At 45.3% G+C, this 44,218-nt stretch carries 42 protein-coding genes, 1 riboswitch and 1 other annotated feature (1 of these 44 running past the window's edge); of the genes, 33 read left to right on the forward strand and 9 right to left on the reverse strand.

The annotated features are described in order from the left end of the window. Window positions 1-569, forward strand: partial view of a cell division protein FtsQ/DivIB gene (locus G5B06_RS08990; protein ID WP_173771793.1) — the final stretch only. 727 nt of this gene lie to the left of the window's left edge; 569 of the gene's 1,296 nt are visible here — the last part of the coding sequence; its start codon lies off the left edge, out of view; the stop codon is at window positions 567-569. 250 nt (window positions 570-819) lie between these two features. Then, window positions 820-1,971, forward strand: a complete 1,152-nt coding sequence (ftsZ, locus tag G5B06_RS08995; protein WP_148448585.1) for a cell division protein FtsZ — start codon at window positions 820-822, stop codon at window positions 1,969-1,971. 76 nt (window positions 1,972-2,047) lie between these two features. Here the strand turns inward: ftsZ and G5B06_RS09000 are convergent, their stop codons facing one another. Beyond that, on the reverse strand, window positions 2,048-2,371 hold the full coding sequence (locus G5B06_RS09000) for a DUF1540 domain-containing protein (protein ID WP_148448548.1): 324 nt from the start codon (window positions 2,369-2,371) through the stop codon (window positions 2,048-2,050). A gap of 440 nt (window positions 2,372-2,811) precedes the next feature. On the opposite strand from G5B06_RS09000, the gene infC reads away from it, so the two are divergent. The 11 genes from infC (at window position 2,812) to G5B06_RS09055 (ending at window position 11,882) form a co-directional block, all read left to right on the forward strand. Next, window positions 2,812-3,306: a translation initiation factor IF-3 gene (infC, locus tag G5B06_RS09005; RefSeq protein ID WP_015526092.1), complete on the forward strand. Its 495-nt coding sequence runs from the start codon at window positions 2,812-2,814 to the stop codon at window positions 3,304-3,306. A gap of 83 nt (window positions 3,307-3,389) precedes the next feature. Next, window positions 3,390-3,587, forward strand: a complete 198-nt coding sequence (gene rpmI / locus G5B06_RS09010; protein ID WP_019162770.1) for a 50S ribosomal protein L35 — start codon at window positions 3,390-3,392, stop codon at window positions 3,585-3,587. Window positions 3,588-3,620: 33 nt separating this feature from the next. Beyond that, entirely contained in the window at window positions 3,621-3,977 is a 357-nt protein-coding gene (gene rplT / locus G5B06_RS09015; protein ID WP_015526090.1) for a 50S ribosomal protein L20, read from the forward strand. A gap of 237 nt (window positions 3,978-4,214) precedes the next feature. Next, on the forward strand, window positions 4,215-5,375 hold the full coding sequence (locus G5B06_RS09020) for an ABC transporter substrate-binding protein (RefSeq protein WP_118070619.1): 1,161 nt from the start codon (window positions 4,215-4,217) through the stop codon (window positions 5,373-5,375). Between the two features lie 96 nt (window positions 5,376-5,471). Next, complete coding sequence (locus tag G5B06_RS09025; protein ID WP_015526088.1) at window positions 5,472-6,356, forward strand: branched-chain amino acid ABC transporter permease; 885 nt, start codon at window positions 5,472-5,474, stop codon at window positions 6,354-6,356. Window positions 6,357-6,366: 10 nt separating this feature from the next. After that, window positions 6,367-7,440 carry a branched-chain amino acid ABC transporter permease gene (locus G5B06_RS09030; RefSeq protein ID WP_022426434.1) on the forward strand — a complete coding sequence of 358 codons (1,074 nt, stop codon included), beginning with the start codon at window positions 6,367-6,369 and terminating at the stop codon, window positions 7,438-7,440. Between the two features lie 2 nt (window positions 7,441-7,442). Continuing rightward, window positions 7,443-8,201 (forward strand): ABC transporter ATP-binding protein, encoded by a 759-nt coding sequence (locus G5B06_RS09035; RefSeq protein ID WP_148448550.1) that lies wholly within the window; start codon window positions 7,443-7,445, stop codon window positions 8,199-8,201. A gap of 14 nt (window positions 8,202-8,215) precedes the next feature. Further along, window positions 8,216-8,926: an ABC transporter ATP-binding protein gene (locus G5B06_RS09040; RefSeq protein WP_148448552.1), complete on the forward strand. Its 711-nt coding sequence runs from the start codon at window positions 8,216-8,218 to the stop codon at window positions 8,924-8,926. Window positions 8,927-8,936: 10 nt separating this feature from the next. Beyond that, complete coding sequence (locus G5B06_RS09045; protein ID WP_173771795.1) at window positions 8,937-9,557, forward strand: AAA family ATPase; 621 nt, start codon at window positions 8,937-8,939, stop codon at window positions 9,555-9,557. A gap of 104 nt (window positions 9,558-9,661) precedes the next feature. Further along, on the forward strand, window positions 9,662-10,432 hold the full coding sequence (locus G5B06_RS09050) for a polysaccharide deacetylase family protein (RefSeq protein ID WP_244094545.1): 771 nt from the start codon (window positions 9,662-9,664) through the stop codon (window positions 10,430-10,432). Between the two features lie 127 nt (window positions 10,433-10,559). Next, window positions 10,560-11,882, forward strand: a complete 1,323-nt coding sequence (locus G5B06_RS09055) for a replication-associated recombination protein A (RefSeq protein ID WP_173771797.1) — start codon at window positions 10,560-10,562, stop codon at window positions 11,880-11,882. 35 nt (window positions 11,883-11,917) lie between these two features. Here the strand turns inward: G5B06_RS09055 and G5B06_RS09060 are convergent, their stop codons facing one another. Genes G5B06_RS09060 through G5B06_RS09070 form a run of 3 tightly spaced genes read right to left on the reverse strand, consistent with a single transcriptional unit; the run spans window position 11,918 to window position 14,075 of the window. Next, entirely contained in the window at window positions 11,918-12,430 is a 513-nt protein-coding gene (locus tag G5B06_RS09060; RefSeq protein ID WP_173771799.1) for a DUF4364 family protein, read from the reverse strand. 14 nt (window positions 12,431-12,444) lie between these two features. Then, window positions 12,445-13,386, reverse strand: a complete 942-nt coding sequence (locus tag G5B06_RS09065; RefSeq protein ID WP_173771801.1) for a TIGR01212 family radical SAM protein — start codon at window positions 13,384-13,386, stop codon at window positions 12,445-12,447. Then, the gene (locus G5B06_RS09070; RefSeq protein WP_173771803.1) at window positions 13,386-14,075 is read right to left on the reverse strand and encodes a YesL family protein; all 690 of its coding nucleotides are present in this window, start codon (window positions 14,073-14,075) and stop codon (window positions 13,386-13,388) included. Before G5B06_RS09070 ends, G5B06_RS09065 begins: the two co-directional genes overlap by 1 nt. A gap of 239 nt (window positions 14,076-14,314) precedes the next feature. On the opposite strand from G5B06_RS09070, the gene G5B06_RS09075 reads away from it, so the two are divergent. Then, window positions 14,315-14,632, forward strand: a complete 318-nt coding sequence (locus G5B06_RS09075; RefSeq protein ID WP_148448559.1) for a YerC/YecD family TrpR-related protein — start codon at window positions 14,315-14,317, stop codon at window positions 14,630-14,632. A 106-nt stretch (window positions 14,633-14,738) separates the two neighbouring features. On the opposite strand, the gene G5B06_RS09080 is transcribed toward G5B06_RS09075, so the two are convergent. Beyond that, window positions 14,739-15,365 (reverse strand): DUF1836 domain-containing protein, encoded by a 627-nt coding sequence (locus tag G5B06_RS09080; RefSeq protein WP_148448561.1) that lies wholly within the window; start codon window positions 15,363-15,365, stop codon window positions 14,739-14,741. A 148-nt stretch (window positions 15,366-15,513) separates the two neighbouring features. Between G5B06_RS09080 and pcrA the strand changes: the two genes are divergently transcribed. The 12 genes from pcrA (at window position 15,514) to G5B06_RS09140 (ending at window position 29,329) form a co-directional block, all read left to right on the forward strand. Beyond that, window positions 15,514-17,769: a DNA helicase PcrA gene (pcrA, locus tag G5B06_RS09085; protein WP_420314381.1), complete on the forward strand. Its 2,256-nt coding sequence runs from the start codon at window positions 15,514-15,516 to the stop codon at window positions 17,767-17,769. A gap of 113 nt (window positions 17,770-17,882) precedes the next feature. Continuing rightward, window positions 17,883-18,165: riboswitch (cobalamin riboswitch) on the forward strand. A gap of 101 nt (window positions 18,166-18,266) precedes the next feature. Beyond that, complete coding sequence (locus tag G5B06_RS09090) at window positions 18,267-19,361, forward strand: ABC transporter substrate-binding protein (RefSeq protein ID WP_173762443.1); 1,095 nt, start codon at window positions 18,267-18,269, stop codon at window positions 19,359-19,361. A gap of 14 nt (window positions 19,362-19,375) precedes the next feature. Further along, the gene (locus tag G5B06_RS09095) at window positions 19,376-20,461 is read left to right on the forward strand and encodes a FecCD family ABC transporter permease (protein ID WP_227574163.1); all 1,086 of its coding nucleotides are present in this window, start codon (window positions 19,376-19,378) and stop codon (window positions 20,459-20,461) included. Further along, a complete protein-coding gene (locus G5B06_RS09100) occupies window positions 20,461-21,216 on the forward strand; it encodes an ABC transporter ATP-binding protein (protein ID WP_092071194.1) in 756 nt (251 codons plus the stop codon). Before G5B06_RS09095 ends, G5B06_RS09100 begins: the two co-directional genes overlap by 1 nt. Before the next feature lie 36 nt (window positions 21,217-21,252). Beyond that, entirely contained in the window at window positions 21,253-21,606 is a 354-nt protein-coding gene (locus G5B06_RS09105) for a CGGC domain-containing protein (protein WP_173762445.1), read from the forward strand. A gap of 219 nt (window positions 21,607-21,825) precedes the next feature. Beyond that, window positions 21,826-22,056 (forward strand): hypothetical protein, encoded by a 231-nt coding sequence (locus G5B06_RS09110; protein ID WP_015526073.1) that lies wholly within the window; start codon window positions 21,826-21,828, stop codon window positions 22,054-22,056. Window positions 22,057-22,265: 209 nt separating this feature from the next. Further along, entirely contained in the window at window positions 22,266-23,846 is a 1,581-nt protein-coding gene (rlmD, locus tag G5B06_RS09115) for a 23S rRNA (uracil(1939)-C(5))-methyltransferase RlmD (RefSeq protein WP_173771805.1), read from the forward strand. A 327-nt stretch (window positions 23,847-24,173) separates the two neighbouring features. After that, the gene (locus G5B06_RS09120) at window positions 24,174-25,169 is read left to right on the forward strand and encodes an ROK family protein (RefSeq protein ID WP_173745829.1); all 996 of its coding nucleotides are present in this window, start codon (window positions 24,174-24,176) and stop codon (window positions 25,167-25,169) included. A 400-nt stretch (window positions 25,170-25,569) separates the two neighbouring features. Further along, window positions 25,570-26,598, forward strand: coding sequence for a zinc-dependent alcohol dehydrogenase (locus G5B06_RS09125; RefSeq protein ID WP_059086986.1), 1,029 nt, complete (start codon window positions 25,570-25,572; stop codon window positions 26,596-26,598). Window positions 26,599-26,607: 9 nt separating this feature from the next. Then, window positions 26,608-27,000, forward strand: coding sequence for a VOC family protein (locus G5B06_RS09130; RefSeq protein ID WP_021652508.1), 393 nt, complete (start codon window positions 26,608-26,610; stop codon window positions 26,998-27,000). 18 nt (window positions 27,001-27,018) lie between these two features. Next, window positions 27,019-28,383, forward strand: coding sequence for an MFS transporter (locus tag G5B06_RS09135; RefSeq protein WP_059086762.1), 1,365 nt, complete (start codon window positions 27,019-27,021; stop codon window positions 28,381-28,383). Continuing rightward, window positions 28,367-29,329: a carbohydrate kinase family protein gene (locus G5B06_RS09140; RefSeq protein WP_173771807.1), complete on the forward strand. Its 963-nt coding sequence runs from the start codon at window positions 28,367-28,369 to the stop codon at window positions 29,327-29,329. Before G5B06_RS09135 ends, G5B06_RS09140 begins: the two co-directional genes overlap by 17 nt. Before the next feature lie 97 nt (window positions 29,330-29,426). Here the strand turns inward: G5B06_RS09140 and ilvN are convergent, their stop codons facing one another. The 3 genes from ilvN to G5B06_RS09155 all read right to left on the reverse strand — a co-directional run bounded on the left by ilvN (window position 29,427) and on the right by G5B06_RS09155 (window position 33,388). After that, window positions 29,427-29,936 carry an acetolactate synthase small subunit gene (gene ilvN / locus G5B06_RS09145; protein WP_015526065.1) on the reverse strand — a complete coding sequence of 170 codons (510 nt, stop codon included), beginning with the start codon at window positions 29,934-29,936 and terminating at the stop codon, window positions 29,427-29,429. A 12-nt stretch (window positions 29,937-29,948) separates the two neighbouring features. Then, window positions 29,949-31,667, reverse strand: a complete 1,719-nt coding sequence (gene ilvB, locus G5B06_RS09150) for a biosynthetic-type acetolactate synthase large subunit (protein ID WP_173771809.1) — start codon at window positions 31,665-31,667, stop codon at window positions 29,949-29,951. Between the two features lie 101 nt (window positions 31,668-31,768). After that, window positions 31,769-32,010: a binding site (T-box leader), on the reverse strand. A gap of 91 nt (window positions 32,011-32,101) precedes the next feature. After that, the gene (locus tag G5B06_RS09155; protein ID WP_173771811.1) at window positions 32,102-33,388 is read right to left on the reverse strand and encodes an HlyC/CorC family transporter; all 1,287 of its coding nucleotides are present in this window, start codon (window positions 33,386-33,388) and stop codon (window positions 32,102-32,104) included. A gap of 183 nt (window positions 33,389-33,571) precedes the next feature. Here G5B06_RS09155 and G5B06_RS09160 point away from each other — a divergent pair, with 183 nt between their 5' ends. The 6 genes from G5B06_RS09160 to G5B06_RS09185 all read left to right on the forward strand — a co-directional run bounded on the left by G5B06_RS09160 (window position 33,572) and on the right by G5B06_RS09185 (window position 40,474). Then, window positions 33,572-34,663, forward strand: coding sequence for an acyltransferase (locus G5B06_RS09160; protein ID WP_173771813.1), 1,092 nt, complete (start codon window positions 33,572-33,574; stop codon window positions 34,661-34,663). A gap of 100 nt (window positions 34,664-34,763) precedes the next feature. Further along, the gene (locus tag G5B06_RS09165; RefSeq protein ID WP_173771816.1) at window positions 34,764-35,462 is read left to right on the forward strand and encodes an ABC transporter ATP-binding protein; all 699 of its coding nucleotides are present in this window, start codon (window positions 34,764-34,766) and stop codon (window positions 35,460-35,462) included. Window positions 35,463-35,472: 10 nt separating this feature from the next. Continuing rightward, window positions 35,473-37,788, forward strand: a complete 2,316-nt coding sequence (locus G5B06_RS09170) for an ABC transporter permease (protein WP_173771817.1) — start codon at window positions 35,473-35,475, stop codon at window positions 37,786-37,788. A 174-nt stretch (window positions 37,789-37,962) separates the two neighbouring features. Further along, a complete protein-coding gene (locus G5B06_RS09175; protein ID WP_119248327.1) occupies window positions 37,963-38,343 on the forward strand; it encodes a diacylglycerol kinase family protein in 381 nt (126 codons plus the stop codon). 55 nt (window positions 38,344-38,398) lie between these two features. Next, a complete protein-coding gene (locus G5B06_RS09180) occupies window positions 38,399-38,836 on the forward strand; it encodes a hypothetical protein (RefSeq protein ID WP_202030845.1) in 438 nt (145 codons plus the stop codon). Window positions 38,837-38,875: 39 nt separating this feature from the next. Continuing rightward, window positions 38,876-40,474, forward strand: a complete 1,599-nt coding sequence (locus G5B06_RS09185) for an ABC1 kinase family protein (RefSeq protein ID WP_021976907.1) — start codon at window positions 38,876-38,878, stop codon at window positions 40,472-40,474. Between the two features lie 146 nt (window positions 40,475-40,620). On the opposite strand, the gene G5B06_RS09190 is transcribed toward G5B06_RS09185, so the two are convergent. Beyond that, a complete protein-coding gene (locus tag G5B06_RS09190) occupies window positions 40,621-41,448 on the reverse strand; it encodes an AraC family transcriptional regulator (RefSeq protein WP_173771819.1) in 828 nt (275 codons plus the stop codon). Between the two features lie 647 nt (window positions 41,449-42,095). Between G5B06_RS09190 and G5B06_RS09195 the strand changes: the two genes are divergently transcribed. Then, the gene (locus tag G5B06_RS09195) at window positions 42,096-43,622 is read left to right on the forward strand and encodes a glycoside hydrolase family 31 protein (RefSeq protein ID WP_173771821.1); all 1,527 of its coding nucleotides are present in this window, start codon (window positions 42,096-42,098) and stop codon (window positions 43,620-43,622) included. The last annotated feature ends 596 nt before the right edge of the window (window positions 43,623-44,218 follow it).

Below are 44,218 nucleotides of genomic sequence, written 5' to 3' on the forward strand. Positions count from 1 at the left end.
ATCAGAATTCCGAAGAAACCTGGACAGGCGGTTATGATGAGGAAGGAAATTACACAGGCGAGGGCGAATACGACGAAAATGGCAATTATGTAGGGCCGAAACCGCAGACAGACCTGGAGTATGCGCAGGCGAACTGGGTAGGCGGATATGATGAAGAAGGTGACTATACAGGAAGCGGTGAGTATGACGCCAACATGAATTATGTGGGAGAGGCACCGACAGAAGAAAGTATGGCGGCCAACGGAAACTGGAAAGGCGGATACCGGGAAGACGGCGGTTATGACGGAGTCAGTGAGTATGACCGTGACGGTAATTATGTAGGTACGCTGGAGGATTATCTTGCTTCGGAAGAAAGCACCGGAGACGGAACAGATTCTGTCAGCATAGACACTCAGAATACGGATTCGGAAGGCACCGGAAATGGAGAGGATACTTCTGATAACAGCGCAGACGGCACCGACGAAGAAGCCGATGCAGGGGCAGATTACAGCGGTGATTACAGTAATGAGTCGGATAATTATGACGAAAATCAGTACAGTGATTACAGCGATGAGGCCGATTACGAGTAGAGATAAAAAAACCTTTCTTAATATAATACCAGTATTTGGTCATTTTGCCAGAGATTGTTTTGCAAATGTTTCGGTTAATAGAAACAGTGCCGAAATTTAGTGAAAAAAGTATAAAAAAACAAAATTAGTGGTTGATTAATTAACGAAAAAAATATATGATATAACTATGTGTATATGTAGCTTGGAATAGATTATTACACTGAATCGGATATCAGGTAGAAATAAAGGAGGAAGTACATTGTTAGAGATAATGACGAATGAGGCTGAGTCTTCTGCGAAAATTATTGTAATTGGAGTAGGCGGCGCAGGTAATAATGCAGTAAACAGAATGGTGGAAGAGGCCATTGGTGGAGTTGAGTTTGTAGGTGTCAATACCGATAAACAGGCTCTGACACTGTGTAAAGCTCCGACTGTACTTCAGATTGGTGAAAAAATTACGAAAGGTCTTGGCGCCGGTGCACAGCCGGAAGTTGGACAGAAGGCAGCTGAGGAGAGCATTGAGGAAGTTAAGAAGATCATCGAGGGAGCGGACATGGTGTTCGTTACCTGTGGTATGGGTGGCGGAACCGGAACCGGAGCTGCTCCTGTAATCGCTGGTGCGGCAAAAGAGATGGGTATCCTGACTGTCGGTGTTGTTACCAAGCCTTTCCGTTTTGAAGCGAAGACCCGTATGAACAATGCACTTGCGGGAATCGAGAATCTGAAGAAAGCAGTTGACACTTTAATTGTCATCCCGAATGACAAGTTACTTGAGATTGTTGACAGAAGAACAACTATGCCGGAAGCACTGCGTAAGGCTGATGAGGTTCTTCAGCAGGCAGTACAGGGTATCACAGACCTGATCAACCTGCCGGCACTGATCAACCTTGACTTTGCAGACGTACAGACTGTCATGACAGATAAGGGAATCGCTCACATCGGTATCGGTGAGGCAAGAGGCGATGACAAGGCTATGGAGGCTGTACAGCAGGCTGTATCTTCTCCGCTTCTTGAGACAACCATCAAGGGCGCTACTCATGTAATCATCAACATTTCCGGAGATATTTCTCTTATGGATGCCAACGATGCGGCAAGCTATGTACAGGAGCTTACCGGTGAGGATGCAAACATCATCTTTGGTGCCATGTATGATGATTCTGTTGCAGATTATGCAAGAATTACAGTTATTGCCACAGGTCTTACAGACAATAACCTTCAGAATACACCATTTGGAAACAGAGCTTCCAATTCTGTATTTGGAAACACCAAAAAGACAAGTCAGCCACAGACAAGCAGCATGAACCTTAACATGCCAAGCTTCAGCCTGCCGACTATGAATTCCACACAGTTTGGAACAAAGACTCCGACAAGCACTGTTCAGAAAAAGGACATCCAGATTCCGGATTTTCTTAAGAACAGATAATAAATGAACATAATAAAATCCGGCAGAGGATCCATCTGGAACCCTGCCGGATTTTTTTGACTTTCAGATCAGAATATCAGCATTTACAGCTGAAGGTATCGCATTTTGTATCACAGCAGCGATGTGCATTATCACCGGATACATTGATGGAAGCTGCGGTACATTTGCAGTGCTCATTGTAGGTACAGTTGTGTGCTTTGCAGTCAATGTTAATGGTTTCACATCCGCAGCCGGAATCTGCAGCATTTGTTGCGGAACCTTCTTTCTGATCGCGGAAGCTTTCACAGGCGGTATCATCTGCATAACGTGCATCTGCGCCCTCTACATTAATGGCTCCTTTGGAACAGAGAGAATCTTTGTTATAGTAGCAGTTGTGCGCGGAACATTTAAGGATTGTCATAAAAGTGTCCTCCTGATAATTATGATTTTACCGGAAACCGTCAGCTGTCGGACTTTGAACCTCTGATCAATGGTCCATGTTACAGTCTGTCTTGCCGGATTCCGATGTTGGATAGTATGCCCGGAAAAAGAAAAACTCATACGCACAAATAAATACATAATAATATAAAAAAACAGTTGACAAACAGAAAATACCATGGTATTCTCTTAAAGTACGTAGCGAAAAGAAAGCAGAGTTCACTCTCACCTCAGCGCTGAAGATAAGCGACTCAGGTCAATATTGCACAGTACTGCGAACGGATCAACCATCAGTGCGCAGGTGTAATTATTTGAAGTGTGGACATCTGTCTGCGCTTTTTTTGTGCAGCTTAAGCTACATTAATGAGAAAGAAAAAAATAATTCTATCATGTTCATGGAGGTGTACAACAATTAGCGGTTTAATGATTAACGAACAGATCAGAGACAGAGAGGTACGCTTGATTGGTCCGGACGGAGCTCAGCTTGGAATCGTGTCCGCCAGAGAAGCGATGGCGAAAGCACAGGAGGCAGGACTTGACCTTGTAAAGATTGCCCCACAGGCGAAACCGCCGGTATGCAAGATCATCGATTACGGTAAATACCGTTACGAGCTTGCAAGAAAAGAAAAAGAGGCCAGAAAAAAGCAGAAAACCATCGATGTCAAAGAAGTGCGTCTTTCCCCGAACATTGATACGAATGATTTGAAGACGAAGGTAAATGCAGCAAGAAAGTTCCTTAGCAAGGGCGACAGAGTTAAGGTTACACTTCGTTTCCGCGGAAGAGAGATGGCACATATGTCCAGCAGTAGGCATGTGCTTGATGACTTCGCAGATCTTCTGTCCGATATAGCGACTGTAGAGAAGGCTCCGAAGGTAGAAGGCAGAAGCATGACTATGTTTCTGACTGAGAAACGGTAGATATCTCAGTCTTCACGGCAACAGCCGGGCAGAACGGGATGCTATATAAAATTTAGAAGTACCAAATCAAGGAGGAATTCATAATGCCAAAAATTAAAACTTGCAGAGCAGCAGCAAAGCGCTTTAAAAAAACAGGTACAGGAAAATTAGTAAGAAATAAAGCCTACAAGAGCCATATCCTTACAAAGAAATCTCAGAAGAGAAAGAGAAATCTGAGAAAATCTACTGTTGTTGATTCTACTAATGTAAAGAGCATGAAGAAAGCATTACCATATTTATAAGATAGAGAAGACGAACAGGAGGAGAATTAAGAAATGGCAAGAATTAAAGGCGGATTAAACGCAAAGAAAAGACATAACCGTACATTAAAACTGGCAAAAGGCTACAGAGGAGCCCGTTCCAAACAGTATAGAGTAGCAAAACAGTCTGTAATGAGAGCACTTACAAGCTCCTATGCAGGAAGAAAACAGAAGAAACGTCAGTTCAGACAGCTCTGGATCGCACGTATCAATGCAGCTGCAAGAATGAACGGACTTTCCTACAGCAAAATGATGCACGGCCTTAAAGTTGCAAACATCGACATCAACAGAAAGATGCTTGCAGAGATGGCAGTTAACGATGCAGCAGGCTTCACAGCACTTGCTGAGATCGCTAAGAAAGCAATCGCATAAGTAAAGTATTAAGAGACGAAGAAGTCCAGGGAGTTTTCCCTGGATTTTTTTGTGCGAAAAAATTCAGACAATTTGCCGAAAAACAACACAAGCTGTACAGCGGACAAGTGTCCGCGTTGTGCAATCAGACGAAAAACAGCAGATAACAAAATTTGTCCTTGAAATAAAAAATATGCGATGCTATAATTTTACCATTAAACATTAGTAACGCGACAAAGCGCAGGAGGAGAGATTATTATGAAGAATTGGAAGAAAGTAATCGGCGTTGCATCAGCAGCAGCTATGACAGCAGCTATGATGATGCCTACATCAGTTTTTGCGGCAGATGATGAGACATTTAAGATCGGTGTGATCGGACCGATGACAGGTGATTACGCACAGTACGGTACCAACGTATACAACGCAGCCAAGATCGCAGCTGATGAGATCAACGAGAACGGTGGATTCAACGGATATAAAGTTGAAATCCTTGACGCAGGTGATGACCAGGGAGATCCGGAGAAGGCTGTTAACGCATACAATGACCTGATCGATAAAGGAATGCAGATGCTCTGTGGAACTGTAACATCCGGTTCCTGTATCGCAGTAGGAGCTGAGGCAGCTGAGGATACATTCCTCTTCACACCATCCGCAACAGCACTTGACTGTATCACAGCAGGAACAAACGAGTTCCGTATGTGCTTCACAGACCCGGCACAGGGAACCAAATCTGCTCAGTACATTTCCGAGCACAAACTTGCAACGAAAGTAGCAGTACTTTATGATTCCGCTGCTGACTACAACTCCGGTGTACATGACGCATTCGTTGCAGCAGCTGCTGATGACGGACTTGAAGTAGTTGCAGATGAGGCTTACACAACAGACAGCAACACAGACTATTCTGTACAGCTTGCAAAGATCAAGAAGAGCGGCGCTGAGCTTCTTTTCCTTCCGAACTACTATTCCGACAATGCGCTGATCCTTCAGCAGGCATCTGAGGCAGGGCTTGACATTAAATTCTTTGGTGTAGATGGCATGGATGGTATCCTCAATGTAGAGAACTTCGATAAATCCCTTGCAGAGGGTGTTATGCTTCTGACACCATTCTCCGCAACAGCTACAGATGAGAAGAGCCAGAATTTCGTAAAAGCATACGGCGATGCTCACAACGGTGAGATCCCGAACCAGTTTGCGGCAGATACATATGATGTACTTTACGCAATGCAGCTTGCAGCTGACGATGCAAAGATCACACCAGATATGGAAAATGCAGACATCAGTGCAGCAATGAGCGCATCCATGGCAAACATCGAGCTTGACGGACTTACCGGAAAAGCAAAATGGACCGAGGATGGCGAGTGTGATAAAGAGCCGAAAGCATTCGAGATCAAAGACGGTGCTTATGTAGAGATGAAATAAGTAATTTCTGTTAACGTTAGGGGTCAGGGGACGGTCACCTTTAGTGGGACCCGTCCCCTTTTTCCCTTATCAATAAACAATTAAAAGAGGTGCGTTATGAGTTTTATATCTTATTTAAAAGACGGCATCAGTCTTGGCAGTATCTATGCGATCATCGCGCTTGGATATACCATGGTTTACGGTATTGCCAAGATGCTGAACTTCGCACACGGAGATGTTATTATGGTAGGAGCTTATATCATTCTTACCTGTATCACAAGAGGCGGCATGTCACCGATCCTTGCTGTGATCCTTTCCGTTGTGATCTGTACACTGCTTGGTGTTGTCATTGAGAAGGTAGCTTACAGTCCACTTAGAAAAGCTTCCTCAAACCTGGCCGTTCTTATCACGGCTATCGGTGTCAGTTATCTGCTTCAGAACCTGGCACTTCTGATCTTCGGCGCAGATGCCAAGAGTTTCGTAGCTGTTATCAAAGTTCCGTCCATCACACTGTTTGACGGTGAGCTTACCATCAAGGGAATCACCATCGTAACCATCCTTGCATGTATCATCATCATGGTGGGACTTTCCCTCTTTGTAAAAAAGACAAAACCTGGCCGTGCCATGCAGGCGGTTTCTGAGGACAGAGATGCGGCACAGCTGATGGGAGTTAACGTCAATGCGACAATTTCCCTCACATTTGCCATCGGTTCCGGACTTGCAGCGATCGCAGGCCTTCTGCTCTGTCAGACTTATCCGACACTGACTCCGTACACAGGAGCCATGCCTGGTATCAAAGCTTTCGTAGCTGCTGTATTCGGTGGAATCGGTTCGATTCCGGGAGCTATGGTCGGCGGCATCCTTCTGGGAATCATCGAGATCTTCGGAAAAGCTTATATTTCTTCCCAGGTTGCAGATGCGATCGTATTTGCAGTCCTGATCGTCGTGCTTCTTGTAAAACCTACAGGACTGTTCGGCAAGAACATCCAGGAGAAAGTGTAAGGTGGCCGATATGAAGAATATGAAAAACAAAACAACAAAAAATAACATGATAAACTATGGAATTGTCATTGTGCTTTTTGTGATCGTACAGGCACTTTCCTCAACTGGAAATCTTTCCAGACTTCTTATGGGACTTCTTGTTCCCCTTTGTGTTTATACCATTGCATCAGTTTCCCTGAACCTGGTAGTCGGTTTTTCCGGTGAGCTGAGCCTTGGACATGCGGGCTTCATGTGCGTGGGAGCTTTTTCCAGTGCCCTGTTTTCACAGGTTGCTGCAGACTCCATTCCGCAGGTTCCTCGCTTTATCCTTGCAATCCTTGTAGGTGCGGCAGTTGCAGCACTGTTCGGTGTGATCATCGGTATTCCGGTACTTCGTCTCCGCGGTGACTACCTGGCTATTGTTACACTGGCTTTTGGTGAGATCATCAAGAACCTGATCAATGTACTTTACATTGGCGTGGATGACAAAGGACTTCACGTTGCAACCAGTGCAGCCGGTCTTCATCTGGAAGCCGGCGGAAAGCAGATTCTCAAAGGTGCCCTTGGTATTTCGGGAACAGCAACTCTTTATAAAGATATCAAGAATTACTTTTTCCTGATCGGCGTGATCCTGCTTCTTCTCACATTGTTTATTGTACAGAACCTTGTAAACTCCAGAAGCGGACGTGCTATTATGTCAACCAGGGACAACCGTATTGCAGCGGAGTCTGTAGGAATCAATATCACCAGATATAAGCTGTTGGCATTTACCATTTCTGCAGCCCTTGCAGGAGTTGCAGGTGTGCTGTATGCACATAACCTTTCTCTTCTTAAGGTTTCTGTATTCGATTACAATATGTCCATTCTGGTACTTGTGTATGTAGTACTTGGAGGAATCGGAAATATCAGAGGATCTATCATTGCAACAATTATCCTCTATGCACTTCCTGAGCTTCTCCGTGGATTCGCAAACTACCGTATGCTGATCTACGCAATCGTGCTGATCATCATGATGCTCTTTAACTGGGCACCTGCAGCAAGAGACTGGAGAGCACGTATGGTAGAAAAATTCAAAGGCAAAAAAGCGAAAAAGGAGGTGGCCTGATCATGGCAATGCTGGAAGTAAATAACCTGTCTATCCAGTTCGGCGGTCTTCGTGCTGTTGACGGCTTTAACATGACCATTGAAAAAGGACAGCTCTATGGACTGATCGGACCCAACGGTGCCGGTAAGACAACGGTATTCAACCTTCTCACAGGTGTATACAAACCAACAGAGGGAATCATCAGACTGGACGGCCAGGACATCACAGGAAAAAGCACCATCGAGATCAACAAAGCCGGAATCGCAAGAACCTTCCAGAATATCCGTCTTTTCAAGGATATGCCGGTTCTTGACAATGTAAAAGTAGGACTTCACAATCACCATCCATACTCCACACTGACCGGAATCTTAAGGCTGCCGAAGTATTACAAGGTAGAAAAAGAGATGAACGAACGTGCCATGGAGATCCTGAAGGTGTTTGACCTGGATAAAGAAGCTGATACACTGGCAGGTAACCTGCCTTATGGTAAACAGCGTAAGCTGGAGATCGCCAGAGCTCTTGCCACAGAGCCGAAACTTCTTCTTCTGGATGAGCCGGCAGCCGGTATGAACCCCAATGAGACACAGGAGCTGATGGATACTATCCGTTTCGTGAGGGAACATTTTGATATGACAGTTCTTCTGATCGAGCACGACATGAAACTGGTCGGCGGTATCTGTGAGGAACTGACAGTTCTGAACTTCGGTCAGGTGTTGATCCAGGGTGAGACATCCGCAGTGCTGAAAGACCCGACAGTTATCACTGCATATCTGGGAGAATAAGGAGGAACGAGATAATGGCAATGTTGGAAGTAAAGGACCTCCAGGTCTACTATGGTGTGATCCAGGCCCTGAAGGGAATTTCTTTTCATGTAAATCAGGGAGAGGTTATTGCGCTGATCGGTGCCAACGGTGCCGGAAAGACAACCACACTTCAGACACTTACCGGAATTCTTTCTCCGAAGTCCGGAAGCATTGTGTTTGAGGGAAAAGACCTCACAAGAACACCGGCCCATAAGATCGTAGAGATGGGTATGGCACACGTTCCGGAAGGAAGACGAGTATTTGCGGATATGTCCGTTTATGAGAATCTTCTTCTTGGAGCCTATACAAGAAAAGACAAGGCAGAGATTGCAGAGAGCCTTGCCGGTGTATACAAGAGATTCCCTCGTCTGGAAGAACGTAAAGGACAGCGTGCAGGAACACTTTCCGGTGGTGAGCAGCAGATGCTTGCCATGGGCCGTGCGCTGATGAGCAAACCGAGAATCATTCTGATGGATGAGCCGTCCATGGGTCTGTCACCGATCTTTGTAAATGAGATCTTTGATATCATCCGTGAGGTAAGCGAGAGCGGCACAACCGTACTTCTTGTTGAGCAGAACGCAAAGAAAGCACTTTCCATTGCGGACCGTGCGTATGTTCTTGAGACAGGAAGCATCACCATGGATGGAAAGGCCGAGGATCTTCTGAACGATGAGGCTGTTCAGAAGGCATATCTTGGAGAGTAGGAGGAAAGACATGGATAATTTCGTAATTACCATTGCAAGACAGTATGGAAGCGGCGGACGTACCATCGGAGAGGAGCTTGCAAAGAAATTAGGGATTTCTTACTATGACAAGGATATCATCCGCATGGCATCTGATGAGAGCGGTATCCGCCAGGAACTTTTCGGACGGGCAGACGAAAATGTCAGCACCAAGCAGAGATTTTTTGCAAAGTCCGGAATCTACAAGGGTGAGCTGATCCCGCCTCAGAGCAAGGATTTCACATCCGATGAGAACCTGTTCAATTATCAGGCAAAAATCATCCGCCAGCTGGCAGAGACAGAGTCCTGTGTGATCATCGGACGTTGTGCAAACATGATCCTGAAAGACTATTCCAATGTTCTCCGTGTGTTTGTTTACGGAGACTGGGATTTCCGTATCCGCGAGGCAAGCAAGAAGCTCAGCGGAACCACAAAGGACATTGAGAAATTCATGCATAAAGATGACAAGCGCAAGGAAGATTTCTGCAAACGTTTCATGGGAGTTGACTGGGCAGATATGACGAAATACAATCTGTGCCTGGATAACGGTACCCTTGGCTATAAAAAATGCGTGGAAGAGATCGAGAGTGCACTTGAGATCCTGAAGAAATAAAAAGAAATTGCAGAGAATATTCCCCGGGGAAAGAACGATAAGAAGTCTTTTCCCGGGGATTTTTTCATATATTGTGGAAAAGTATGTTTGATCCGGCGGGAGATATGGATAAGAGAAAAAAATATTTCCGGGCAGTGACAGTGGCAGTATTGCTGGTCGTACTCAGTGGATATGGGAAAATTTCAGACCGTACGTTTCGGATGCAGATGGCCAGAATGATCGCTGGTGAGGGAATGCTTCGGCTGGTGGAAGCACAGTACGGACAAAAAGCAACAGAACCCGTGGCCAAGACGATATCTGACAGGAGTGAAACGGAGGACCGTCCCAGGGCCGCACTCACCTTTGATGACGGGCCTCACGCAACCTATACCCCCATGCTTCTGGACGGCCTTCGGCAGAGAGGGATCCATGCCACATTTTTTCTTATGGGAAAAAATATCGAGGGAAAAGAAGATATTGTAAAACAGATGCAGAAAGACGGTCATCTCATCGGCAATCACACCTACGACCATGTACAGCTGGATAAGCTGCCCGGTGACCAGGCCTGCCAGCAGATTTTAAAGACAAATAATGAGATCTATGAGATCACAGGAGAGTATCCCCTGTATCTCCGTCCGCCTTATGGAGCCTGGCCCAAAAATCTGGAACTCTGTGTGACCATGCTGCCGGTATTCTGGGATGTGGACACCCTGGACTGGAAATCAAAAAACGTCCAGTCTGTGGAGAATATCGTAAAAAGAGAAGTGAAGGATGGCTCCATTATTCTGATGCATGACAGTTTTCCTACTTCAGTGGAAGCAGCCCTGGAGATTGTGGATATGCTGACAAAGGAGGGGTATGACCTGGTGACTGCGGATGAACTGCTGGTGACGTGAATGGCTGCTTGGACAGAAACAATTGCTTTTTTTTGCGCAAACAGGTAAAATTATAAAAATAAGAATCGATCAGCTGCCAGGAGAGAACTGGCGGCAGTTTTTTACAGAAATTACAGGAGTGAAAACCATGGATTTATTTGAATACGCAAAATCAAAAACGCTGGACCAGGAGTCGCCTCTAGCATCCAGACTGCGCCCCCGGACGCTGGATGAGGTGGTCGGACAGCAGCACATCGTTGGAAAAGACAAATTGCTGTATCGTGCTATCAAGGCAGATAAGCTGACCTCTGTTATCTTTTATGGCCCTCCGGGAACCGGAAAGACCACTCTGGCAAAAGTCATTGCCAATACTACAAGCGCAAGTTTTACCCAGATCAATGCAACCGTAGCAGGCAAGAAAGATATGGAAACAGTTGTAAAACAGGCTCAGGATGATCTTGGCATGTATGGAAAAAAGACCATTCTGTTCATCGATGAGATCCACCGCTTCAACAAGGGCCAGCAGGATTATCTCCTTCCTTTTGTGGAGGACGGAACCATCATCCTGATCGGAGCCACAACGGAGAATCCATATTTTGAGGTAAACGGAGCGCTTCTTTCCAGATCTATCATCTTTGAGCTGAAAGCTCTGGAGATCCCGGAGATAAAAGAACTGATCCTGCGTGCAGTTAATGATCCGGAACGTGGAATGGGAAGCTACGGCGCGGTGATCGAGGAGGATGCCCTGGAATTTCTGGCAGATATGGCAGGAGGAGACGCCAGAAGCGCCTTAAACGCCGTAGAACTGGGAATTCTCACCACACCCCGAGATCCGGACGGTAAGATCCATCTGACCCTTGATGTGGCTTCTGAGTGCATTCAGAAGCGTGTGGTGCGTTATGATAAGAACGGGGACAACCATTACGATATTATTTCCGCTTTTATCAAGAGTATGCGGGGTTCGGATCCGGATGCGGCAGTTTATTATCTGGCAAAAATGCTCTATGCAGGAGAAGATGTGAAATTTATTGCAAGGAGGATCATGATCCTGGCTTCTGAAGATATCGGAAACGCAGATCCCCAGGCTCTCTGCGTGGCAACTGCAGCAGCGCAGGCAGTGGAACGGGTGGGAATGCCGGAATCCCAGATCATTCTTTCCCAGGCAGTTACATACATGGCCTGTGCACCCAAGAGCAATTCTGCGGTAAATGCTATACAGGAAGCCATGCGCTGCGTGAAGGCGAAGAAGACAACCGTCCCGGTACATCTTCAGGATGCCCATTACGGCGGCCACGAAAGTCTGGGCCATGGTATTGGATATAAATATGCCCACAATTACCCGAATCATTATGTAAACCAGCAGTATCTGCCGTCAGAGATCGAAGGAGAACATTTTTACGAACTCAGTGATATGGGATATGAAAAGAAACTGAAAGAACATATGAAGAAGATCCACGAAGAAGCGGAATAAGAGAATCTATGTGAGAATGAAAATGGAGGAGCTTTTCAGAGAAGCTCCTCCATTATTTTGTCGTAGACGTTCTGATATTTATAAGGCCAGCTTTCACATACGGACTGGGCCGCAGCAAGATTGGGAACTTTGATGCTGAGATCAACAATACTGACACCGCTTTCGATAATCTGCAGGCGGACAGAGTAACTGCCCTCCTTGGTGGGGTAATAATCCGCAGGAGTGAGAAGATGTTCCTCAATTTTGCAGTGCAGGGAATTGAGATATTCCTCGACTTCTTTCTTAATGTCAGAAGAGAGTTCTCTGGAAAAATATTTCAGCGTATTTTTTCCTTCTTCAGTCAGTCGGTAATACGTGCGGTTGGACTGGGAAGACATTTCCACAAGATCTGCCTCCACCAGTTCGGAAACAGCCTGCTGAAGCTGAAAATAATTGGTATATTTCCGGTCCAGGATAAAATCTGTGATCTGTGAGTTAGTGAGATCCCCTTCGGAATTCTGAAGCATGTATAAAATGATAAGTTTGTAGGTTGTAAAAGGTGATGCCATAAGAATCCTCCTTTTTACTGGCTGCGGGAAAGGGCTTCGAAAGCTTTTCCCTGAAAACTTGCTCTTTCTTTCATCCGGTGATGAAGAAGGTTTAAAACTTCTCGTTTGCGGCTGGCCCATAAAGGTGCGATCAGCAGATCCTTCGGTCCGTCGCCGGTGACCCGGTGGATCACGATATCCGGTCTGAGATGTTCCAGACAGTCAATGACAAGGTTCAGATACTCGTCCCGTTCATAAGTGCGGAAAAGACCGGCTTCATGATCAGCGGCAAGATCTGTACCACGCAGTACATGAAGAAGCTGCAGCTTGATCCCCTGGATATCCATGGCGTTCAGATAAGCCATTGTTTCCAGGATATCCTTCCGGCTTTCGCCGGGAAGCCCCAGGATGGTGTGGACGATCACTTCGATGCCGCCTGCGCGGAGATTTTTCACTGCGGTATCAAAACAGGACAGTGGATAGCCGCGCCGTATATATCTGGCGGTATCTTCATGGATAGTCTGGAGTCCCAGCTCCACCCACACCGGTTTGATCTGGTTCAGGGAATAAAGAAGATCCAGTACATCATCTCCCAGACAGTCCGGTCTGGTACCAATGGACAGTGCCACGATATCCGGATGGGAGATGGCTTCTGTGAAGATCTTACGCAGGTGTTCCACAGGAGCATATGTGTTTGTATATGCCTGAAAATAGGCGATATATTTATGAATCGGGCGTTTGGAAGAGAGACTTTTGATCTGTGTGTTGATCTGCTCTGTAATGGAAAGAGCGGCGTTTGCTGCAAAATCTCCGCTTCCGCCCTGGCTGCAGAAGATGCAGCCTTTTTTGCCCAGGGTGCCGTCACGGTTGGGACAGGACATGCCGCCGTTTAATGCAACCCGGTAGACCTTTTCGCCGTACCGTTCCCGGAGCATATAGTCCAGAGAGTGATAAGGCTTGTCGTTCCAGCGCTTCATTATGCCTCTTTCGGTTCGTTTTTCTCTTCGCCGTTTTCTTCGTTTTCATCTTTCGGTATATAGTTATCGAAGATCTTTACAAAGATCTTTGATTTCCAGTAGGCCAGCGTGGAAAATCCCATCAGAATAAAAAGCATGATCAGGATGGATGTAAACTGTGCGTAGCTCACATAAGCAAAAAGCCATATCAGTAGGAGTGGAGACGCAGAGATCACAAGCATCAAAAGTGTCAGCGGAAGATGGCGGACGGACATCAGGAATGCATTTACAAAGGTATTCTTGACGGAATTAAAAAATTTGGAAAGGATCGGATAAATGTACAGAAGGATCATCGCATAGATCAGTGCAAATGCAATGAACAGACTGAAAAGTCCTTTGTACATAGCTCCGCTTCCGGCTCTGGCGATCCGAAGATCGATAAACAGAACAGCAGCGGTGAGGAGCATGATGATATTGATGATGGTCGCCTGTTTGAAGTTCTGTTTGAATGAGCGGAAAAAGCTGCGGGCAATATAAGATTCTTCGTCTCTTGCCATCTTCAGTGTGACATAGTAGAGAGCTGTTATGGAGGCGCCTGCGGTGACAACCGGAATACAGCAGAGGATGCACAGAAAATTCAGAAGAAGCAGGTCTGCTACGCGTCCCATGAACACGAAGAATTTGTTGTCCATGTTGAAAAAACGATTCATTTGATAAGTCTCCTTTTCTTTTGGATATTATTTTAAGTATACCCAATCACAGCAGAAAAAGCAAATCCCAAATGTTTTCCGGGGCAGTGAAAATGGGAAAATCATGTGTCCGCCATAGAAAGACAAAATAGCGAAATAGTTTATTAAATTTCCCTAAAATGCTTGCTTATCACGATTTAGAGTGTTAAAATATCAGTATTGTATCAAACGAAAATTATGTATTTTAAAGGAGCGTAACAATGAGCAAAAAAATCAGGACGGAGGCTGTGGATCATCTGTTTGAAGCGATCCTGTGCCTGAAGGACAAGGAAGAGTGTTATACATTTTTCGAGGATGTGTGCACCATCAATGAGCTGCTTTCTTTATCTCAGCGCTTCGAGGTAGCCAAGATGCTTACCGATAAGCGTACATACCTTGATATTTCCGAGAAGACAGGAGCTTCCACAGCTACGATCAGCCGTGTAAACCGTTCCCTGAACTATGGAAATGATGGTTATGAGATGGTATTTGCACGTATGAAGAAGAATAACGGAGAGCAGGACGGTGAAGCAGAATAAGGCTTACGTCCGTACCGTAGATGATAACGGATAATGCTGTAACGTAAAAAGAGACAGGCGGTTGCGCGTCTGTCTCTTTTCTTCTGTCCGGCTGAAGAAACCGGAGTCATTTTTTTCTTTCTTTTTTGGAGGAGTCTTCATTTTTTGAGGAATTCATGTGGTCGATCATGTTTTCGATGATCATCTTTTTCATGTATACATCGAAGCTCAGAAGACAGATAAAGGAAAACTGGTGAAGGAATTCCTTATCCTCCGGATCTGCGTCTTCGAAGATTTCCCCGGCGCTTTTGAAGCGGCGCATGAGATCTTTTTCCAGGTAACGGATCTGTGTCTGTTCCATACTGAAAACTTCCTGATAGATATAAGTCATATCTTTTTCAGTCAGGGACTTGAAATATTTATCCGTGATCGGTCCGAGAAGAGTCTGGATGTCACTGATGGAGAGAATATTCTTAAAATAGTAGATAAAAATCAACATCAGCAGATGTTCCCGGGAATAGCGTTTCTTCTCCGGCGGTGGAAGAAGCTTGTTCTTGGCGTAGTTGTTGATCATGGTCTTGGTCAGGATCTTGTCATCCTCGTGACGCTTGGTGGATGCAAGATTTTCTTCCATAAAAGTAGTGACTTGATCCATGTAAAGATCAATGTTCGGGATTTCATCGGGTTTTATATAATCAAGCTCGGCAATTTTCGCAAAAATGCTGCTCATCATCTCTTTTTCGTTTCTTGTCATCACATTATCACCTCTGCTCCCTATTATATAGTTTTAAATACTACTTGTAAAGAAACTTTTTCCGGGAAAATGAGAAAGTAAGGTTGTGGCTTTACCGGAAAGAAAAGACATGGTAGTATATAAAGATACTGTTGATATGGAAAAAGAAATGGAGATCAAAATGAGTATACAGGATGCTTTGGACACATTGAATCCCATGCAGCGGGAAGCTGCTGTACATACAGAAGGACCGCTTCTGATTCTTGCGGGAGCCGGTTCCGGAAAAACAAGAGTGCTGACCCACAGGATAGCCTATTTAATGGAAGAAAAGGGTGTCAATCCCTGGAATATCCTGGCGATCACCTTTACCAACAAGGCTGCCAGTGAGATGCGGGAACGTGTAAATAAAATTGCGGGAATGGGTGCGGAGAGCGTATGGGTTTCCACCTTTCATTCCGCATGTGTGAGGATTTTACGCAGACATATTGAGGTGCTGGGATTTGGCAGTAATTTTACCATCTATGATACCGATGACCAGAAGACAGTCATGAAGGAAATCTTCCGGAAATTCAGTATCAATACAAAAATTTATAGAGAACGTGCTGTTCTTGCGGAGATTTCCCATGCAAAGGATGAGCTGATCACGCCGGAAGAGATGGAGCTGAATGCAGGAAGTGATCCGGATGCACGAAAGATTGCAGGCATGTATAAGGAATATCAGTCCGTCCTCCGGGGAAACAACGCCCTGGATTTTGATGATCTGATCGTGAAAACCGTGGAGCTTTTCCAGCACAATCCGGATATCCTGGATTATTATCAGGAACGTTTCCGGTATATTATGGTGGATGAGTATCAGGATACCAACACTGCACAGTTTAAATTCGTAAGTCTTCTTGCGGAAAAATACAAGAATCTCTGCGTAGTTGGCGATGATGACCAGTCTATTTACCGCTTCCGTGGAGCAAATATCGGGAACATTCTGGGCTTTGAGAAGGTTTTCCCTGAGGCGAAGGTGGTACGGCTGGAGCAGAATTACCGTTCCACACAGAATATCCTGAACGCAGCCAACGAGGTAATTGCCAACAATACGGAGCGTAAGGAAAAACGCCTCTGGACAGAGAACGAAGAGGGCGATAAAGTCCATTTCCGTCAGTTTAACAACGGATTTGAGGAAGCGGAATATGTTGCGGGAGAGATCATCCAGGGCCGGCGTAACGGGAAATTCCAGTATAAGGACTGCGCGGTACTTTACCGGACCAATGCCCAGTCCCGCCTCTTCGAGGAGAAATTTCTCCTGGCAAATGTTCCTTATAAGATTGTCGGCGGCGTGAACTTTTATGCCCGCAAAGAGATCAAGGATCTGTTAAGCTATCTGAAGACCATTGACAATGCCAGTGATGATCTGGCTGTGCGCAGGATCTTAAATGTGCCAAAAAGAGGGATCGGACTCACCAGCATCGGCCGTGTCCAGGACTATGCGGATATGATGAACCTGAGCTTTTACGATGCGCTCCGCGTGGTGGAGGAAGTACCGTCCATTGGCAGGGCAGCAGGAAAGATCAATGATTTTGTATCCTTTATCCAGGGATTGAAAAGTAAGGCAGAGGCCTATACAGTCCGTGAAACCCTGGAAGAGGTCATTGAGCTTACCGGTTATGTGAAGGAACTGGAGGCAGAGAAAACGGAGGAGGCCCAGGCGAGGATCGAAAATATCGATGAGCTGATTTCCAAGACAGAATCCTTCCAGGAAGCCATGGAGGAGGCCGGACAGCCGGCAACACTTTCTGCATTTCTGGAGGAGATCGCACTGGTGGCAGATATCGATTCTGTTGATCCGGATCAGGATTATGTACTTCTGATGACTCTTCACAGTGCCAAGGGCCTGGAGTTTCCAAATGTATTTATGGCGGGAATGGAAGACGGAGTATTTCCGGGATACGCCTCCATCTGGTCCGGAGATCCGTCAGATATTGAAGAAGAGCGAAGACTCTGTTATGTAGGAATCACACGTGCCATGAAAGAACTGACATTAACCTGTGCAAAACAGCGTATGATCCGTGGAGAGACCCAGTACAACCGTGTATCCCGCTTTGTAAGGGAAGTTCCAAGGGAACTGGTGGATCTTGGCCATACCATTCAGGAGAAAAAGCCCAAGGTGGATAACATCGTATCTCCGAAGAGTGCCTATGCCCAGATGAAAATGAATTTCCAGGCAAAGAGCACCCTGCAGAAAAAAGATTTCACAGTGAAGAAGGCGGACAGCCTGGACTATGGTGAGGGAGACACGGTCCGTCATGTGAAATTCGGAGTCGGTATCGTAAAAAATATCGCAGACGGCGGCAGAGACTACGAAGTGACGGTAGACTTTGACAAAGTCGGCGTGAAAAAAATGTTCGCCGGTTTTGCCAAGCTGAAAAAGATCTGAGAGGGATCTCTCCGGGCAGACTATTTCTGCAAAAAACTGTAAAAATCCGGCCTCAAGGTTGTAATTGGAAAACCGGTATGTTAGAATCAGTATCAGCGTAATTGAATTGCTGTGAAGTGAACAGTATCACCGGCACATATGCTGCCGGATACTGTGAGAGGGAATCGGGTAAAAAGCCTGAGCGGTTGCGGCCACTGTATACAGAAGAAGGGATTTCACATGCCATTGCAGAAACTCATGTGAGAAGGCGAAATCCCGATGTCAGAGAGATTCTGGAGAAAATTCTGATACATCATTCATGATCGGCTAAAAGATGAATGGTGTATCAGTTTTTATTTTGCGGAGTTTTTTCTGAGTCTGTAAGTCAGGAAACCTGCTTGACAGTATGTAAGTGGGAGCTTCCGTACAAAGTGTTCCGTGCAGATTTTATGAAGCCCCATCTTTTCGGTTACCCATAGGCAACAGGAGATAAAACAGGCGAAAAGAGAGGAAATGAAATGAAAAACAAGTATGTATCCACAAGAATCATGGCAATGGTAATGGCAGCGGCAATGACCGTATCAGCAGCTCCGGCTGTTTATGCCGCAGAGAGAGCAGACTCCGAGACCATCAAGGAAGACAACCAGCCGGCAGCAGAAGACAGTACAGAGTCTGCAGACACCGAAGATTCTTCCGCAGAGGCAACCAAGACAGAATATCCTCTGACCATCACAACCTATGATTACGATGGAAACGAAATCGAAACCACTTATGAAAAAGCACCGGAAAAAGTCCTTGCTGTATATCAGGGAAGCATTGAGACTATGCTCGCACTTGGTCTGGAAGACCACCTGGTAGCTACCGCAGGTCTTGATAATGAAGTTCCGGAAGATCTCAAAGAAGCATTCTCAAAAACAAATTATCTTGACGAATTTACCCCATCCCTTGAAACTGTAACAATGCTGGAGCCGGACATGATCTTATCCTGGAGCTCTCTTTTCTCTGATGAGAATCTGGGAAATGTAACAGACTGGATCGACAAAGGCTGCAACACCTACTACAACACCAATACTCGTCCGGACGGCGACAGAACACTGGAAAATGAATTCACAGATATCTTAAATATCGGAAAGATCTTCGATGTACAGGACAAAGCGCAGGCTATCGTTGATGATGCAAAAGCAGTGATCGACAAAACTCTTACTGCAACTGCAGATGTAAAAGACAAACCAAGCGTAATGGTATTGGAGCCTCTTGGAGATAACATCACAAACTATGGCGTAAAGAGCCTTGGCGGAGATATGGTAACACAGTTAGGCGCAACTCTTGCAAACCCGGATGCTTCCACCGTTGGAAAAGAGGATATCATCGCAGCCAACCCTGACGTGATCTTTGTGGTTTACATGCCATATGCAGGAGATGATCCGGAAACTGTTAAGAACAGCCAGCTTGCAGTGATCCAGGATGATGAGTCCCTGAAGAGCCTTGACGCAGTAAAGAACGGACGTGTTTACCCGATCATGCTCAGTGAGATGTATGCAAGTGCAACACGTACCCAGGACGGAATCGAAACTTTTGCAAAGGGATTATATCCGGACGTAAATCTTGACTGATCGGAGAAAATGCAGTGAAAGAAACAGCTTCACAGAGAAAAAAAGATAAGGTGCTCAGAACATCCATGTATGTGGCAGTTCTCATCGGACTTGCAGGATTCCTTATTTTTTCCATACTTGCAGCCATCACTTTTGGAAATGCGGATCTGTCACTGAAGGATGTATACAGCGTTATCGCTTATAAATTGTTTCATATAAAAAGTCTGTCCGCCTATGCGGAAGGCGCAGTTCATGATGTTGTGTGGCTGATCCGGCTGCCTAGAGTCCTTCTGGCTCTGGCAGTTGGAATGGCTCTTTCCGTGTGCGGCGTGGTGATGCAGGCTATCGTGCAGAACCCGCTGGCAGACCCGTATGTGCTGGGTATCTCATCTGGTGCATCTCTGGGTGCCACACTGGCCATCATGCTTGGAATCGGAAGCTTTCTTGGCGGAAACTCTGTGGGAATCACAGCTTTCATTGGCGCGATGATCACTTCTTTTGCGGTGATCGCCATTGCAAACATGGGTGGAAAGGCAACTTCCGCAAAACTGATCCTTGCGGGAATGGCGGTCAGCGCAGTCTGTTCTGCTTTTTCCAATTTTGTCATTTATATTACCAATGACAAAAATGCGGCAACAGAAGTTATGAAGTGGAGCATGGGAAGTCTTGCCGGAGCAAGCTGGACCAGAGTGGGTGTAATGCTTCCGGTCACGCTGGTGTGCGTGGCTGTTTTCTGGACGCAGTACCGGAACCTGAATCTGATGCTTCTGGGAGATGACGTATCCATTACCCTTGGAACAGATCTGCACAGACTGCGGACTTTTTATCTGATCGTTGCTTCTGTTATGATCGGATTTGCCGTGTACTGTGCCGGTGTGATCGGATTTGTGGGACTGGTGATCCCTCATGTGGTCCGGATCCTTTTTGGAACAGATCACAGAAAACTGCTCCCCTTAAGTGCGCTTCTTGGTGCATCGTTTCTGATCTGGTGCGATGTGGCATGTCGTGTGATCCTTAAAAATTCCGAGATGCCCATCGGTGTGCTGGTATCCATTATCGGTGCTCCCTGCTTTATTTATCTGCTTGTGCGGAAATCCTATGGATTCGGAGGTGCCCGGTAATGAAGATCACCACAGAAAATATTCAGGTTGGCTTTCACGCCAGACAGATCCTGAAGGGAATCTCCATGGAATCCAAGGATAAGGAACTGGTAGGAATCATCGGACCAAACGGAAGCGGAAAATCCACTTTGCTGAAATGCATTTACCGTATTCTGAAACCAGACGCAGGAGCCGTGTATCTGGACGGCGAGGAGCTTCATTCCATGAGTGTTCGAAGCTCTGCGAAAAAAATGGCCGTGGTGGCACAGCACAATTATTATAATTTTGATTTTACGGTCCGCGAGGTGGTTCTTATGGGGCGTGCGCCTCATAAAAAGACTCTGGAACGGGACAATGCAAAAGATTACCAGATCGTGGATGAAGCGCTGAAAACCGTACAGATGGAGGCGTTTGCAGACCGTACCTTTTCCACTCTTTCCGGAGGAGAGCAGCAGAGGGTGATCCTGGCAAGAGCACTTGCCCAGCAGACCTCTGCACTGATTCTGGATGAGCCTACCAATCATCTGGACATTACCCACCAGATCATGCTGATGGAGCTGGTGAAAAAACTTAATGTAACCGTGATCTCCGCTATTCACGATCTGAATATTGCAGCAGCATACTGTGATAAGATCTATGTACTGAAGGACGGAGTTCTGGAAGGTTACGGAACGCCGGAAGAAGTCCTGACCCCGGAGCTGATCCGCAGGATCTATAAAGTAGAAGCGGAGATCGTTTACGACAGCCGCGGAAAGATGCATATTTTGTTTTTATGATTCTGGCTGTGAGGCGGGATGCATAGAGGGAAAAAGATGAAAAAGATCGGGATTTTGACATGCCTTAATTCCAATGATGTGTGTACCAGGGCAGGATGTCTGTCTGCATTTCGGGAAAGAAGAGATTTTTTTTCCGGCTATTCGGAAGATACGATTCTGGCAGCTGTGATGACATGCAACGGATGCAAAGAAACCAATGCAAAAGAACCTGCTGAAGATGAGGGGATTTTGGAAAAGGCAGACCGGCTGGTCAGTGAAAAGATCAGCGTCATCCATGTCGGGGTATGCCGTCTGAATGAGGAAAAAAAGGAATGTCCGCGGATAACACAGATCTGCGGTCTGATAGAAGAACGCGGGATCAAAGTGATCCGAGGAACCCATAAAGAATAAGAGAAAACCGCCGTATCTTTCCGGAAATGCCGGAAATACGGCGATTTTTTTACAGAATGTTTCTGCGAAAATTTGTGTAAGTTCTGGTAAAACCAGACATATGGTGGTATAATAAGAACATTAAAAAAAGGCTCGGGTGCAGCGACCTCAAAAAACGCTGCGCTGCAGATTTACTGACAGACAGTACAGCCGAACAGAAAGAAAGGATGGTGCAGTGTTATGAATTTAAATACAACAAAGCTTGAAGAACTGCTTGCAACACTGAAGAAAAAAGAAGAAGAGAAAGATAAGAACACAGTCCTTTGGGTACTGGCGATCATCGGCGCAGTTGCAGCTGTTGCAGGAATCGCATTTGCAGTATATCGTTTCTTCGCTCCGGATTACCTGGAAGATTTTGAAGAAGATTTTGATGATGACTTCGATGATTATTTCGAGGATGAGGAAGAGTAAGAACTTTCACTGCAGAGGCTGTTTTGAACAGATCAGAATGGCTGTCTGTTATGTATGATATGAGAAGCGGATAATTGAAGCCCCGGCGCGATACCGGGGCTTGATTTTTGAAGACGGACCGTGAAACGCTGGCGTTCATGAGCAGACAGTAAAGAGGATCCTGAATGTTCGAACTATTGTCTGCTGGTTATAAAACAGAAAGAGGATTTATGAAAAAAGGTGAAATTTACGAAGGTATTATAGAAAAAGTGGAATTTCCAAACAAAGGTTTTGTTTGGGTTGATGACCAGAAAGTAATTGTAAAAAACGGAATCCCGGGACAGAAAGTCCGGTTTATGATCAATAAGAAACGTTCCGGCCGGGCGGAAGGACGTCTTCTGGAGGTCCTGGAGAAATCTCCTCTGGAAACAAGAGAACCTGCCTGTCAGGAGTTTCCGGCATGCGGCGGCTGCATGTACCAGACCATGAGCTATGAGGCACAGAAGGATATGAAGGAACATCAGGTGAAGGAACTTTTGGATGGGGCAGTAAGAGAGAGCCTGGCTAAGATCGGGAAGAACGGTGATGGGACAGAAGAAGCTGAGGCTGCAGATCGTTTATATCACTGGGATGGGATCTACGGCAGTCCTATTGAGTTCGGGTACCGCAATAAGATGGAGTTTTCCTTTGGGGATGAGTATAAGGATGGGCCGCTGTCCCTTGGACTTCACAAGAAGGGAAGCACTTACGATATCCTGAATACGGATGATTGTAAACTGGTCCATCCGGATATGACGAAAATCCTTGTCTGTGTGCGGGAGTTTTTCCTGGAGCGTAATGCCAGTTTTTATAAGAAGCTTCAGCATGTGGGATATCTCCGCCATCTGCTTCTTCGAAGAGGCGTCACAAGCGGCGAAATTCTGGTTCATGTGGTAACTACCACCCAGGAAGAGTATGATCTGGAACCACTGAAAGAACAGCTCCTTGCACTTCCCCTGGAAGGTAAGATCGTGGGGATCATGCACATTTTAAATGATTCTCTGTCCGATGTGGTACAGAGTGATGAGACGAAGATCCTTTATGGAAAGGATTATTTCTACGAAGAACTTCTTGGGCTGAAGTTTAAGATCAGCACGTTTTCCTTCTTCCAGCCAAACTCCCTGGCTGCAGAGATCCTGTATTCCAAGGTGCGGGAATATGTAGGAGATACCAGAGATAAGGTGGTGTTTGACCTTTACAGCGGAACCGGCACTATCGCCCAGCTTGCGGCATCTGTTGCCAGTGAGGTGATCGGTGTGGAGATTGTGGAAGATGCGGTAAAAGCTGCCAGAGAAAACGCAGCACGAAATGGCATCAGCAACTGCCGCTTTATAGCCGGAGATGTGCTGAAAGTGCTGGATGAAGTGCCTGAGAAACCGGACATGATCATTCTGGATCCGCCAAGAGACGGCGTTCACCCGAAAGCCCTTCCGAAGATTCTGGCTTATGGGGTGGACCAGATCGTATACATTTCCTGCAAGGTTACAAGCCTTGTAAGAGACCTTCCGGCATTTTATGAAGCAGGGTATCAGATGACCAACGCCTGTGCAGTGGATCAGTTCTGTCAGGGGGTTCATGTGGAGACGGTTGTTCTTTTGTCCCAACATCGAGACAAGAGTACTTGTCTCGATGAACGCGGCAGTCGGCAAATCGAGATGCAAGCATCTCGGCTTGCCTCGTTGCTCGCGCAAAAACCAGATGACACGATAGAGAGCGACTTAGACTTAGATGAGCTGGATACAACCAGAGCTGAGTTGAAAGCTCGTGATTAGAGGGAATGTGTCAGATTGGTAAATGGTATTCGTAATATGGCAGAAGAGATTATGTTAAAAGAATTGGTTTATATCTAAAGCGTGGAAAGCTCCTTCGGGAGCTTTTTGCTGTTTATAAGATAAATTCTGTCGGAGATTTATTATAAAACATTGCTTTACAAGAAGAATAAAAAAGCATATAATTCTTTTATAATATATTTAATAAAAGAGGATAAGAAAACGGAAAATAAAGATAAAAAAAATATAACAAGAAAAAGAATAATTAACTATGTGCTGAACAATCATGTTACATCCAAGGCGGGAATCGCAAAAGAATTAAACTTGAGTATGCCGACTGTGTTAGCAAATGTGAATGACTTGTTAGAAAAAATGGTGTTGGAAGAAACTGGGGAATATGCTTCGACCGGTGGAAGAAAGGCAAAAAGTATAGGGATTAATAAGTCATACTGTCATGCAATGGGAATTTTGATTACAGCGAATCATATAGAAATGGTATTAGTAAATCTTGGAGATGAGATTATAAAAAAAGATCGCATCCGTTTAAAATTTACGGCAGAATTATCCTATTGTACAGAAGTGGCACAAAAGGTCAAAACTTTTCTTGAAGGCGAATTAGCGAAGGATACGCTACTTGGGATTGGAGTGGCGATTCCGGGAATTATTGATCAGAAAGAACGGATCGTTTTAAAATCCCATGCTTTAGGTATAGAGAATTATAGTCTGCGCTTTTTAGAGCAGGCTTTGGAAATTCCAGTATATTTTGAAAACGATGCTAATGCTGCAATGCTTGCAGAAAAAAAACAAATGTATCCAAATGCGATATATCTGTCTTTGAACCACACCTTAGGAGGCGCATTCTGCATAGATGGAAAGCTGTTTCGAGGGCAGAACCAGAAAGCAGGTGAGTTTGGTCACATGATACTCGTTCCCGGTGGAAGAAAGTGTTATTGTGGTAAATCAGGATGTGCAGATGCATATTGTGCTGCAAGTGTACTGACACAAGATAACAGGCAGTCACTGGATGCATTTATGGAAAAAATTGAAAGTGGTGATGAAAAAAATTTGCAGACATGGAATGAGTATCTGGATCATCTTGCTGTTTTGATATCAAATCTGCGGATGGCATATGATATGGATATTATACTCGGAGGTGATGTGGGAGGTGTATTGTCAGATTATATGATACCACTGGGAGAAAAAGTGATGGCATATAATGGCTTTGAGCATGATGTTTCATACTTAAAAAATTGTTCGTATAAGAAAGAAGCGTCGGCTGTTGGAGCTGCGAAATACTTTTTTACAAAACATATGGCAGAATTGTAAATTTTTTGAACGCAGATAAGCAGTACACCGCATCTGGTGCGCAGGGCATTAAGCGTTGGGGAAGGGGATGTTCACTCTGTTGGAGTTAAAAGCTCCCACTGACAGGTTGCAAAGCGAATGAGGATGTCCGCTTTATATGTGTGAAAAACAAGAAGTTGTGTAAAATTAGAAAAAGATATTATAGTAAAAAACGGAAAGAAAACAGTAACTACGGTTTCCTTTCCGTTTTTTTCGTGTTGATTGTGAAAAATACACAAAAAATGTATTTTAAAATTATGAAATATATAAAATTATGAAAAACATATTGACAAATCGTGTTTACAGGATAATAATGTAATTACTTTAATAAAACAATTTATAAAAGATCAAATAAAACAATATAAATAAGGAGGAAACAATTATGTTACAGCAGGTAATGACAAATCCAGGAGAAATTATTTTCAGAGAGGTTCCGGTTCCGGAGGTAAAGGAAAATCAGGTGTTGGTAAAGATTATGAATATTGGTGTTTGTGGATCAGATATTCATGTTTATCATGGAAAACATCCGTTTACAAAATATCCGGTAACACAGGGACATGAGGTTTCTGGTGAGATTACAGAACTTGGAAAAAATGTCACAGAGTTTCATGTGGGACAGAAGGTGACGATAGAGCCTCAGGTATATTGTGGACATTGCTATCCATGTCGTCATGGAAAGTATAATCTCTGTGAGGAATTAAAAGTAATGGGATTTCAGACGACAGGAACAGCATCTGAGTATTTTGCAGTGGATGCATCTAAAGTAACACCTATTCCAGAAGATATGTCCTATGAAGAAGGAGCTATGATCGAACCTCTTGCGGTGGCAGTTCATGGTGTAAAACAGATGGGCGATGTGGCTGGCATGAATATTGTAGTCCTTGGCGCAGGACCGATCGGAAATCTCGTGGCACAGGCAGCAAAAGGAATGGGGGCAGCGAAAGTGATGATCACAGATATCAGTGATCTTAGACTGGCAAAGGCAAAAGAATGTGGAATTGATGTGTGTGTGAATACCAAAAATAAAGACTTCGGTGAGGCAATGATCGAAGCATTTGGACCGGATAAGGCGGATGTGATCTACGACTGTGCCGGAAACAATATTACAATGGGACAGGCAATTAAATATGCAAGAAAAGGAAGCACGATCGTACTGGTGGCTGTTTTTGCAGGAATGGCAGAAGTAGATCTTGCAGTGGCAAATGACCACGAACTTGACATTAAGAGCACGATGATGTACCGCCATGATGATTACATAGATGGAATCAGACTGGTAAATGAGGGCAAAGTTCATTTGAAACCGCTCATCTCAAAGACATTTGCTTTTAAAGATTATCTGAAGGCGTACCAGTATATTGATGATAACCGCGAGACAACGATGAAAGTAATTATCAACGTCAGTGAAAAGTAAGGAGTTCGTATGGAAAATAAATATGGAATTGTCGGAGTTGCTCATATCGGGCTTCCGACAAACGATTTGCAGAAAACAGTTGAGTTTTATAAGAGTCTTGGATTTGAAGTAATTATGCAGTCTTATAATGAAAAAGCAGGGGAAAAAGTGGCATTTTTACAGATAAAAAATTACTGTATAGAGACTTTTGAAAATGGGCAGGCGGCAATGTCAGACGGTGCATACCAACATGTTGCACTTGATGTGGAAGACATTGAAAGTATGTATCAGAAAATCTGCAATGAAAAATACACAATTATTACAGACGGAATCGAAGAACTGCCATTTTGGGAAAATGGTGTGAAGTTTTTTATGATCAAGGGCCCAAATGAGGAAAGAATAGAGTTCTGTCAGAAACTCTGATAAAAATAGGAGGGACATATGGGAAGCGAAAACAAAAATGGAAAAGTACCGCTGATCAGTAAGATTGCATATGGTTTTGGTGATGTCGGATGTAATTTCAGCTGGATGTTCGTCAGTAATTTTCTGATGATATTTTATACAGACGTGTTCGGAATCAGTATGGCGGCTGTGTCAGCACTTATGCTTTTTTCAAGATTCTGGGATGCGATCAATGATCCAATCGTCGGGGGACTTACGGATAAAACAAAATCGAGATGGGGACGGTACCGTCCATGGCTGTTAGTAGCGGCACCAATTACAGCGATTCTTCTTGTTATGACATTCTGGGCAAGACCTGACTGGCCGCAGAATGGAAAGATCATTTATATGGTAATTACATATTGTCTGCTGGTTTTGGGGTATACCTGTGTGAATATTCCATATGGAACCTTGTGTGGTGCTATGACACAGGATATTGATGAACGTGCAAAAATAAATACATCCCGTTCGGTTGCAGCGATGATTGCAATTGGTGTGTTAAATATTATCACAGTTCCGCTGCTCAGCAAATTCGGCAGTCACAGTGCAAAGACAGGATATCTGACGGTGGCGGTCATATATGGATGTATTTTTACAGCCTGTCATTTCTTCTGCTTTGCGAAGACGAAAGAGGCAGTGATTACTCCGGAAAAAGAAAAAATTTCTGTAAAGATACAGTTGAAAGCAGTCATGCAGAACAGACCATATCTTCTTGCATTGGCAGGGCAGATATTATTTGGATTTACATTATATGGTAGAAACGCAGATATTCTGTATTATTTTACATATGTGGAAGGGAATGCCTCCTACTACACAACTTATTCGATGTGCATTATTATTCCTTCTATCATCGGGGCAGCCTGTTTTCAACCATTATTCCGCAAGTTGAATAACAAAGGAAGAACAGCATCTCTCTTTGCTTTATTTACAGGAATTTCCATGTTGTCTATGTTTTTCTTCAATGCCAAAGAATCACCAGCTATTTTTTATGCATTATCTGGTCTCACACAGTTTTTCTTCTCTGGATTTAATACCGCAATCTATGCAATTATTCCAGACTGTGTGGAATATGGGGAGTGGAAAACCGGACTTAGAAATGACGGTTTTCAGTATGCATTTATTTCACTTGGAAATAAAATCGGAATGGCAGTTGGAACAGCACTTTTAGCAGGATTACTTGGAAAATATGGTTATATTGCAAATCAGACACAAAATGCAATTGTACTTTCAATTATGAAGCATGCATTTACGACGATTCCGGGTGTACTGTGGATTGTGACTGCGGTTGTATTATTTTTCTACCGGTTAAATAAAAAACGTTATAACGAGATTGTAGAGGAACTAAAAAATGGAAGAAAAAGTTGATATCGTGGCATTGGGAGAATTGCTGATTGATTTTACGGAAGCAGGACATAGTCAGGATGGGAGGAAATTGTTCGAACAGAATCCCGGCGGTGCTCCGGCAAATCTTCTAACCGTTGCAAGCCACTTTGGGTATCGCACATCTTTTATTGGAAAAGTTGGAAACGATATGCATGGTAAATTTTTAAAGAAGACATTGCAAAAGGAAGGAATCAATACAGATGCTATTGTTGAAGACCCGGGTTATTTTACAACGTTGGCATTTGTGGAAATCGGTGAAAATGGAGAACGGGAATTTTCTTTTGCAAGAAAACCGGGTGCAGATACACAGTTAAAAAAAGAAGAACTGGATCAGACATTAATTTCAGGTTGTAGAGTTTTTCATTTTGGATCATTATCACTGACAGATGAACCGGCAGAAAGTACAACGATCGAAGCGGTAAAAATGGCAAAAGCAGCGGGTGTACTTATTTCATATGATCCAAATTACCGTCCGTCTCTTTGGAAGAGCAAAGAGTATGCAGTGAAAAAAATGAGATCTGTCATAGAATTGGTAGATGTCATGAAGGTATCGGATGAAGAGAGTATTCTGTTGACAGAGGCGAAAAGTTATGAGCAGGCTGCAGATCAACTCCTTGCCATGGGACCAAAGCTGGTTGCCATTACATTGGGAGAACAGGGAGTTCTTATGGCAACAAAAAGCAGAAAAGAAATCATCAAAGCATTTCAGACACATGCGGTCGACACGACTGGGGCAGGTGATTCATTCTGGGGAGGCGTATTATGCAGTATCCTTTCTATGAATAAGAATGTTGAAAAAATGGAATGGGAAGAAATCAAAAAGTGTGCTGTTTTGGGAAATGCAGTTGCTGGATTGTGTGTGCAAAAGAGAGGCGGAATCCCTGCGATTCCGACGAAAGAGGCAGTGCTTGAATTTATGCAGAAATAATGAATGTATATGAACAAACTCGGGGCTGTAAAAATCACGATTTATTAATCGTTAAAGCATCAGCCCCGTGTTTTTCTGTCGGAGTATTATTCCGCTTTTATCTCTCCATCATACTGATGGACTCAATTCCGACACTTCCGCCGCGGACAACTTCGATATGCTTGAACTCTTCTTTGATAAGCTTGATGACCGCGTCATTTTTGGTTGCGGTCTGGACGAATTCCAGAAGGAGGCTGTCTTTTCCGTAGTCGATGACACGGGCTTTGAAGGTCTCAGCGATCTGGAAAAGTTCCACTTTGTCTTCCGGGGAGCAGCCTTTTACCTTGATGTAAAGGATCTCCTTCATTCGAACAAATACATCTGTAAAATCAATGACCTTGATAACTTCGATCATACGGTTCAGTTGTTTTTTGATCTGCTCAAAAGTCTCATCATCGCTGACTGTGGCGATGGTCATTCTGGAAACTGTGGGGTCCTCGGTGGTTCCAACAGTAAGACTGTCCAGGTTATAGGACTTTCCGGAGAAAAGACCGGAAATCTTGGAAAGAACACCGACCTGGTTTTCAACGTAAAGAGAGATCCATCTTTTTTTCATTCCTTTATCCATCATTCATTCCTCCTAACAATCCATGATCAGATCAGCCAGAGTACCGCCCGGCTTAACCATCGGGTAAACCATTTCCTCCGGATCAATGATAAATTCGATGATCGTAGGAGTTTTTGTATTCTTCTTAGCCTCTTCGAAAGCAGCCGCGATCTGATCCTTTTCAGTTACGCGGATACCTTTTGCCCCATAGCTCTCTGCGAGACGGATGAAATCCGGTGTGTATTCCGGATATTCCTGTCCGTCTGTACGGCGGGAGAGTGCACCGGCTTTTAAGTTTGTCATGGCGTAGCGTTTTCCGTAGAAAAGCTTCTGCCACTGGCGGACCATTCCAAGATATTCATTATTAAAGATACAGCAGATGATCGGAAGTTCCTCCAGAACTGCGGTAGCCAGCTCCTGAATGTTCATCTGCATGCCGCCGTCACCGGAAACGGAGATGACCGGTGTGTCCGGATTGCCGATCTTGGCACCGATGGCACCCGGAAGGCCGTAACCCATGGTTCCAAGTCCGCCGGACATGATCAGCTGACGGTTCTCAGTGATGTCTGCATACTGGCTTACCAGCATCTGATGCTGTCCTACATCGGTAACAAGAATGGCTTTGTCAAACTGGCGGTTGATCTCACCGATGATATCCAGAGGTCCCATCATACCACGGTCTTTCATGGTAAGAGGATGATCTTCTTTCCATTCCTGGATCTGTTTCAGCCATTTTTCAGTGTTGCACTCCTGTACATATTCATCCATTTTTGTGATGGCCTCTTTTGCATCGGCAACGATGGGGATATCTACATGAATATTTCTGGAAATGGAAGCAGTATCAATATCAATGTGGACAATCTGTGCGTGCGGGGCAAACTCGTGAAGTTTACCTGTGATACGGTCGTTGAAACGGGTTCCGATGGAGAACAGAAGGTCACATTCGTTTACTGCCATATTTGCGGCATAAGCACCATGCATACCAAGATTTCCGATAAACAGAGGGTTCTTTGTGGAGATGGCACCACGTCCCATAACGGTTGTGACAACCGGAACCTGAGTCTTCTCAACAACCTGGGTAAAAATCTCCTGGGCGCGGGAAATAATCACACCGCCGCCGGCAAGAAACAGAGGTTTTTTTGCCTTCTGAAGCATTTTGAGAGCTCGTTTCAGCTGTCCGATGTGAACGCTAGTATTCGGTTTGTAACCACGGATATTGACACTCTTCGGATATTCGGCACTTCCAAGCTCGGCCATTACGTCCTTTGGAAGGTCGATCAGAACAGGACCCGGGCGTCCGGTACGTGCAATATAGAAAGCTTCTTTAATAATACGGCCAAGATCCTCACGGTTGCGGACAGTTACGCCATATTTTGTGATGCTTCTGGTGATTCCTACAATATCAACTTCCTGGAATGCATCGTTTCCGATGAGGTGACGGGCAACCTGTCCGGTAAAGCATACAAGCGGAACACTGTCATAGTTGGCAGTTGCAAGACCTGTTACAAGGTTGGTGGCGCCAGGGCCGCTGGTAACGAGACATACGCCAACCTTTCCGGTAGTTCTGGCATAGGCATCTGCCTCGTGTACAAGGGCCTGCTCATGACGTGGCAGGATGATGTCAATGCCGCTCTGTTTATATAATTCGTCGCTGATATCGATGGTGCAGGCACCAGGATAACCGAACAGAACATCAACGCCTTCTTCTTTTAAGGCTTTTACAAACAATTTGTTTCCGGAAATCTGTTTCATGAATTTGTTCCCTCCTTTGGTGATGTGAATAGTTAAGCAGATAAGGGCTGCCGCAGGATATTTTTTCCAATAAAAAAGTCCCGGCATATCGGATAAAATATGCTCAGGACGGATGATTCCGCGGTACCACCTGTTTTCAGAGGTAAAACTCTGCTCTCTGCCAGTACAAAATTATACTGCTTCCCTGTAACGTGGGAATGACGTTGAAGCCTACTGCATGAAAATTCATGGTTCAGTCCACTGCTCGAGGGCTACTTCCATAGTACTGTCACGAAGATTCTCACCGGCCATCTTCTCTCTGTGCATCCGGAAACTATGTACTACTCCCTGTCATTGCATTTAGTAAATGTGAATAAAAATTTTAGATTATTATAATATAAAATATCGGAACTGTCAATCAGAAATAGACAGTTCCGATACATCGTTTTACTATATTATGCTTCTGGTTCTTCGTTGCTCTTATGAAGGTTTTCCGGCAGATAAACATGAACTTTTTCAATACGGTTTTTATCGAGTTTTTCTACCACCAGACGAATTCCGTCGTCTGTGACCACTTCATCACCGGCAACAGGCAGGCGGTCCAGATGTTCGATGATAAAACCGCCAAGGGAATCGTAATCCTCAGAATCCAGTTCTGTATTCAGGTGATCGTTCACATCGTCCAGGTGCATGGAACCCTCGATGATATATTCACGGTCGGAAATTTTCTGGACAAGTTCGTCCTCTTTCTCGTCGTACTCGTCATGGATCTCGCCGACGATTTCCTCCAGGATATCCTCCAGTGTAATAAGTCCGGCCATATCACCGTACTCATCCAGGACAATAGCAATGTTGAAGGTGGAATCCTTCATTTCTACAAGAAGATCGGAAATGCTTTTTGTCTCATAAGTGAAATGCGGTTTCCGCAAGAAACGGTCAATGACAAATTCCTCATTCTTGTCATAGAGAAGAAGATCCTTCATATTGATAATTCCCACGATGTTATTCTGGCTGTCTTTGTAAACAGGAAGACGTGTGAATTTGTCTTCGCGGAAAATCTCGATCAGCTCATCATAGGTGGATTCCACGTCTGCAAAAGTAACATGGACTCTTGGCACCATGATATCCTTGGCTGTGGCATCTCCAAGATCAAACACATTGTAGATCATTTCTTTCTCATCGGATTCAATGACACCGTCCTCGTGGCTGACATCCACAATGGTACGAAGCTCTTCCTCAGTCATGGCCTTGCTTGCCGCATCCGGATCTACACGCATCAGGCGCATCACACCTCTGGAGAAGAGATTGATGATAAAAATCACCGGTGTCATGATGGTCATAAGGAATTTAAAGACCGGGATATAGCGAAGAGTAAGCCTCTCTGCATTGATGGTTGCATAGTTCTTCGGGGTGATCTCACCGAAGATCAGGATCAGAACAGTAAGGATCACGGTTACAATGCTGACCATATAGCCGCCAAAACTGTACGCAAGTGTGGTTGCAAGGGAAGAAGCCGAAATGTTCACAATGTTGTTTCCGATAAGAATCGCACTGAGAAGCTTGGGTGTCTGGTTCTCAAGAATATCGAGAGCCATGGCTGCCCGCTTGTTTCCTTCGTCTGCAAGAGAGCGGAGACGGATCTTGTTTACCGACATCAGCGCGGTTTCATTAGATGAGAAAAAGGCTGACAATGCCAGCAGAATAAGTAATATGATTATCTGGTAAGTGTCGCTGGGGTCCACTTTTAATGTTCACTCCTTTAAAAAAATAAGATTGTTTGCTTAAAAATATATAGATACTCCCACATTATATACGTTTTCCGGACTTTTGGCAAGAGCCGGAAAGCTGTGGGAAAAGTATTGATATTATGCTACAATAAGGGAAAAATGACGAATTTTTTACATGGGGGGAAAGGAGAGACAAAAATGAAGAGAGACCCGGGTGTGGAGTTTATGAGAATTCTGGCATGTCTGATGGTAATCGGGATTCATACGGCACTGTATGCACAGGTAGATGGAAGCTGGATATTCTCCAGAGTTTTTTTCAACTGTATTGTTGCGGATGGAGTAGCGGTGTTTTTTATGATCACCGGTTTTTTCCTGTTCCAGAGCAGAAGTTATGAGAGGATTCTGAAACGTACCTGGAAAAATCTCGGAATACCGGTAGTGCTTTACAGCATATTTGGTTTCCTGTTTTTCGGATGGCTTCTTGATGGCGAAAAATTAAGTGTCAGTATCTGCTTTTCACCAGAAAAATATAAAACAGCATTGAAAACACTGCTTTCCTGGAATAACCCGGTACCTCACAGTGATCATCTCTGGTATATTTATGTTTATGTATTCCTGATGCTGCTTTTTCCGGTACTGAAATGTTTTGTGGATTATCTGGATGAGGATCGGAAGAGAACACAGATTTTTCTGATAGCAACCTTTGGATTTTTTGTGCTGAATGATATTTCGGGAAATACTCTTGGCGCATTTGCACATCATTCCATAAACGGAGCCTTTCCGGCGGCCATTGAGATGATCTGGGGACATATCCTTTACCGGAACCGCGGAAAATTTACAAAAAAATGGATTCCTGCTGCAGGCATGGGATTTTTATTTGTGAATATGATCCGGTCGGTGATCCAGCGGTGGCAGTACAGAATTGATGGACAGCCTTCCTGCGTGATCTTCTGGTTCAGTGCCATGGGCCTTTTCTGTGCAGTCTGTGTTGCATGTTTTTGCCTGGCATTGTTTCAGGGAGAGAAAAAAGAAAGCAGGGGAAAGCGGATGATCTGTCAGATCGCCTCCTGTACTTTTATGATCTATCTGCTTCATATGGCAGTTCGTGATTTCCTCAGCCATATGGGATATCAGGACTGGCTCAATGCGGTGATTCTTGGAAGATTACCGGGAAAAGCGGGAATGGTCCTGTATATGATGGCAATCATGGGAAGCATATTCGGAATTTCTCTTTTGTTATCTGTGCTTCTTGGAATTCCCGGCAGACTTATAAAAAATATACGAAAATAATACAGCTTCTTGACAAAATAGTGAGTCTCATCTAACATATGATTGACAGTACTTTTATTATAAAAAAGTATATTTCCAAATGGATGGAAGGAGAAATTGTATGTTTCTGGAGATAAAAGGGATCAAAAAATCCTTCGGGGCAGGGGAAAGCCGTGTGGATGTTCTGAAAGGGATTGATCTGGAAATAGAAAAAGGAGAATTCTGTGTGTTGCTGGGGCCATCCGGTTCCGGAAAATCCACACTGTTAAATATCATCGGCGGCATTGACGGAGCAGATGCAGGCAGTATCACCATTCAGGGGGAGCGCCTGGAAGATATGAAAGAAAAAAAGCTCTCCTTATACAGGCGAAAACATCTGGGCTATATTTTCCAGATGTATAATCTGATCCCAAATCTGACTGTGCGGGAAAATATTGAAGTTGGTGTCTATTTAAGTGACAGGCCGCTGGATGTGGATGAGCTGCTTCATACCCTGGGACTTTATGAGCACCAGAGAAAGCTTCCCAATCAGCTTTCCGGAGGCCAGCAGCAGAGAACTGCCATCGGACGCGCCATTGTAAAGAATCCGGACATCCTGCTCTGTGATGAGCCGACCGGTGCACTGGATTACAACACATCAAAGGAAATCCTCAAGCTGATCGAAACCGTAAACCATAAATACGGAAACACCATAGTTATGGTTACGCACAACGATGCCATCAAGGATATGGCGGACCGTGTGGTGAAGCTTCGTGACGGTATGATCCGCAAAAACTATCAGAATGAGCAGAAGATTCCGGCTGCAGATCTGGAATGGTAAGGGGGCAGGCATGAAGAGTCCTTTGCGTAAACGTATCCCCAGGGAACTGAAGGGGGAATTTGGAAAATATCTGGTGGTTTTTCTGCTGATGGTCCTGACTATCGGGTTCGTGTCCGGCTTCCTGGTGGCTGACGGAAGTATGCTGAAAGCCTATGACGAAAGTTTTGACAAATATAACATCGAAAACGGAAATTTCCGTACTGCGGAAAAAGTTTACAGATCTCAGTGGAAAGACATTGAGGCGGCAGGTGTTACACTTTACGAGAATTATTATATAGAAGAAGATCTGGATAACGGAAGCACCATGCGTTTCTTCAAAAACCGGGAGAAGGTGAACAAGGTCTGCCTGATGAAAGGAGAAATGCCATCCGGACAGGGTGAAATCGCTATTGACCGAATGTATGCGGATAACAACAGCCTTCAGGTGGGAGATACTCTGATCAGGGGCAAAAAATCCTGGAAGATTACAGGTTTGGTGGCGCTTTCCGATTACAGTGCTCTGTTTCAGAACAATAATGATTCCATGTTTGATTCTGTAAAATTTGGTGTTGGAATCGTAACCCCGGAGGAATTTGAGACTCTGGATCAGGAAAAGCTCCAGTACAATTATGCATGGATCTACGACCAGCAGCCGGTAGACGAAAAAGAAGAGAAAGAAGTTTCTGAGGATCTCATGGAAGACATTGGAAAAGTAGTAAACCTGGAGACTTTTGTCCCGCGTTATCTTAACCAGGCGATTATTTTTACGGGTGACGATATGGGCGGAGACAAGGCGATGGTCGTTATGCTTCTCTATATTGTGATCGTGATTATGGCTTTTGTGTTTGGAATCACCATCAGCAATACCATCCGAAAAGAAGCCGGTGTTATCGGTACTTTACGGGCATCCGGTTATACCAGGCGGGAACTGATCTTTCACTATATGACCCTCCCGGTGCTGGTAACCTTGATAGGGGCCCTGATTGGAAACATCCTTGGCTATACTGTGTTTAAGGGTGTATGTGCGGGAATGTATTACGGAAGTTATAGCCTGCCAACTTATGTGACCATATGGAATGCGGAGGCGTTTCTTCTGACAACGGTAGTGCCGGTTATCATTATGATCCTGATCAACTATGCAGTGCTCCGGTACCGTCTGCAGCTTTCACCCCTTAAATTCCTGCGAAGGGATTTTTCCGGAAAAAAACAGAAACGCGCCATGTATTTAAGCCCGAAGATCGGAATCTTTTCCAGATTCCGCCTTCGTGTGATCTTTCAGAACGTCAGCAATTATATGGTGTTGTTTGTGGGCGTTATTTTTGCCAATCTGCTGCTGTTTTTCGGAATGCTCCTGCCGTCTGCGCTGGATCATTATCAGCTGGAGATCCAGGAGAACATGCTGGCGAAATATCAGTATATGCTGAGCGTTCCGGCAAGTGTTTCCTCAGGAAACAAGCTGGATGGCATGATTTCCCTTCTGGAATATTATATGGATACCAGAACGGACAATAAAGATGCGGAAAAATTTTCCGCCTATTCCCTGAATACCATGCCAGGCAAATATAAAAGCGAGGAGATCGTTCTCTATGGTGTGGAGCCGGAAAGCCAGTATATCCATGCAGATCTTTCCGGGGACGGGGTATATATTTCCAGTGCCTATGCAGATAAATTCCGGATCAAAGAGGGCGATACTATAATTTTGAAAGAAAAATACGAGAAGGATGAATATTCCTTTAAAGTAGACGGGATTTATGATTACACCGCAAGTCTCTGCGTATTTATGGAGCGGGATAAACTGAATGAGGTGTTTGACCTGGGAGATGATTATTTTGGCGGATATTTTTCCAATACGGAGATCAAGGATATCGATTCAAAATATATCGGTTCTGTCATCGACCTGGAATCTCTTACAAAAATATCCAGGCAGCTGGATGTTTCCATGGGAGATATGATGGGAATGATGTATGGATTTTCCGTGATTATTTTCCTGGTGGTGATCTATCTGCTTTCCAAAGTCATTATTGAAAAAAATGCCCAGGCGATATCTATGACAAAGATTCTCGGCTATACCGATGGCGAAATCAGCCGGCTGTATATACTTTCCACTTCTCTTGTGGTGGTGATCTGCCTGCTGTTAAGCCTTCCTATTGAGCGGCAGATCATGGAAGTTCTGTTCCGCGAGATGATGCTTTCCAGCATCTCAGGCTGGATTACTATGTGGGTGGATCCGATGATCTATGTAAAAATGATGGCAATCGGAATCGCGACTTATGCAGTGGTAGCAGTGCTGGAATTTCGGAGAATCCGTCATGTGCCTATGGATGAAGCACTGAAAAATGTGGAATAATATAGGATAAGATCGGGAGTATATGTGGTTGAAAGTTGTCTGTGAATAACCGCATATACTCCTTAAATATTCATAAATTTTCTGAAATACTGGAAATATTCCTGCAAACTTGTTATAATAATTCCATAATTCCCAATGGAGGGGATCATTCACACAGGAAATCAGGTGAGGAACATGGCAGGCAGAAAAAAGGACCCGTTATATAAAAGTTTCGGTTATGCGTTTCAGGGAATTTTTACCTGTATCCGCCAGGAAAGAAATATGAAGATCCACTGTACGGTGGCAGTTCTTGTGGTGATCGCAGGGCTGATCCTTGGAATTTCCGTGACGGAGTGGTGTATCTGCCTGGGACTGTTCGGAATGGTGATGGCGCTGGAACTGGTAAATACGGCAGTGGAAGCTGTGGTAGATCTTGTGACAGAAGAACGTCACCCTCTGGCAAAGATCGCCAAGGACACAGCAGCCGGAGCAGTACTGATCGCAGCGATCATGGCAGCGATTGTCGGGCTGATCATTTTTGTTCCGAAAGGGCTTGTTTTTCTGGGAATATGGTAGAAATCGATCAGGTACATGGAACGGCAGTGACCGTTTTTAGGAAAGGAGAATTATTATGGAATTAGGTGAAGGACTGAAGAAAATCTTGTTAGTAGGAATTGGTACAGCAGCAGTAACAGCAGAGAAATCCAAGGAGATCCTGGACGAGCTGGTTAAAAAAGGCGAGCTTACTGTTGAGCAGGGTAAGGTTCTTAATAAGGAACTGAAACACAACATCAAATCAACAGTTAAGACAGCCGCTGATTCTGTAAAAGAATCTGCAGCCAGAAAGAACGATCAGGAAGAGCTGAAAGCAACGATCTCCAAACTGACACCGGAGCAGCTGGCAGCTGTGAAAGCACAGATCGAGAGCATGCAGGCTGAGGCAGCAAAGGAGAAAGAAGAGGCTTCTGAGGCAGCAGAAGAACCGGTTGAGGAGGCTGCACCGGAAGCTCCTGTGGAGGCAGAAACGGTAACAGAAGAAGCCGGGAGCGAAGAGCCGGCAGCAGAGTAATAAGAAATATCATAAAGAAAGCAGTAAATGGAGAAGTTTATGGGCGGAGAAGAACAGGAGAAGAAAGAGAACAGCGGATATGGAGAACGGCTGAGAGAGATCACAGCTGTTCTGAAAAAGCATGCCATTACCCGGGGTGTTTCGCCTGAGAAGCTCCGTCTCATACTGGAAGATCTGGGCCCAACTTATATTAAGTTGGGTCAGATTATGTCCCTGCGTTCCGATATTCTTCCCAAGAGATACTGTGATGAGCTGATGAAACTCTGCTCGGATGTACCACCCATGCCATTTTCCCAGGTCATCGAGGTTCTGGAGGAATCCATGGGGTGTCCGTGGCAGGAAGAATTTCAGCATATTGAGCAGAAACCGCTGGGTGCTGCTTCAATTGCCCAGGTTCACCGCGCTACGCTGAAAACCGGAGAAGAAGTTGTGATCAAGGTTCAGCGTAAGGGAATCTACGAAACCATGGCAAGGGATATCGGCCTGATGCATAAGGCTGTGCGTCTGATGCCGCCGGTAAGCATCAAGGGTATGGTGGACTTGAACATGGTTTTAAGCGAGCTGTGGACAGTGACCCAGGAGGAGATGAATTTCCTGACAGAAGCTGCCAACATGGCGGAATTTGCCAAGAAGAATAAAGATGTGGCTTTTGTTAAAGTGCCAATTCTTTACCGAGAGTATATTTCTCCTCATATTCTGGTGATGGAATATATTGACGGTTTTGCCATCAATGACAAAGCCAATCTTCTGGCCAATGGCTATGACCTTAATGAGATTGGAACGAAATATGTGGATAATTTCATCAAACAGGTCATGGAGGATGGATTTTTCCATGCGGATCCCCATCCGGGAAATGTGCGGATCCAGGAAGGAAAGATTGTCTGGATCGATATGGGAATGATGGGACGGCTCACAGAGCATGACCGTCAGCTGATTGGAGAAGCCATTGAAGGGGTTGCCATGAACAATATCGGAAAGATCCAGGATGCAGTTCTGGCTCTTGGTGAGTTTAAGGGCAAACCGGATTCCAGTAAGCTTTATGAAGATATCCGGGGACTGATGGAGAAATATGGTACTGCGGATATGGGAAATATTGATGTGGCGGAAGTCATGGTGGATCTGATGGAGGTCATGAAGGAAAATAAGATCATGATGCCGCATGGATTGACTATGCTCGCAAGGGGACTGACCCATGTGGAAGGTGTTCTTGCTGAGATCTGTCCGGATATCAATATGACACAGATTGCCGCAGCAAGGATCAAGGAGCAGTTTTTCAGCAATGGGAACTGGAAGCACGAGATCAAAAAAGGTGGCAAAAATCTTGTCTGGTCCCTTCGGCGTGCCATTGATATTCCATCTCTGGCAGCGGATTTCCTTCAGGGTTGTATGAAAGGGCAGACGAAGATTAATCTGGATCTTCATGCTTCAGATGACCTGGCGTGGCTTTTGCGGCGGTTGGTGCGGAATATCGTGATGGGGTTGTGGGTGATGGCGCTTCTGATCAGTTCCAGTATCATCTGTACCACGGATATGAAACCGAAGCTTTGGGGGATTCCGGCCCTGGGTGCCTTTGGGTATGTGTTTGCGTTTATTATTGTTTTGTATGTTTTTCTTAAGCATTTCTTTTCCAGAAAGTGAAAGACGGAGATCATTTGCATTTAGTATGGATGCAGGTTGATCGGCCGTCTTTTTTGTTTTCGGAAAAGATAATCCTGTTGTTTGGAGGTTCGACTGTTTGAGGTGGAGTTTTTTCGTAGGGCAGTGGATGTGGGAGTGTTGGATGTTTATGTGTGTATGGTTCCGTTGAACATTTTGCGGAATTCTTTCGGGGTGTAGCCGGTGCCCTGGCGGAAGTAGTTGCAGAAGGATGGGGCGTCCCGGAATCCACAGGAGAGGGCTGCTTCTGTGATGGTGCAGGTTGAGGAACAGAGGAGCTGGGTTGCCATCTGGAGGCGGTGTTTCAGGAGGTATTGTTTTGGAGAGATATTTTCGTGTTCCATGAAGATCCGGTAGAGGTAGGAACGGTCGATTCCTACGTAGCGTGCCACGTCTGAGATCTGGATGGGGTAGGCGTAATTGTTTTTGATGTATTCAGAGGCTTTCTGAAAGTAGAGGGTTGCGATGTCGGTTCTGCTTTCGGAGGGCTTTTTTTGCATGGAGGATAGCATCAGGAGGAGGTTTCCGGCGGTGGCGAGGTCGTTTCCGTTGTTTTCGGAGAAGGTGTTAAGGAGGTTTGTCATGTGGGTGAGGAGGTTATTTTGCCGGGCTGGTGTTTCCGGGGTGAAGATGAGGGTGTCGGAAAATATGGTCTGCTCCAGGATTTCTTTACAGGCGGAGCCGTCAAAGCCTGTCCAGGCGTAGCTCCAGGGTTCGGTGTTGTCGGCGCGGTAGTAGATGGAGTCCATGGGGCGGATGAGGAAGGCGTCGCCGGCTTTTAGATGGTAGGTGTGGCCTCCGCACTGGTAGATGCCTTTGCCGCGGGAGATTACGTGGAGGAGGTAGTGCGGGCGCATGGCCGGGCCAAAGGAGTGGCCTGGGCCGCAGTCTTCCTGGCCGCAGAAGTAGACGGAGAGGGTGTGTTGGGTTTGGGGTTCCTGGTGTGTGTTTTTCATTTGGGGTGTGCCTCCTGGTTTCTTGGGTTATACAACAAAAACGCAATTTTGGGTCACAAAATGGGGTGGGATGTTGTTTGAGGTGATTATACAATATTGGGGTGGGAAGGGCAAGGATGGGGGATGCATATGGAGATATGGACGCCATCAAGACGTGTGCTGGCTGGTATTTCTAACCGGAAGGAAGATGTGGCTGTACGGAAGGTGAATCCGATAGGATGATGTATGGATGGCTGGAGTGGAAATCTGGTTCAGGGTGAGATGTAGAGTGTTTTCCCGTAAGTTGGATGAGTCATCAGCGCTGCGCTTTCGACTTGGGTGTAAATCGGCGTAACGTTACATTGCCAGCACCGTAGAATCCATCGCCCCACCAGTACATATTCACATTTCCACAACATACAACAACTGCGTGCCCGGAAAGGGGGAGCGCGAGGGGGAAAAGCGGGCTTCGCTAACTCTGAGTGCTTTCCCCCTCGCATTTCCTCAGCTTTGAAAAGCGAAAAAAATAAATTAATAAAGAAAAAATAACATCAACATTTAACCAAAACTGCGGAGCAGTTATTTGGTTATGAGCAAGTAGCGAAGCGGATTGCGAATATCCGCTTGACACAAAAATCATAAATCTACATGTAGAAAGGAGCTTCAACATGAAAACAACCATGTTAAAAAACGAATTCTGGTACGGCGGTGCAGTCTACGAAGGCTACCGCCAGCCTGTAAGTGCAGAAGATATTGTGGACTGGGATTTCCGCGAGAACCCAACTCACAATCAGATCATGCCTTTATTCCTTTCCTCGAAAGGACGTTACATCTGGAGCAATGCAGGTTTCCGCATTTCTTTTAGAAAAGGTGAGATCTTGGCGGAGGGTCCGGAAACTGTCGTTCTGGAAGATGGCTTTCAGGATCTGCGAAGTGCATATCTGGCAGCTATGAAATCTCATTTTCCATTTCATGAGATCAAACTTTCAGACAGGTTTTTCCAGACTCCGGTATATAATTCCTGGATCGAGCTGACTTATTATCAGACCCAGGATAATATTCTGAAATACGCAAAAGGTATTCTGGAAAATGGTTTTCCGGCAGGGGTATTGATGATCGATGATGGCTGGTCTCCTTATTATGGAAAGTGGCAGTTCCGTGGGGATAACTTCCGTGATCCGAAGGGAATGATCAGGGAACTGCATGAGATGGGCTTTTCTGTGATGTTGTGGATCTGTCCTTTTATTACTCCGGATACTGTGGAGTTCCGGGAAGCAAGGGATAAGCATTTTCTGATCGAGACTCCTGAGGGGAAACCGCGGATCCTGGAGTGGTGGAATGGTTATTCTGCTGCGCTGGATCTGACAAATCCGGATGCTATGAAGTGGCTGAAGGATCAGCTGGATGTGCTTATGGATATGGGCGTGGATGGTTTTAAGCTGGATGCGGGTGATCCCTGTTATTATCATGCCGGGGATAAGATGTTCCGGGATGCTTCCGGGGATGAGTTGTCCAGGCTTTGGGCGGAATTTGGAGAGCAGTTTGCGTTTAATGAGTTGCGTGTGTGTTTCCGTGCAGGGGGTTATTCGCTGATGCAGAGGCTTTGCGATAAGCAGACGAAGTGGGACGAGACTGGTATTGCGGGGCTGATCCCGGATACATTGATCCAAGGACTGACGGGGCATCCTTTTGGCAGTCCGGATATGATCGGCGGGGGTGAGTATACCTGTTTTCTGAATGGAAATGAGAATGCATGTACGCCGGAGATGTTTGTGCGGTATGCACAGATTGCGGCTCTGATGCCGGTCATGCAGTTTTCCGCGTCTCCGTGGAGAGTGCTGCCTGAGGCGGATTTTCAGAAGGTTAAGGATGCGCTGGCGCTCAGGGAGAAGTGTTTGCCGGAGATTTTGAAGGCTGTAGAGAATGCAAAGGCTACTGGGGAGCCGATTGCCCGTTCTATGGAGTTTGTTTTCCCTGGACAGGGTATGGAGAGAGTGATGGATCAGTTTATGGTTGGTGATGCGCTTTTGGTGGCGCCTGTTTGGAAGCAGGGAGAGGTTGTCAGAAGTGTGACTTTGCCTGAGGGGCAATGGAGGTGTGTTGGCCTTGGGGAGACTGAGGGTGATGTGCTGAATGGTGGCCGGGATGTGGTTCTTGGTGAGAATGATGGGTTGGTTGTTTTGAGAAGAGAGTAGGTGAAAAGGGACGCCTCGCGGGCTGTTTTTTCAGGACAGAAAGGTGAGATGGAGGGAGTGGATGGATATGCGGACGCCATCAAGGCGTGTGCTGTCCGGCGCGGGGCTTCGTCGGGGGCTGTCTTCTAGGCCGCCGAAAATCTGCTAAAAGCGTTTTCCAAAAGTCCGAACTCGCTTACGCTCAGACAGCGAACTTTTGAAAAACAACGCAGATTCCCGCCAGCCAAGAAGCAGCACCCCTCCTGCAGAGCCGCGCCAGCCAGCACACGTCTTGCTGGCTGGTATTTCCAGGCGTAAGGGAGATGTGGCTGTACGGAAGGGAAATCCGATAGGATGATGTGTGTGACTGGATAAAAGGGGGATCAGATGGTCTGGTATGAGTGGTTGAAGTGGAAAGATGGTTCAGGGTGGAATGTAGAGTGGTTTCCCGAGAGTTGGATGAGTCATCAGCGCTGCGCTGGATGACCGGGACGAAAGGCTGAGTTTCCCTGTGGTCTGACGGGAGATGTCGAGTCGAGGTGCTGCGCTTTCGACTTGGGTGTAAATCGGCGTAACGTTACATTGCCAGCACCGTAGAATCCATCGCCCCACCAGTA

The sequence above is a fragment of the Blautia luti genome (genome assembly GCF_013304735.1).
GTDB lineage: Bacteria > Bacillota > Clostridia > Lachnospirales > Lachnospiraceae > Blautia_A.

Coding starts and splice junctions, on each gene's coding strand:
- ftsZ (WP_148448585.1), top strand. CDS start 820: ATGACGAATGAGGCTGAGTCTTCTGCGAAAATTATTGTAATTGGAGTA.
- G5B06_RS09000 (WP_148448548.1), bottom strand. CDS start 2,371: ATGACAATCCTTAAATGTTCCGCGCACAACTGCTACTATAACAAAGAT.
- infC (WP_015526092.1), top strand. CDS start 2,812: ATGATTAACGAACAGATCAGAGACAGAGAGGTACGCTTGATTGGTCCG.
- rpmI (WP_019162770.1), top strand. CDS start 3,390: ATGCCAAAAATTAAAACTTGCAGAGCAGCAGCAAAGCGCTTTAAAAAA.
- rplT (WP_015526090.1), top strand. CDS start 3,621: ATGGCAAGAATTAAAGGCGGATTAAACGCAAAGAAAAGACATAACCGT.
- G5B06_RS09020 (WP_118070619.1), top strand. CDS start 4,215: ATGAAGAATTGGAAGAAAGTAATCGGCGTTGCATCAGCAGCAGCTATG.
- G5B06_RS09025 (WP_015526088.1), top strand. CDS start 5,472: ATGAGTTTTATATCTTATTTAAAAGACGGCATCAGTCTTGGCAGTATC.
- G5B06_RS09030 (WP_022426434.1), top strand. CDS start 6,367: ATGAAGAATATGAAAAACAAAACAACAAAAAATAACATGATAAACTAT.
- G5B06_RS09035 (WP_148448550.1), top strand. CDS start 7,443: ATGGCAATGCTGGAAGTAAATAACCTGTCTATCCAGTTCGGCGGTCTT.
- G5B06_RS09040 (WP_148448552.1), top strand. CDS start 8,216: ATGGCAATGTTGGAAGTAAAGGACCTCCAGGTCTACTATGGTGTGATC.
- G5B06_RS09045 (WP_173771795.1), top strand. CDS start 8,937: ATGGATAATTTCGTAATTACCATTGCAAGACAGTATGGAAGCGGCGGA.
- G5B06_RS09050 (WP_244094545.1), top strand. CDS start 9,662: ATGGATAAGAGAAAAAAATATTTCCGGGCAGTGACAGTGGCAGTATTG.
- G5B06_RS09055 (WP_173771797.1), top strand. CDS start 10,560: ATGGATTTATTTGAATACGCAAAATCAAAAACGCTGGACCAGGAGTCG.
- G5B06_RS09060 (WP_173771799.1), bottom strand. CDS start 12,430: ATGGCATCACCTTTTACAACCTACAAACTTATCATTTTATACATGCTT.
- G5B06_RS09065 (WP_173771801.1), bottom strand. CDS start 13,386: ATGAAGCGCTGGAACGACAAGCCTTATCACTCTCTGGACTATATGCTC.
- G5B06_RS09070 (WP_173771803.1), bottom strand. CDS start 14,075: ATGAATCGTTTTTTCAACATGGACAACAAATTCTTCGTGTTCATGGGA.
- G5B06_RS09075 (WP_148448559.1), top strand. CDS start 14,315: ATGAGCAAAAAAATCAGGACGGAGGCTGTGGATCATCTGTTTGAAGCG.
- G5B06_RS09080 (WP_148448561.1), bottom strand. CDS start 15,365: ATGACAAGAAACGAAAAAGAGATGATGAGCAGCATTTTTGCGAAAATT.
- pcrA (WP_420314381.1), top strand. CDS start 15,514: ATGGAGATCAAAATGAGTATACAGGATGCTTTGGACACATTGAATCCC.
- G5B06_RS09090 (WP_173762443.1), top strand. CDS start 18,267: ATGAAAAACAAGTATGTATCCACAAGAATCATGGCAATGGTAATGGCA.
- G5B06_RS09100 (WP_092071194.1), top strand. CDS start 20,461: ATGAAGATCACCACAGAAAATATTCAGGTTGGCTTTCACGCCAGACAG.
- G5B06_RS09105 (WP_173762445.1), top strand. CDS start 21,253: ATGAAAAAGATCGGGATTTTGACATGCCTTAATTCCAATGATGTGTGT.
- G5B06_RS09110 (WP_015526073.1), top strand. CDS start 21,826: ATGAATTTAAATACAACAAAGCTTGAAGAACTGCTTGCAACACTGAAG.
- rlmD (WP_173771805.1), top strand. CDS start 22,266: ATGAAAAAAGGTGAAATTTACGAAGGTATTATAGAAAAAGTGGAATTT.
- G5B06_RS09120 (WP_173745829.1), top strand. CDS start 24,174: ATGCCGACTGTGTTAGCAAATGTGAATGACTTGTTAGAAAAAATGGTG.
- G5B06_RS09125 (WP_059086986.1), top strand. CDS start 25,570: ATGTTACAGCAGGTAATGACAAATCCAGGAGAAATTATTTTCAGAGAG.
- G5B06_RS09130 (WP_021652508.1), top strand. CDS start 26,608: ATGGAAAATAAATATGGAATTGTCGGAGTTGCTCATATCGGGCTTCCG.
- G5B06_RS09135 (WP_059086762.1), top strand. CDS start 27,019: ATGGGAAGCGAAAACAAAAATGGAAAAGTACCGCTGATCAGTAAGATT.
- G5B06_RS09140 (WP_173771807.1), top strand. CDS start 28,367: ATGGAAGAAAAAGTTGATATCGTGGCATTGGGAGAATTGCTGATTGAT.
- ilvN (WP_015526065.1), bottom strand. CDS start 29,936: ATGGATAAAGGAATGAAAAAAAGATGGATCTCTCTTTACGTTGAAAAC.
- ilvB (WP_173771809.1), bottom strand. CDS start 31,667: ATGAAACAGATTTCCGGAAACAAATTGTTTGTAAAAGCCTTAAAAGAA.
- G5B06_RS09160 (WP_173771813.1), top strand. CDS start 33,572: ATGAAGAGAGACCCGGGTGTGGAGTTTATGAGAATTCTGGCATGTCTG.
- G5B06_RS09165 (WP_173771816.1), top strand. CDS start 34,764: ATGTTTCTGGAGATAAAAGGGATCAAAAAATCCTTCGGGGCAGGGGAA.
- G5B06_RS09170 (WP_173771817.1), top strand. CDS start 35,473: ATGAAGAGTCCTTTGCGTAAACGTATCCCCAGGGAACTGAAGGGGGAA.
- G5B06_RS09175 (WP_119248327.1), top strand. CDS start 37,963: ATGGCAGGCAGAAAAAAGGACCCGTTATATAAAAGTTTCGGTTATGCG.
- G5B06_RS09180 (WP_202030845.1), top strand. CDS start 38,399: ATGGAATTAGGTGAAGGACTGAAGAAAATCTTGTTAGTAGGAATTGGT.
- G5B06_RS09185 (WP_021976907.1), top strand. CDS start 38,876: ATGGGCGGAGAAGAACAGGAGAAGAAAGAGAACAGCGGATATGGAGAA.
- G5B06_RS09190 (WP_173771819.1), bottom strand. CDS start 41,448: ATGAAAAACACACACCAGGAACCCCAAACCCAACACACCCTCTCCGTC.
- G5B06_RS09195 (WP_173771821.1), top strand. CDS start 42,096: ATGAAAACAACCATGTTAAAAAACGAATTCTGGTACGGCGGTGCAGTC.